This window comes from Pseudidiomarina aestuarii, assembly GCF_048263735.1.
GTDB classification, from domain to species: Bacteria; Pseudomonadota; Gammaproteobacteria; order Enterobacterales; family Alteromonadaceae; genus Pseudidiomarina; species Pseudidiomarina aestuarii_B.
Genome location: NZ_JBLXDX010000002.1, coordinates 1 through 57,671 on the forward strand (window position 1 = coordinate 1; position 57,671 = coordinate 57,671).

Annotated in this window: 57 protein-coding genes and 5 tRNA genes (1 of these 62 running past the window's edge); 23 read left to right on the plus strand and 39 right to left on the minus strand. The window is 48.8% G+C overall.

What is annotated here, in order from left to right:
- Positions 1-130 precede the first annotated feature (130 nt).
- The 5 genes from ACN0S4_RS04680 to ACN0S4_RS04700 all read right to left on the minus strand — a co-directional run bounded on the left by ACN0S4_RS04680 (position 131) and on the right by ACN0S4_RS04700 (position 5,691).
- Complete coding sequence (locus ACN0S4_RS04680; RefSeq protein ID WP_417656567.1) at positions 131-1,654, minus strand: flavocytochrome c; 1,524 nt, start codon at positions 1,652-1,654, stop codon at positions 131-133.
- A gap of 334 nt (positions 1,655-1,988) precedes the next feature.
- Positions 1,989-2,531, minus strand: coding sequence for a phosphoglycerate mutase family protein (locus tag ACN0S4_RS04685; protein WP_417656568.1), 543 nt, complete (start codon positions 2,529-2,531; stop codon positions 1,989-1,991).
- A 191-nt stretch (positions 2,532-2,722) separates the two neighbouring features.
- Entirely contained in the window at positions 2,723-3,223 is a 501-nt protein-coding gene (locus ACN0S4_RS04690; protein ID WP_417656569.1) for a GNAT family N-acetyltransferase, read from the minus strand.
- Positions 3,224-3,410: 187 nt separating this feature from the next.
- Positions 3,411-4,634, minus strand: coding sequence for a sodium/glutamate symporter (gene gltS, locus ACN0S4_RS04695; RefSeq protein WP_417656570.1), 1,224 nt, complete (start codon positions 4,632-4,634; stop codon positions 3,411-3,413).
- Positions 4,635-5,307: 673 nt separating this feature from the next.
- Entirely contained in the window at positions 5,308-5,691 is a 384-nt protein-coding gene (locus tag ACN0S4_RS04700; RefSeq protein ID WP_417656571.1) for a hypothetical protein, read from the minus strand.
- A gap of 672 nt (positions 5,692-6,363) precedes the next feature.
- Between ACN0S4_RS04700 and ACN0S4_RS04705 the strand changes: the two genes are divergently transcribed.
- Positions 6,364-7,506 carry a hypothetical protein gene (locus ACN0S4_RS04705; protein WP_417656572.1) on the plus strand — a complete coding sequence of 381 codons (1,143 nt, stop codon included), beginning with the start codon at positions 6,364-6,366 and terminating at the stop codon, positions 7,504-7,506.
- A gap of 58 nt (positions 7,507-7,564) precedes the next feature.
- Here ACN0S4_RS04705 and ACN0S4_RS04710 read toward each other — a convergent pair whose 3' ends face one another.
- The 9 genes from ACN0S4_RS04710 to ACN0S4_RS04750 all read right to left on the minus strand — a co-directional run bounded on the left by ACN0S4_RS04710 (position 7,565) and on the right by ACN0S4_RS04750 (position 12,701).
- Entirely contained in the window at positions 7,565-7,891 is a 327-nt protein-coding gene (locus ACN0S4_RS04710; protein ID WP_417656573.1) for a hypothetical protein, read from the minus strand.
- A gap of 196 nt (positions 7,892-8,087) precedes the next feature.
- Positions 8,088-8,174: transfer RNA gene (locus tag ACN0S4_RS04715), tRNA-Leu, on the minus strand.
- A gap of 33 nt (positions 8,175-8,207) precedes the next feature.
- A tRNA-Cys gene (locus ACN0S4_RS04720) sits at positions 8,208-8,281 on the minus strand.
- A gap of 8 nt (positions 8,282-8,289) precedes the next feature.
- Positions 8,290-8,365, minus strand: a tRNA-Gly gene (locus ACN0S4_RS04725).
- A gap of 79 nt (positions 8,366-8,444) precedes the next feature.
- A complete protein-coding gene (gene pgsA, locus ACN0S4_RS04730; protein WP_169929784.1) occupies positions 8,445-8,996 on the minus strand; it encodes a CDP-diacylglycerol--glycerol-3-phosphate 3-phosphatidyltransferase in 552 nt (183 codons plus the stop codon).
- 15 nt (positions 8,997-9,011) lie between these two features.
- Entirely contained in the window at positions 9,012-10,865 is a 1,854-nt protein-coding gene (uvrC, locus tag ACN0S4_RS04735) for an excinuclease ABC subunit UvrC (protein ID WP_417656574.1), read from the minus strand.
- Positions 10,855-11,511 (minus strand): LuxR C-terminal-related transcriptional regulator, encoded by a 657-nt coding sequence (locus tag ACN0S4_RS04740; RefSeq protein WP_169929782.1) that lies wholly within the window; start codon positions 11,509-11,511, stop codon positions 10,855-10,857. Before ACN0S4_RS04740 ends, uvrC begins: the two co-directional genes overlap by 11 nt.
- 179 nt (positions 11,512-11,690) lie before the next feature.
- Entirely contained in the window at positions 11,691-12,482 is a 792-nt protein-coding gene (locus tag ACN0S4_RS04745; protein ID WP_417656575.1) for a thioesterase family protein, read from the minus strand.
- 127 nt (positions 12,483-12,609) lie between these two features.
- Positions 12,610-12,701: transfer RNA gene (locus tag ACN0S4_RS04750), tRNA-Ser, on the minus strand.
- A gap of 194 nt (positions 12,702-12,895) precedes the next feature.
- Here ACN0S4_RS04750 and ACN0S4_RS04755 point away from each other — a divergent pair.
- The 5 genes from ACN0S4_RS04755 to ACN0S4_RS04775 are packed head-to-tail and all read left to right on the plus strand — an operon-like array spanning position 12,896 to position 15,013.
- A complete protein-coding gene (locus ACN0S4_RS04755) occupies positions 12,896-13,573 on the plus strand; it encodes a Bax inhibitor-1/YccA family protein (protein ID WP_417656576.1) in 678 nt (225 codons plus the stop codon).
- Between the two features lie 3 nt (positions 13,574-13,576).
- Entirely contained in the window at positions 13,577-13,945 is a 369-nt protein-coding gene (locus ACN0S4_RS04760) for a DsrE family protein (RefSeq protein WP_417656577.1), read from the plus strand.
- A gap of 8 nt (positions 13,946-13,953) precedes the next feature.
- Positions 13,954-14,313 (plus strand): hypothetical protein, encoded by a 360-nt coding sequence (locus ACN0S4_RS04765; RefSeq protein ID WP_417656578.1) that lies wholly within the window; start codon positions 13,954-13,956, stop codon positions 14,311-14,313.
- Positions 14,314-14,339: 26 nt separating this feature from the next.
- Positions 14,340-14,684: a hypothetical protein gene (locus tag ACN0S4_RS04770; RefSeq protein WP_417656579.1), complete on the plus strand. Its 345-nt coding sequence runs from the start codon at positions 14,340-14,342 to the stop codon at positions 14,682-14,684.
- Positions 14,684-15,013, plus strand: a complete 330-nt coding sequence (locus tag ACN0S4_RS04775) for a TusE/DsrC/DsvC family sulfur relay protein (RefSeq protein WP_417656580.1) — start codon at positions 14,684-14,686, stop codon at positions 15,011-15,013. The genes ACN0S4_RS04770 and ACN0S4_RS04775 overlap by 1 nt, the downstream gene beginning before the upstream one ends.
- A 46-nt stretch (positions 15,014-15,059) precedes the next feature.
- On the opposite strand, the gene serS is transcribed toward ACN0S4_RS04775, so the two are convergent.
- The 6 genes from serS to ACN0S4_RS04805 form a co-directional block, all read right to left on the minus strand.
- The gene (serS, locus tag ACN0S4_RS04780) at positions 15,060-16,355 is read right to left on the minus strand and encodes a serine--tRNA ligase (RefSeq protein WP_417656581.1); all 1,296 of its coding nucleotides are present in this window, start codon (positions 16,353-16,355) and stop codon (positions 15,060-15,062) included.
- Position 16,356: 1 nt separating this feature from the next.
- Complete coding sequence (gene crcB, locus ACN0S4_RS04785; RefSeq protein ID WP_417656582.1) at positions 16,357-16,749, minus strand: fluoride efflux transporter CrcB; 393 nt, start codon at positions 16,747-16,749, stop codon at positions 16,357-16,359.
- Entirely contained in the window at positions 16,736-18,070 is a 1,335-nt protein-coding gene (locus tag ACN0S4_RS04790) for a replication-associated recombination protein A (RefSeq protein ID WP_417656583.1), read from the minus strand. Before ACN0S4_RS04790 ends, crcB begins: the two co-directional genes overlap by 14 nt.
- 5 nt (positions 18,071-18,075) lie before the next feature.
- Positions 18,076-18,717, minus strand: a complete 642-nt coding sequence (lolA, locus tag ACN0S4_RS04795) for an outer membrane lipoprotein chaperone LolA (RefSeq protein ID WP_417656584.1) — start codon at positions 18,715-18,717, stop codon at positions 18,076-18,078.
- Between the two features lie 4 nt (positions 18,718-18,721).
- Entirely contained in the window at positions 18,722-21,160 is a 2,439-nt protein-coding gene (locus tag ACN0S4_RS04800) for a DNA translocase FtsK (RefSeq protein WP_417656585.1), read from the minus strand.
- Between the two features lie 135 nt (positions 21,161-21,295).
- A complete protein-coding gene (locus ACN0S4_RS04805) occupies positions 21,296-21,787 on the minus strand; it encodes an Lrp/AsnC ligand binding domain-containing protein (RefSeq protein WP_417656586.1) in 492 nt (163 codons plus the stop codon).
- Between the two features lie 144 nt (positions 21,788-21,931).
- Between ACN0S4_RS04805 and ald the strand changes: the two genes are divergently transcribed.
- From ald to infA, 4 genes are all read left to right on the plus strand, one after another.
- Positions 21,932-23,059 carry an alanine dehydrogenase gene (gene ald, locus ACN0S4_RS04810; protein ID WP_417656587.1) on the plus strand — a complete coding sequence of 376 codons (1,128 nt, stop codon included), beginning with the start codon at positions 21,932-21,934 and terminating at the stop codon, positions 23,057-23,059.
- 144 nt (positions 23,060-23,203) lie between these two features.
- The gene (trxB, locus tag ACN0S4_RS04815; RefSeq protein WP_417656588.1) at positions 23,204-24,163 is read left to right on the plus strand and encodes a thioredoxin-disulfide reductase; all 960 of its coding nucleotides are present in this window, start codon (positions 23,204-23,206) and stop codon (positions 24,161-24,163) included.
- Positions 24,164-24,175: 12 nt separating this feature from the next.
- Positions 24,176-24,871: a leucyl/phenylalanyl-tRNA--protein transferase gene (gene aat, locus ACN0S4_RS04820; protein WP_417656589.1), complete on the plus strand. Its 696-nt coding sequence runs from the start codon at positions 24,176-24,178 to the stop codon at positions 24,869-24,871.
- A 95-nt stretch (positions 24,872-24,966) separates the two neighbouring features.
- Complete coding sequence (gene infA, locus ACN0S4_RS04825; RefSeq protein ID WP_008489926.1) at positions 24,967-25,185, plus strand: translation initiation factor IF-1; 219 nt, start codon at positions 24,967-24,969, stop codon at positions 25,183-25,185.
- Between the two features lie 43 nt (positions 25,186-25,228).
- On the opposite strand, the gene clpA is transcribed toward infA, so the two are convergent.
- Together clpA and clpS are read right to left on the minus strand one after the other, a co-directional pair.
- Positions 25,229-27,502 carry an ATP-dependent Clp protease ATP-binding subunit ClpA gene (clpA, locus tag ACN0S4_RS04830; RefSeq protein ID WP_417656590.1) on the minus strand — a complete coding sequence of 758 codons (2,274 nt, stop codon included), beginning with the start codon at positions 27,500-27,502 and terminating at the stop codon, positions 25,229-25,231.
- Positions 27,503-27,529: 27 nt separating this feature from the next.
- Positions 27,530-27,865 (minus strand): ATP-dependent Clp protease adapter ClpS, encoded by a 336-nt coding sequence (gene clpS, locus ACN0S4_RS04835; RefSeq protein ID WP_417656591.1) that lies wholly within the window; start codon positions 27,863-27,865, stop codon positions 27,530-27,532.
- Between the two features lie 245 nt (positions 27,866-28,110).
- Between clpS and cspD the strand changes: the two genes are divergently transcribed.
- Positions 28,111-28,320 (plus strand): cold shock domain-containing protein CspD, encoded by a 210-nt coding sequence (gene cspD, locus ACN0S4_RS04840; RefSeq protein ID WP_169929766.1) that lies wholly within the window; start codon positions 28,111-28,113, stop codon positions 28,318-28,320.
- Between the two features lie 73 nt (positions 28,321-28,393).
- Here the strand turns inward: cspD and yejK are convergent, their stop codons facing one another.
- Positions 28,394-29,434, minus strand: coding sequence for a nucleoid-associated protein YejK (gene yejK, locus ACN0S4_RS04845; RefSeq protein ID WP_417656592.1), 1,041 nt, complete (start codon positions 29,432-29,434; stop codon positions 28,394-28,396).
- Positions 29,435-29,505: 71 nt separating this feature from the next.
- Here yejK and ACN0S4_RS04850 point away from each other — a divergent pair, with 71 nt between their 5' ends.
- From ACN0S4_RS04850 to ACN0S4_RS04860, 3 genes are all read left to right on the plus strand, one after another.
- The gene (locus tag ACN0S4_RS04850) at positions 29,506-29,721 is read left to right on the plus strand and encodes a DUF1414 domain-containing protein (RefSeq protein ID WP_417656593.1); all 216 of its coding nucleotides are present in this window, start codon (positions 29,506-29,508) and stop codon (positions 29,719-29,721) included.
- A 46-nt stretch (positions 29,722-29,767) separates the two neighbouring features.
- A complete protein-coding gene (locus tag ACN0S4_RS04855; protein ID WP_417656594.1) occupies positions 29,768-31,300 on the plus strand; it encodes a DUF3413 domain-containing protein in 1,533 nt (510 codons plus the stop codon).
- A 95-nt stretch (positions 31,301-31,395) separates the two neighbouring features.
- A tRNA-Pro gene (locus ACN0S4_RS04860) sits at positions 31,396-31,472 on the plus strand.
- Between the two features lie 10 nt (positions 31,473-31,482).
- On the opposite strand, the gene ACN0S4_RS04865 is transcribed toward ACN0S4_RS04860, so the two are convergent.
- Entirely contained in the window at positions 31,483-33,447 is a 1,965-nt protein-coding gene (locus ACN0S4_RS04865; protein ID WP_417656595.1) for a prolyl oligopeptidase family serine peptidase, read from the minus strand.
- A gap of 168 nt (positions 33,448-33,615) precedes the next feature.
- Here ACN0S4_RS04865 and ACN0S4_RS04870 point away from each other — a divergent pair, with 168 nt between their 5' ends.
- Positions 33,616-34,962, plus strand: a complete 1,347-nt coding sequence (locus ACN0S4_RS04870) for an MBL fold metallo-hydrolase RNA specificity domain-containing protein (RefSeq protein WP_417656596.1) — start codon at positions 33,616-33,618, stop codon at positions 34,960-34,962.
- Here the strand turns inward: ACN0S4_RS04870 and ACN0S4_RS04875 are convergent.
- From ACN0S4_RS04875 to ACN0S4_RS04905, 7 genes are all read right to left on the minus strand, one after another.
- Positions 34,922-37,099: an exonuclease domain-containing protein gene (locus ACN0S4_RS04875; protein ID WP_417656597.1), complete on the minus strand. Its 2,178-nt coding sequence runs from the start codon at positions 37,097-37,099 to the stop codon at positions 34,922-34,924. The two genes, ACN0S4_RS04870 and ACN0S4_RS04875, sit on opposite strands and share 41 nt — an antisense overlap.
- Before the next feature lie 55 nt (positions 37,100-37,154).
- Positions 37,155-37,415 (minus strand): TIGR03643 family protein, encoded by a 261-nt coding sequence (locus ACN0S4_RS04880; protein ID WP_417656598.1) that lies wholly within the window; start codon positions 37,413-37,415, stop codon positions 37,155-37,157.
- A 94-nt stretch (positions 37,416-37,509) separates the two neighbouring features.
- Positions 37,510-37,800, minus strand: coding sequence for an excalibur calcium-binding domain-containing protein (locus tag ACN0S4_RS04885; RefSeq protein WP_417656599.1), 291 nt, complete (start codon positions 37,798-37,800; stop codon positions 37,510-37,512).
- Between the two features lie 100 nt (positions 37,801-37,900).
- Positions 37,901-38,227: a YbjQ family protein gene (locus ACN0S4_RS04890; protein ID WP_417656600.1), complete on the minus strand. Its 327-nt coding sequence runs from the start codon at positions 38,225-38,227 to the stop codon at positions 37,901-37,903.
- Positions 38,224-38,676: an anti-sigma factor family protein gene (locus ACN0S4_RS04895; RefSeq protein ID WP_417656601.1), complete on the minus strand. Its 453-nt coding sequence runs from the start codon at positions 38,674-38,676 to the stop codon at positions 38,224-38,226. The genes ACN0S4_RS04890 and ACN0S4_RS04895 overlap by 4 nt, the downstream gene beginning before the upstream one ends.
- Positions 38,676-39,179, minus strand: a complete 504-nt coding sequence (locus tag ACN0S4_RS04900; RefSeq protein ID WP_417656602.1) for an RNA polymerase sigma factor — start codon at positions 39,177-39,179, stop codon at positions 38,676-38,678. The genes ACN0S4_RS04895 and ACN0S4_RS04900 overlap by 1 nt, the downstream gene beginning before the upstream one ends.
- Positions 39,180-39,272: 93 nt before the next feature.
- Positions 39,273-41,114: an ABC transporter ATP-binding protein gene (locus ACN0S4_RS04905; RefSeq protein WP_417656603.1), complete on the minus strand. Its 1,842-nt coding sequence runs from the start codon at positions 41,112-41,114 to the stop codon at positions 39,273-39,275.
- A 175-nt stretch (positions 41,115-41,289) separates the two neighbouring features.
- Here ACN0S4_RS04905 and ACN0S4_RS04910 point away from each other — a divergent pair, with 175 nt between their 5' ends.
- From ACN0S4_RS04910 to ACN0S4_RS04920, 3 genes are read left to right on the plus strand one after another with little or no spacing between them, the layout of a single operon-like run.
- On the plus strand, positions 41,290-42,960 hold the full coding sequence (locus ACN0S4_RS04910) for a carbon starvation protein A (protein WP_417656604.1): 1,671 nt from the start codon (positions 41,290-41,292) through the stop codon (positions 42,958-42,960).
- Complete coding sequence (locus ACN0S4_RS04915; protein WP_169929754.1) at positions 42,957-43,229, plus strand: cory-CC-star protein; 273 nt, start codon at positions 42,957-42,959, stop codon at positions 43,227-43,229. The genes ACN0S4_RS04910 and ACN0S4_RS04915 overlap by 4 nt, the downstream gene beginning before the upstream one ends.
- 28 nt (positions 43,230-43,257) lie before the next feature.
- Positions 43,258-44,247: an ArsA family ATPase gene (locus ACN0S4_RS04920; protein ID WP_417656605.1), complete on the plus strand. Its 990-nt coding sequence runs from the start codon at positions 43,258-43,260 to the stop codon at positions 44,245-44,247.
- 14 nt (positions 44,248-44,261) lie between these two features.
- On the opposite strand, the gene ACN0S4_RS04925 is transcribed toward ACN0S4_RS04920, so the two are convergent.
- On the minus strand, positions 44,262-44,855 hold the full coding sequence (locus tag ACN0S4_RS04925) for a YqaA family protein (RefSeq protein ID WP_417656606.1): 594 nt from the start codon (positions 44,853-44,855) through the stop codon (positions 44,262-44,264).
- Positions 44,856-44,870: 15 nt separating this feature from the next.
- Positions 44,871-46,235 (minus strand): M28 family metallopeptidase, encoded by a 1,365-nt coding sequence (locus ACN0S4_RS04930; protein ID WP_417656993.1) that lies wholly within the window; start codon positions 46,233-46,235, stop codon positions 44,871-44,873.
- A gap of 158 nt (positions 46,236-46,393) precedes the next feature.
- Between ACN0S4_RS04930 and ACN0S4_RS04935 the strand changes: the two genes are divergently transcribed.
- Positions 46,394-47,407: a zinc-binding alcohol dehydrogenase family protein gene (locus tag ACN0S4_RS04935; RefSeq protein ID WP_417656607.1), complete on the plus strand. Its 1,014-nt coding sequence runs from the start codon at positions 46,394-46,396 to the stop codon at positions 47,405-47,407.
- Here ACN0S4_RS04935 and ACN0S4_RS04940 read toward each other — a convergent pair.
- Positions 47,395-47,847, minus strand: a complete 453-nt coding sequence (locus ACN0S4_RS04940) for a hypothetical protein (protein WP_417656608.1) — start codon at positions 47,845-47,847, stop codon at positions 47,395-47,397. The two genes, ACN0S4_RS04935 and ACN0S4_RS04940, sit on opposite strands and share 13 nt — an antisense overlap.
- 174 nt (positions 47,848-48,021) lie before the next feature.
- Here ACN0S4_RS04940 and ACN0S4_RS04945 point away from each other — a divergent pair, with 174 nt between their 5' ends.
- The 3 genes from ACN0S4_RS04945 (at position 48,022) to ACN0S4_RS04955 (ending at position 52,907) form a co-directional block, all read left to right on the plus strand.
- Positions 48,022-49,170 carry an efflux RND transporter periplasmic adaptor subunit gene (locus tag ACN0S4_RS04945; protein WP_417656609.1) on the plus strand — a complete coding sequence of 383 codons (1,149 nt, stop codon included), beginning with the start codon at positions 48,022-48,024 and terminating at the stop codon, positions 49,168-49,170.
- 1 nt (position 49,171) lies between these two features.
- Positions 49,172-52,279 (plus strand): efflux RND transporter permease subunit, encoded by a 3,108-nt coding sequence (locus ACN0S4_RS04950; RefSeq protein ID WP_417656610.1) that lies wholly within the window; start codon positions 49,172-49,174, stop codon positions 52,277-52,279.
- A gap of 100 nt (positions 52,280-52,379) precedes the next feature.
- The gene (locus ACN0S4_RS04955; protein ID WP_417656611.1) at positions 52,380-52,907 is read left to right on the plus strand and encodes a DUF2937 family protein; all 528 of its coding nucleotides are present in this window, start codon (positions 52,380-52,382) and stop codon (positions 52,905-52,907) included.
- Here ACN0S4_RS04955 and ACN0S4_RS04960 read toward each other — a convergent pair.
- The 5 genes from ACN0S4_RS04960 to ACN0S4_RS04980 all read right to left on the minus strand — a co-directional run bounded on the left by ACN0S4_RS04960 (position 52,873) and on the right by ACN0S4_RS04980 (position 57,148).
- A complete protein-coding gene (locus ACN0S4_RS04960) occupies positions 52,873-53,202 on the minus strand; it encodes a hypothetical protein (protein ID WP_417656612.1) in 330 nt (109 codons plus the stop codon). The two genes, ACN0S4_RS04955 and ACN0S4_RS04960, sit on opposite strands and share 35 nt — an antisense overlap.
- A gap of 62 nt (positions 53,203-53,264) precedes the next feature.
- Entirely contained in the window at positions 53,265-53,765 is a 501-nt protein-coding gene (locus ACN0S4_RS04965; protein ID WP_417656613.1) for a YgjV family protein, read from the minus strand.
- A gap of 82 nt (positions 53,766-53,847) precedes the next feature.
- Complete coding sequence (locus tag ACN0S4_RS04970; protein ID WP_417656614.1) at positions 53,848-55,521, minus strand: M28 family metallopeptidase; 1,674 nt, start codon at positions 55,519-55,521, stop codon at positions 53,848-53,850.
- Between the two features lie 3 nt (positions 55,522-55,524).
- Positions 55,525-56,022 carry a DUF192 domain-containing protein gene (locus ACN0S4_RS04975; protein ID WP_417656615.1) on the minus strand — a complete coding sequence of 166 codons (498 nt, stop codon included), beginning with the start codon at positions 56,020-56,022 and terminating at the stop codon, positions 55,525-55,527.
- Positions 56,023-56,161: 139 nt separating this feature from the next.
- On the minus strand, positions 56,162-57,148 hold the full coding sequence (locus tag ACN0S4_RS04980) for a DUF4382 domain-containing protein (protein ID WP_417656616.1): 987 nt from the start codon (positions 57,146-57,148) through the stop codon (positions 56,162-56,164).
- A 285-nt stretch (positions 57,149-57,433) separates the two neighbouring features.
- Between ACN0S4_RS04980 and ACN0S4_RS04985 the strand changes: the two genes are divergently transcribed.
- Positions 57,434-57,671 carry the 5' portion of a gluconeogenesis factor YvcK family protein gene (locus ACN0S4_RS04985; RefSeq protein ID WP_417656617.1) on the plus strand. It continues 659 nt past the right edge of the window, so 238 of the gene's 897 nt are visible here — the first part of the coding sequence; it begins with the start codon at positions 57,434-57,436; its stop codon lies off the right edge, out of view.

The following is a 57,671-nucleotide window of genomic DNA, read 5'->3' on the forward strand; positions in this document are numbered from 1 at the left end:
TACCTTGGTCGGTCAGAGAGGCATCAGCCTTGATCTCAGCAGCAACGTGAGTGCTTGCCAGCAGAGCAGCAACAGCGGCCAGGGTCATTAACTTTTTCATCATCTAATCCTCATTAATTCCGTTATTGACTCAGGCGCCCATGATGCTGCGAGCAGCAGTCATGCCCATTACCATGCAATCTGGAATGGAGCAGCTACCCAGACGGCTCACACCGTGCATGCCACCGGCCACTTCGCCCGCGGCGTACAGGCCTTCGATGCGCTTACCGGTGAAGGAGTCTTTAACCTCGGCCTTGGTGTTGATCTGAACACCGCCCTGGCAGTAGTGAACCTTGGGCCACAGGCGAACCACGGTGAAGGGCGCTTTCAGGTACTTACCCTTGGCTTTGCCCATGTTCTTACCGAACTGCTCGTCGTTACCGGTCTTCACGTAACCGTTGTACTCTTCAACCTGCTCCTGCAGAGGCTTCAGAGGCACGTCGAAGTGCTTGGCCAGTGCTTCCAGGGAGTCGAACTTCCAGCCTACGCCGTACTTCAGTACCTTCTTGCAGTTGGGGTGCTGCTTGGCGTGCTCGTAGCTGGTGATCATGATCGGAGGCAGAGGCTTGCCTTCAGCATCACGACAAGCCAGTTCGGCGTCGGCACGGGTCTTACGGTCAGCGATTTCGTTCATGAAACGCTTACCGGTCATACGGTTAACCGCGATGGAGTGTGGGAAGTTGAAGATGGAGTAGTTGGACACATAGCCGAAACCACCCTCATCTGGGGACGCCCAGGGACCGGACTGGATGTGCGCCATGTGCACGGGGATGGCACCCAGACGGAACATCTCGAACATACCTTCACCGGTGGCACCCTTGGCGTTGGTACAGCCCACTTCGGCGGTCAGGGTTGGATCCTGAGCCATACGCAGGTCAACGTTCTGAGCGAAGCCACCGGTGGCCATGATCACGCCGCGAGTCGCGCGTACGTTGATCTCTTTCTCTACACCGGCATCTTCATCTTCGAAGTAGTAACCCTGGTTCAGACGTACGCCCACAACCTTGCCAGCGTCATCCAGGATGAAGCCTTTGAACTTGGTGCGAGGCACCATGTTTACGCCCAACTTACGGCACTCACCCAGCAGAGGCTGAGTGATACCGGCGCCACAGCTGACGGTGGTCTGGTAGGTACGAGGTACGGAGTGGCCACCCAGCTGCTGCAGGTAGGGGTGGTATACGGCACCGGCGTCGATGGTCATCTGCAGCGCTTCCATGGCGTGAGACGCCACGTGACGCAGCAGAGCTTCGTCGGCAATACCACGACCGGCTTTCAGGCCGTCATTCACCATGCGATCAACAGAGTCTTCAACACCCTTCTCTTTCTGCATGGGAGTTTGAGGCGCAGCGAACAGACCACCGTTAATGGCGGAGTTACCACCGAAAACAGGCATCTTTTCGAAGATGGTGACTGACTTACAGCCTTGGCGGGCCGCTTCGATGCCTGCGGCCAGACCGGCGAAGCCGGAGCCGATAATGGCGATTTCTACAGTCTCGTCCCACTTCACACCTTTGGCGTTGACAGAGGCCGCCATGGCAGGTGCAGCCATTACTGCGCCAGCTGCACCCAGCCCTTTAATGAAGTTACGGCGTCCTAACATATTAACTTTACTCATTTGGTTCTCACCCTTGTTTTAGTTAATCGAGTGTTAGGTTAGTGTTGGAACCAGTTCCAAGTTGCGAGGATGTCGACCGTTATTGATTACAGAAGGGTTACACAATCAAACTTTAGAGTTAAATCACTATTTGAAATAGTTTTCTTACCTTCAACATGAGCGCAATGCATTGATTTCACCAAGAACATTAAATCACTAGCGCTCTGTTATTTCTTCGATTGGTAATTATTAGATTTACTTGAAGATAATAGTAACTGCAGCCATGTTTGCTCTCATTAAAAGCGAATATCAACGACTGCAGTTATTGCTTGGCATCTGTAAATAAGACGTGGGCTTATTTAGTGTTTGCGTCCTGTCCGTAACGTAGCACCAGGGTAGAAACCTTCCCGGCACTGTCTGTCTGAAGAAGGTATAAGCGGTCAAACTCCCGCTTCTCATCGATAGGCTGGCCCGCATCACCGCCGAGCACAGACACCAGTTGGGGCGTGGTATTGCTGTGCCCCACTACCAGCACCTGGCCGCCACGTTGCTTCAGTTGTTCAGCAAACCCGTTTAACTCTCTGGGGGAATAGAGGGAGACCGACAGGTCCTGTATGCTGGCCGTGGGCTTAGCGGTCGCGAGGGTTCGGCGATAATCCGTAGAGTAAACAGCATCCAGCTGAACGCTGCCAAGCAGCCGTGCCAATGACTGGGCCCGAACCAGACCTTCAGGGGTTAACGCCGGATCTTTCCCCGCTTCCTTTTCACTGTGGCGCACCAGAAACACCGTCAAGGGTGACTCATCAGCGGTAAGTTCATTGGCGGTCGCACTGCTCCCATAGCCAAAAAACAATGGGGCCAGGGTCAACAGCACCCCCAATTGGATTCCCTTCAACATTCTGCTCTTCCCAGGTACAAAAACAAGGCACAGGGTCTCATCGACCAAACCCTAAAGGCAAGCTGAGAGCTTCCCTGCTTTTGAAGCGAAACATCAAAAGCTATATAGAAGCGACTGCACCAACCTTCGGCCGGGGTGGCCTGACCGGATGGATGGCCGTTGCAACTGGGTCCCCGCCCTACAATATTGCCTCAGACAAACCCGGCTATGCTGCCCAGCTCAAGCAGATAACCTCGCTCGGCTCCGCTGTCAGGGGGTAGATCTTTCACCTTTTGCCACCCCAATCGTTTGTACAACGCCGTTGCGGCCTCCATCTTGTCCCACGTCTCCAGGTAGATTGCACTGCACCCGCTTTCTCGGGCCCGCTGAATCACTTCGATCAGCAATTGCTGCCCTGCGCCCCTACCTCTGAACTGACCACAAACATAGAATCCGGTGAGCTTAGCCACACTGGGCTGATACTCCTTGAGTATCGCCGAGCCAACCACCCGCTCCCCAATGCACGCAACGAGCTGGGCAATGGCCCCTTGATACCCCTGGCCGAAGTGCCCAAGCTCATAATCCAGGAGCTCAAAGTCTGGCACCAGGCCATAGCTTTCCATAATGGGACCAGCGATCCCTTGAACAGACTCGGCATCCGCCACCGAACCATTCCGAATCAACAAATCAGTACACATACTGGCTGTGTTCATAAATCACAATAGATGATTAAACGCTTGAAAGCCGCGATAGTCTCAAAGGGACAAAACGATATCAATGACCCCGGGAGACTCATGGTTAGGAACATAATCTCATCCCGGCCAGACAAGCGGCCCCCGAAGGACCAGGGGCTCTGTACAAAAAAAGCCAGCGTCGCGCTGGCTTTTTTATTCTGCACCCTTATCGAATCAAACTGACATAGGTCTGAAGCACAATGAGGTTGGTGAGATCGATAAAAAAGGCCCCGACCACAGGCACCACCATAAAGGCCTGGGGCGACGGTCCGTGATGAGACACCAATGATCCCATGTTCATCACCGCCGTCGGGGTGGCGCCCATGCCAAAGCCGCAATGGCCGCCGGAGATGATGGCGGCGTCATAATTGCTGCCCATTACCCTGAAAGTCACGAAGTAAGCGAACATCGCCAATATCGCCGTCTGGGCACAGAGGATCACCAGCATCGGCAGCGCCAAATCCAGAAGCTCCCACAGCTTGAGGCTCATCAGCGCCATCGCCAGAAACAGCGACAGAGAGATGGTTCCCAGGGCATCGACAGTTTCGTTGTTGATCTTGTAGATGCCGGTGGCCTCACACAGGTTTGTGATCACCACCCCAACGAACAGGGCGTAGACAAAGTCAGGAATGCGCAGCCAATCGATCCCGAAGCCATCCACATAGGCTTTGATGTGGGCCGCACTGGCGACACAGAGCAGCAGAATGAACAACACCTCGATGCTGTTTTTGGAGGTAATCCTGTCCTGCTCATGGTCGCTGTAGGTCACCAGATCCGGATGCTCGAGGTGATGGTTCTCCCCCTCACCGAAAGAGGACTTAAGCGCGTGCTTGCGAATGAGTCTCTGCGCCACCGGTCCACCAATGATGCCGCCCATCACCAGACCAAAGGTGGCCGAGGCCATGGATAACTCCAGAGTCTGCAAGCCGAATTCGTTGGCAAAGGTCTGAGCCCAGGCCGCACCGGTACCGTGCCCGCCTGACAGGGTAATGGAGCCCACCACCAGTCCGAGCAAAGGATCCAGCCCAAGCAGAGAGCTCAGGCCCACACCGACGCCATTCTGAATCAGAATAAACACCGTGGCCAAACCCAGAAACAGGAACACCCTGGAGCCTCCCTGAGCCAGCAGTTTGAAGCTGGCTGCCAGGCCAACCGTGGCAAAGAACATCTTCATCAGGGTGCTCTTGATGGCCAGGCTGAACTGAAAATCCACGCCAAAACGGTGAGCCAAAGCGATGGCGGAGGCCACAACCAGCCCACCGACAATGGGCTCTGGAATGTTGTATCGTCTGAGCACCGCCACCCTACCATTGATGAAATAGCCGAGAAACAACACCACAATGGCGATCATCAGAGATTCCAGTTCGTTGATTACAATCACTGAGTTCATGAGATTATCTTTTTAAGTCGTTTTGAACTGCCAAACAGGAGCACCGCCCCGGGATCTGCACGACCCAGTGCCAGGAGTGTCACCAATTTGGGGATAAAGGAGCGAAAATTCCCTAAGGTGCGATCAGGGCTTGTGTGTAGCCACAACCGCGGAAATGAAGCTGGAGGATAGTTTCAATCATGAGGCTAATTTTACCTGCTGAGTCACCCTGGCACCATCTTGTCAAACACAACAAAATCGCTTAGGCACCACAGTTACAGGCTGTTGTTTATGTTGAATTTATTGGCGGCAAGTTACTTTTCGCGGGCGCATGTCAATTCCTGAGACCACCCCCTGTCAGCGGCCCGTTAACACCCCCTGGTTCGCCATGCCAAACAGCCAATAGAAGGGAAAGGTACTGGGAAAATGGATTAAAGCTTGAATATCAACGCCATTTAGCAATAAACAACTGAGAATCGAGGCCTGTCATCAGTTCTGAGGTAATTCGGAAGTTAATATGCGGTTGCGCCAGGTGACTTTGCATTCCATGCCTTGATCTGATTAGCGGCATTGGAGTGACAGGCAATTGACCGCGCACTCTTTAGTCACTTTCTCTTATTTTCCTACCCAAAATCGGTACGACTTTTTCAAAGCAAGGGTTCTCCGCCCCTGAAACCAGAGTGAAATGTTGGCGCTACTCCGCATTTTTGGACTCGGAGTTGCCATGATGTCTTAACCAGGCGTCCAATTGTGCCGGCGTCCAGTTTGGCCTGGGTGCGGCTCCCGTGAGCATCGCCCACCAGTATCCGTCCCCGGGATGATCGTGCCAGTAATCGAGCACCGCCCCCTTCAGTTGGCGTTCCTGGGCAAACTTCCAGTCGGTCCGGTAACCATTTAGCAGCATCGCCGAGGCGATGGTGGCGAACCTGGCGTCTTTATCGAGGGTCAGCAGCAAAAACTGGTACACGGCACCCTTCTGGTGCTGGAGGGAGCCGAGATCCACGAGAAACAGATTCAGCAGTTGGGCGGGATCACTGGCCTGAATATAGAGCTCGTTAGCCACTACACGTTCGGCCACCCTCGCCCACTCCTTGGATAGGCAGCCCTGCCTGGCACACCACTGTCTCGGCACTTGATGGTCCTGTCGATAGACAACGAGCGCAGACAAGCTGGCCGCGACCACAAAGATCGCCAGACCAGCCTGCATAAATCGCCAGAACCCTAGGGGCATTCTCGTTATCCTCCAGATAGTTAGCCGAAGCTTCTCTAGATAGATAACGACCAAAAAGTGCTGTTCACTTAAACTGAGGAGGAATTTTAAAGAAAGGCAAAGGCTGACCTTTCAACGTCGATTTGGAGCCAAGCCAGGAACAGCCTTTAAACTTTGCCAGAATACGGTCACCGACAACATAAACTCGCCCTCTTGATTATCACAACGAGCCGCTCAGCATTAAGCAGCCCTTTTGGCGGACGTTTCATTAAACGAAAAATGGCTTTCGGACGAAAGACAGCGGGTCATAAACAGCTTACGGCTTTATCCTGGCTATAAAAGTCCGTTCAAATTATCTCCCTAGCGAGTTATAAGCATTTCAACGCTATTTTATTCACTCAACATGATACCGCACCTTATAGGCAAGCGCTCAAAGACCATACATTTCAACGCCTTGTCACATTTTGAGCAATCCAGACCAACAATTAAAACGCCATCAGATAACATGGTTTGATTCAATCAATAACAAGGAAGTCATTCATGTTGGAAGTCGGTTCACTCTTAGTGTCAGCGGTACTTAACATCAGCCCGCCAGAGCCCCTCATCGATGTCGACGTAGTGTTCATGGTCGAGCCCCAGGCCACTGAGGCTCACAGCCAACAGTCCATTCGAAATACCATTGAGCAGTGGGTTTACCATGCTAATCATGTTCACGGCGTCCCCTACCCGAGGGTGAATTTTCAAACCAAAGCGGTATTGATGTCGGGTTACGGTGATCAGGCGGAGGTCATTTATGCCTCCCCAATTTCGGAAATGGACTCAGCGGCCTCATTTATACAACAAGAGATTTTTGAGAATTCAAAATCAGAAGCTCTTCAGGCCATGCAACGTTTCGGGGCTGACCTGGTAACCTACGTCGTCCTTCAGCCTGACTCTAAAGGAAACTCTTCAGGATCATCAGGTAACTCAATCTCCATTCTTTCCCTGGAAGAGAGCACGCCGGACAATTGGGCGCATGAAGCCTTTCGCCTGGTAGGGTTAACGAAATTAGCCGAAGAAGAGTGCATCAATAAAGACAATGTCATGTGTCCGCGCCAGGAGTTACGAACCGCTTTCCCTTTGAAGGTTAATGAACAGCAAGCCGACCTGATTCATCAGATGACTTCCACACTCTCCCCCTCCACAAAACGTTGGTCCAACATCACTCCATCCATGCCAGAGCTGGCTATTGCTCAATTCGAAGTCGTCCATAAAGTGCTCAATGAGGAAATGCAGGGAAGGATTGACTACAGAATCTGGTTGGCTGATGCCCGGGGACAGGAGATCACCCTGGATGAGCGAGTTTCAATCGAAGTGTATGCCGATTCTGACAATGCAGAGCCCGGAGTCCACTTTGATGACGGATTTACCCAACGTATAGATTTTCTTCCGGGGGTGTCCAGCAGAAGTGTCAGTTTGAATATAGACCTATCCGGTACACAATACCTTTGGCTGGAGGTGGGCATACGCTATGGAGAAAAGTTGGGTACAAACCAAGGCCAGAGCTACTACTACGACCACAATCTGACCTTTCTTCCGGTCCCTGAGGAAAAGTCCACCAGCGGAGGTAGCCTCAACCTCCCAGGTCTACTCATCCCACTTGCAGCCCTATTCCGACGCCGCCTATGCAAACCTAGAAAGTGACTAGCTTAAGCCTGCAATCTGCAGCGGCAGAGCAGAGCTTTCTTCACCATCTAACAGGCTAGGCGCCATAGACCAGGGTAATGACATCCAGCGCCATAGCCAGGGTACCGAAGAGCGGGGGTAGCAGTATGCCGGTGACCGCATGGTCAAACAGGCGGATGCACCCCTTCCACAACCTGAGCAACAAACAGATATTGAGTAACCACCCTGCAACAGCAACCGACAACAGCGCTACCTCCACCCTGAGCAAGTTAAAGCAGAGCTCGCTGAGGGGATCCAGTGCCCAGTGGTGCAGCGAAGCGATTACCGCCCCCAACATTGAACAGACGACCGGCAGATAGATGAGGGGAGGCAGCAACCTTGCTTTTAACGTTCCGGAGCTCATGAGTCATCTTTAGTGGGCACGAATTCACCGACCATAGCAAAAAAGCCCAACCTATTGAAGAAGCTAGACTTTAATCTGTTACCCAGGACGCTGAATCTCAATCGATGGCTGCCAGTTCAACTTTGAAGAGACAACAAAAAAGCCCAACCCCTTAACGAGATTGAGCTTTAATGCGCTAACCGATGAGGTTAGAAGATGGTGCCCCGGGCCGGACTTGAACCGGCACGCTGTTACCAGCGAGGGATTTTAAATCCCTTGTGTCTACCAATTTCACCACCCGGGCAATCATGAGGACTGACTGAGTTAAAACATTCAATGGAGGCGGGTCCCGGAGTCGAACCGAGGTCCACGGATTTGCAATCCGCTGCATAGCCACTCTGCCAACCCGCCATTGAATTTGGAGCGGGAAACGAGATTCGAACTCGCGACCCCAACCTTGGCAAGGTTGTGCTCTACCAGCTGAGCTATTCCCGCATCCAGTGCCGAGGCATTCTACTGGCTATTTCCTCAAAATCAACGATTTTTTGCCTTTCTGCGTGCCGTTTGGCTATTTTTAATCCACTTCGCTTAAATCTGCCCATGCAGCACGTAAATATGCCCACATTGACCACAGCGTTAGAACAAACGCCACATACAATAATATCGCCGCAGTCACGATGACAAAGGTATTTGCCTCCCAAATAAGCCCCGTAATCGCAACCATTTGTGCAATGGTCTTGTACTTCCCTAAATTCGATACTTTCACTTGTTCTTGGCGACCAATTTGTGCCATCCATTCACGGAGTGCAGAAACGACCAATTCCCGGCTGATAATCGCTAGAGCTGGGATGCTCACCCACCAGGTCGCGTAATCTTCTACTACCACCACGAGCGATGCCGCAACCATGACTTTATCAGCCACTGGGTCTAAAAATGCACCGAACTTGGTGAATTGATTAAAACGACGTGCAATGTATCCGTCGAAAAAATCAGTGATAGCCGCCAGAGCAAAAACAAACGCAGCCCAAAAGTGAGCATCTTGCCCAGGAATATAATAAATGATCAAAAACACCGGAATCAGCGCGAGCCGAAATAGTGTCAGGAGATTGGGTACATTCCAGGTCATTACTGCGATTATCCTTTATTCGTCACGAAACGCATGATAAATGGTTTCTGCCATTTCTCGGCTGATGCCGGGTACGGCGGCAAGTTGTTCAATACTAGCTTGTTTCACTTCATGTAATCCACCGAGATTTTGCAATATCTTTTGCCGCCGTTTAGCGCCGATCCCCGGTATGTCCTCTAAACGTGAGGTCCGTCGTACCTTAGCACGCCGTTGACGATGTCCCGTAATGGCAAATCGATGTGACTCATCGCGAATGTGCTGAACTAAATGAAGCGCTGGATCATCACCCTTGAGCGGGATAGTTTGATGGCTTCCGGCAATAATCAGCGTTTCTAAGCCCGGTTTACGACTCTCGCCCTTGGCAACACCAATCAATAGCGGAGCTCGACTCCCCCAATCGGCAAAGTACTGCTCCGCCATACTGAGCTGTCCTTTACCACCATCGATAAACAGAATATCAGGTAATACTGCAGTTTCGCTCGTATCATCCTTCACTGGGTCGTAGCGCTTCGCCAAAGCTTGTGCCATGGCTGCATAGTCATCACCCGGGGTGATACCTTTAATATTAAAGCGTCGGTAATCACTTTTTTTGGGCCCTTGTTGATCAAAGACCACACAACTCGCGACGGTTTCTTGGCCCATGGTATGGCTGATATCAAAACATTCCATCCGCTGAATTGAAATGCCTAAATCAAGCACTGCTTCCAGACATTGTGTTCGCATTAATGCCGTCGATGCTTGATTCATTTTACTTTCTAGCGCATTCAATGCATTTTTCTGCGCTAAAACTTGATATTGCTTCCGTTCACCGCGAACTTTGTTGGTGATCCGCACCTTTTGCACTAATGCAGCTTCTAACAGTTCCAGATCTTGCTCAGGATCGAGTAATTGGGTGGCATTGGCTTCTGGGAGAATGATTTCTCGCGGCAAACGGCGTCCCAACGATGTATTCAAATAGAACTGCAACATGAACGACAGCAGGATCTCGCTATCATCGGTATCCGGTGGCACTCGCGGAAAATACGAACGACTACCCTGCACTGCACCTTCGCGAATGAAGAGCAGATGAACTGCAGCAATACCACCACGCCGCACATAGCCAATAATATCTAGCTCTTGCTGATTACCGGTAACCGCATTGCGTTCCTGAATTTTCCGTAACGCAGAAATCTGGTCGCGATAACGCGCAGCCTTCTCAAATTGTAAATCGAGACTCGCTTCCTCCATGCGCACGACCAACTGATCAATGACCTGTTGATTGCGCCCCTGCAAGAAGGCTTTGGCTAATTGAACCTGTTCACTGTACTCGGCGTCGGTGGTATAGCCTTCCACACAGGGCGCTAAACAGCGCTGCAGCTGATATTGCAGACACGGCCGACTGCGAGCACGGTAATAAGAATCTTCACACTGCCGAACTGGGAAGAGCTTCTGCATTAAGCGCAAACTTTCGCGAACCGCCGAACCATTGGGGAATGGTCCAAAGTAGTCCCCTTTTTCGCGTCGGGTTCCCCGGTGAAAAGCAAGTCGAGGATGTTGATGTCCAGACACAAAAATAAAGGGATAAGATTTATCGTCGCGCAGTAAAACGTTGTAACGCGGGCGATATTTCTTGATGAAATTATTCTCAAGGATCAGAGCTTCGGCTTCAGAATTGGTGACGGTGACATCCATCGAATGGATTTGTGCGACAAGCGTTTGTGTTTTGGGGCGATCGACTTTCTCACGAAAGTAACTACCGACACGTTTGCGGAGGTCTTTCGCTTTACCCACATAAATCACTTCGCCTGACTCATCAAACATGCGGTACACGCCAGGTTGATGAGTCAGGTTTTTTAAAAAGTCCTTTGAGTCAAATGGTTTAGTCGTCATTAGTTCCGGCAAAATCGAGCTCGATTAAACCGGATTGTAACGCAAGATGAGTCAGTTCTACATCTCCACGAATCGCCAACTTCTGAAAAATGCGATAACGAAAGGTATTGACTGTTTTTGAACTGATATTGAGCGATTTCGCGATATCGGCCACCCGTAAGCCCCGTCCGATCATTTGTGTGACTTGTAACTCTCGATCACTTAATGATTGTAAGACGCGCACTTGCTGTTGGCGGCGTGGATTTTTTGCGAAATATTCTGCGACTGCTTGAGCCACATACATCTGGCCACGATTCACCGAAGCACAAGCTTCGAGAAAGACATCGTAGTTTGCATTCTCAAGTAAATAGCCATCGACTTGTTTAAGATTGCATTGAAAGTCGAGTACATCTTGAAAATGGCGAGCCCACAGCAACAGCTGCAGACCGTCATGTCGACGTTGGAGACGTTTCCATGTCTCAATCGTACCGTCACCGCCGAAGTGGCTCCCTAAAATAACGGTTGCATAAGGGTACGATTTTGCTTCATCGCGCAACTGCTGTAGCGTGCTTACGCTTGCTACTACTCGATAGTTATTACTTTTAAGAGTGGCGTACATCCCAGCCCGCACAAGATCGCTAGAAATAGCGATGATGAAGTCAGTCATACTGACACTTCCTTGTAGTTGTATAAACTCTGGAACCATTCCAGAGGAGTTCATGTATGACTCACATCTAAACACTTATCAAGTTAAATGTTGCATTTTTATCTCATTTGCTCGCGCGATAGCCAATGCCTGTCGAATGAACGGTAAATACGGACATATAACAACGCTTAGCGCTTCATTCATCCGAAAACCGTGACAGTTTGTCGACTAATTGCAACAAGTTGCCCTGAATGATCCCAGATATGAGCGTGCGTGTGCCCATAACCATCCGCAGCGTGGTCAATATAGGCTTCGTACTGCCACCAATCATGCGTTGAGCACGCGGGTAATGGCGCAGGAAATTCAATAGTCCATGTTAATGAGCTAGCAGGTACCGGTTCTTTCAGGTGCTGCAACAGCGCTGGGGGCCAGGCATCGACTAATCCTAAAAAGCTACCAATCGTGATAGGTTGTTGTTCGTCTCGAAACCGCATCCAACCGCCAAAGCTGCGTGACGTGATACCCGAGAATGGTAAGCCGCCTACACTCACTCGGTAATCAAAGAAATGAGTAAATTCAGGGATCAATGGGTGATTGGGAAATGCAGGCCCCTGCTCTTTCGGGGGAATACTGGCAGTGGGCATATCGGTAATGGTGACTGCCGACTGGCGTGAGCGTCCATAGGTTGCCAGGGCTGAGAGGACGACGTTGTCTTCCTGAATAATTTCCACTGCAATTTGGGTCACGTTTTTCCCTTCACGCAGGATTCGTCGATGCAATTCAGCGGCACCAGGTTGCACTGGCGCTACGAAGGAGATGGTCAACGCACGTAAATCCTGCTCGGCTGCTGCACCATGCTGAGCGTGCTGCCACGCGATACCAGCGGTAAGTCCACCAAACAACGCGCGGCCTTGTCCCCACCCGGCTGGTAGGTCGATCTTTTGTATTGCTGCTGGAGTAATACTATTCAGAATATCCGTAAACTGCATCATCAAATCCTTAAAATTCAAACGTGCGTTTGATTATACAAAGATTCGTTGGAAAAAGAAGTGAGACTGGATGAACATGGTGCTAGAAAGTAAAAAGCCCGCTGGGATTAGCAGCGGGCTTTCGGAATAGTGGCGGAGAGAGAGGGATTCGAACCCCCGGTGGGCGCAAACCCACGCCTGATTTCAAGTCAGGTGCATTAAACCGGACTCTGCCATCTCTCCGCAGTCTTCGAGGCTGTGCCTCAAGACGAAGCGAATGATAAAGAGCCAAAACACGCTTGTAAAGCAAAAATTGAAACCAAATGGTTTGTTTGCTGTCATTTTAATCAGATCGACCGCAAATACACTTGAAAACCTTGCTTGTCACCACCATTTTTGCGGTAGACTAGTGGTATTACAACAACACGGAGATATCCATGAGTAACCAAGCTCACATTTCGACTTCGCAAACAAGTGAGTCGATTCTACAAACCAACAAGGTATTACGTAACACCTACATGTTGTTGGGCTTAACGCTGGCATTTAGTGCGTTCACAGCGTATCTCTCAGCAGCCATGGGACTCCCTCATCCAGGACTAATTATTACATTGGTTGGTTTTTATGGATTGCTGTTTGCCGTTCATAAAACCGCTAATAGCAGCATGGGACTGGTGTTAACTTTTGCGTTAACTGGTTTCATGGGTTACACGTTAGGCCCTATTTTAGGCATGATTAGCGCCATTGGACCTGCAGGACAAGAAATCATCATGATGGCCCTAGGTGGCACTGCGTTGATTTTCTTTTCCTTGTCAGCCTACGTATTGACCACCAAAAAGGATATGTCCTTTTTAGGCGGCATGATGATGGCCGGCTTTGTCGCCATTATCGTCATGTTTATTGCGAACCTGTTCCTGAACATTCCTGCTTTAGGCTTAGCCTTATCTGCAGTCTTCATCTTGTTCTCTGCAGGTGCCATCTTAATGCAAACCAGTGCAATTATTCATGGCGGTGAACGCAATTATGTACTTGCGACGGTGACCTTGTTCGTATCGCTGTACAATATTTTCTTAAGCCTCATTAATATTTTGATGGCATTCGGTGGCGGTGACGACTAAGTCGTGGCGGCTCTCGTTTTAACTCTCAATCAATCCCTTGATGAGAGCGTCCCGATCCAACAAAGCAGCCTGTTAGCGTATCATTACGCGCAGGCTGCTCTGCTTTCAGGTCACCAGATTTTACAAGTGTTTTTCTATCAAGATGCGGTGCCGTTAGCTCAGTCTGAGCCCAATGACCCTTTGATTCGATCGACACAGCAGCTGTGGCAACAGCTTGCTCAACAGTACGATTTTGACTTGGTCTACTGTGCCACTATCGCTGAGCGTGAATTCGAATTTAGTGAAGCGGATATGGCAGCTAGTTTTATCGGAGCCGGAGTGACCGAATTTGCGCAAGCTGCAGCACGCGCGAATCGTGTCTTGCAGTTTTGAGGTAAGGAATGACGACCGCTATCTTGTTGACAGAATATCCCGCTACTAGGCGCACTTGGGCTGGTCAGGATATAGCGTTAGGCTTGGCCTCACTCGATTTAAATCCACAACTACTGCTGACAGGTCCTGCGGTTTTACTGTTAGCCGCAGATCATGATTGTTTTCGTGGCAGTGAGCAACAACGCCAATCGCTGCATAAGCGTTTTCGCATTTTGGAGCTGTTTGATTGTCCGGCGGTATGGATTTCTCGAAGTGATATGGAACACTACCAACTCGATCCAGATGAGCTGATCTTACCCGTTCAAGTGTTCGACGATCATGAGTGGGCGCTGCAATTACAGTCACTACCCTCTATTCTTCGCTATTAATGTCTCCGCTTGGTGAACCAAACCTCATGCAAAAACCAATGACCACGACACTACATCATATTCGCCAGTGGCCTACGCCAGCATGGCGCGAGCGCTATTTGTTGGCACCGAGTTGTGTGTTATTGAGTGAAGCCGCGTTATTACATGCGTATCAAGAACCCGGCGCGCTGCGGGAAATCGCGGTTGCGACCTACGTATTGATGGATGAGCTTAAACAACTACAACCACATTACCCTATCCTCTCTGAGGAACCGCCAGCGGGCTTAATTCAGGTCAATGCTGCACAGTGGGTGGAACTAACGTTGAATTGCCAACCAGTGCTATTGTGGGATGATATGACGGTAGCGGCTGACACTCCTGAGGAAGACTGATGTTCGAATTCAATGGTCAGCAATTTGAAACCGACAAACATGGCTATCTTGCCCATTTCAACGAGTGGTCACCGGAACTAGCTGAGCATATTGCAGAGTTAGAACAAATCACCATGACTCCTGCGCATTGGGAAGTGGTGCACTTTGTCCGCTCTTTTTACCAAGAGTTTGATACCAGTCCAGCAATGCGAGTGCTAGTTAAGGCCATTGGGAAATCACTCGGCGCAGATAAGGCCAACAGTCCCTATCTTTATAAGCTCTTTCCTAAAGGTCCAGCCAAGCAGGCCACACGCATCGCAGGCTTACCGAAGCCTGCGAAATGCATCTGAAAGATGGTGAATAGTGAACAGTGAATGGTGAATGGTGAACAGAGAGTTAGTCGGCTGGGAGGATCGCGGTGCCACCTAGATAAGGCTGCAATGCTGCTGGAACTGTGACTGAACCGTCTTCTTGCTGATTGTTCTCAAGTATTGCCACCAAGGTGCGCCCTACGGCTAAGCCTGAACCGTTCAAGGTATGCATTAATTCGGGCTTGCCACCCTTGCGGCGGAAACGCGCTTGCATACGGCGAGCCTGAAAATCTCCCATGTTTGAACAACTGCTGATTTCGCGATATTTATTCTGCGTGGGCAACCACACTTCTAAGTCATAGGTTTTACAGGCACCAAAGCCCATATCACCAGTACACAGAACGACTTTACGATACGGCAACTCAAGCAGCTGCAGTACTTTCTCAGCATGCCCTACGAGCGTGTCTAACGTCGCCATCGATTCTTCCGGTTTTACTAACCAAACCAACTCAACTTTATCGAACTGATGCTGACGGATCAGGCCGCGGGTGTCACGACCATGTGAACCAGCTTCGCTCCGAAAACAAGGTGTGTGAGCAACGTATTGCAATGGCAGCTGAGCTTCTTCAGCAATCTCATCTCGCCATAAATTCGTGAGCGGCACTTCGGCAGTCGGAATCAATGACAAAGCTACTTCAGATTCTGTAGCGCCTTGGACATGGAATAAATCTTCGCCAAATTTCGGTAATTGACCGGTTCCAAACAGAGTGTCTTGATTCACCAAATACGGGACATAGGTTTCTAAGTAACCATGTTCAGTGGTGTGCAAATTCAACATGAATTGCGTCAAAGCACGATGCAAACGCGCAATAGCACCCTGTAAAACGACAAAGCGTGCACCTGCAAGTTTCGAGCCCTGATCAAAGTTCATACCATGCTGCAGGCCTAAACCGACGTCCACATGGTCTTTCGGTTCAAACGAAAATTCGCGCGGTGTGCCCCAGCGGAGGACTTCGACATTTTCGTCTTCATCTTTGCCGATGGGCACTTCTTCTGCCGGTAGATTCGGAATGCCAGCAATCACTTGATGCATTTCATCTTGAATGATCTTCAACTGCGCTTTCGCTGCTTCTAGCTTTTCACCCAACTGGTCGACTTCGGCCAGCAGAGGCTGAATATCCTCGCCTTTTGCTTTCGCTTGGCCAATGGATTTGGAACGGCTATTTCGCTCAGCTTGCAAGGTTTCCGTTTGCACCTGAATGGCTTTGCGCTGACTTTCTAGTTGCTCAAAATAAGCAACATCCAGGTCAAAGTTACGCGTCGCTTTCAATCGCGCGGCTGTATCAGCAAGGTCATTACGAAATAATTTAGCGTCTAACATGCTAGTTCCAATAGTTAACTAAAAATGGCTTTAACCACAGTCCTACTGCGACTGCAGCAATACAACAAATGAAATTCAGACTAGCGACCGCAACCGCTTTAAACCACGCCGCTTGTTGCAGTAATTGCACAACCTCCAACGAAAAGGTGGAGAATGTAGTAAAGGCACCGAGCAGTCCCACACCTAGCAATAACCACAAGGTTTGCTGACTCGAATGATGTTGTGCGTAAAGGTATACAATCGCCAGTAAAAATGAGCCGACTATGTTAACCACTAAGGTAGCTAAAGGGAATGCTTTCAAAGAAGAATTTGCCAAGGCAAGACTAACCCCGTAGCGGGCCATTGACCCCACTGCACCGCCTATTGCTACATAGACAAAATTAATTATCGTCATCACGTTTCCAGTCACTGGTTTGGTCTTGTTCGCGTAACCAATTCGACTTGGCTCGCAATTGTTTCTCTAAGCCGCGTTCGGACGGTTGGTAGAAGTCAGGACGACCTAACTCAGAAGGAATATAACGCTCACCGGGTACCACTGCATTCGGGAAATCGTGTGCATACCGATAATCAACACCGTGCCCGAGCTCTTTATGTACACTGGTTGGCGCATTGCACAGATGCTTAGGTACCGCTGAGTCAGGATAGTCAGCAGCCGCACGTTTAGCAGCTTTGAACGCTACATAAACAGCATTACTTTTCGGAGCTAAACAACAATAAACCAATGCTTGTGCAATAGCTCGTTCACCCTCGGCTGGACCGACGCGCTCAAACGTATCCCATGCATTTAAAGCGAGTTGCAGTGCGCGTGGATCAGCATTGCCGATATCTTCGGAAGCAATTGCCAGTAACCGGCGCGCAACCACTAAAGCATCACCGCCACCTTCCAACACCCGGGCATACCAATACAAAGCACCGTCTACAGACGAGCCGCGCACAGATTTGTGTAGTGCGCTAAGAATGTCAAAAAACGCATCACCGCGCTTATCATAACTCGCATGCTTTTTGCCGACGGCTTGCTGGACTAAATTGAGCTGAATGGTAACGGTTTCTGCAGCATCTGCCGCTATTTCCAAAAAATTCAATGCTCGCCGCGCATCGCCGGCAGCACTCGCAACTAAAAACTCGAGTGCATCAGCCTCTATCTGTAGCTTGCGCTCACCTAGCCCGCGCTCTGCATCATTCAGAGCAGTCGTGACCAATTCGGTAATCACACTTTCTGTGAGACTTTGCAAACGATAGATTCGAGCGCGTGAGAGTAACGCCCGATTCAATTCAAAGGCTGGATTTTCAGTGGTGGCACCGACAAAAATGATGGTGCCATCTTCAATATACGGTAGAAAGGCATCTTGCTGCCCTTTATTAAAACGGTGCACTTCATCAACAAAGAGAACCGTTCTACGATGATGCTCCGCCCCACGCATTTGGGCAGCTTCGATGGCACTACGAATATCTTTGACGCCACTGGTCACAGCGCTCAAGGTGACAAACTCCGCTTGAGCATTGGCTGCAATCAAACTTGCTAACGTGGTCTTCCCGGTACCCGGAGGTCCCCACAAAATCATGGAGTGCAACACGCCACGCTCGAGTGCGCGGCGCAAGGGCTTTTCTGGACCTAATATGTGATCTTGACCCGTATATTCGGCCAAGGTGCGTGGCCGCATCCGCGCAGCTAAGGGGCGAAAATCAGGCGTAAAATCAAACGTCTGATTGCTCATTCACGCTAACCCTGAGGATTCCGTTGATCATCGACATCCACACCTTCAGGAATGGTAAATTCAAACAGTGTCGGCGCTAAGTCACCATTGACCGTGACATCTGCCAATTCAATGGTGCTAATTTGCCCCTGACCATCGTCGAGAATGATGGTGCGCATCACCGGGCTTTGGGCTTCAAAAACCAATTGTAAGCTTTGTAATGAATTCGCCGTAGCAAGCGGCTGCAAAGCGAAGCTATCACCCTCTTGCTTCACCTCATAATCGTCCCAAGCTGCCGCGGAATCATCCAATAACAGCAGCAAAGGACTTTGCTCCATGGTATCGGTTTGGTCGGTGACAGTGACCTGCTCCACAAATGGGTTGTAATACCAAAGGCTATCGCCATCAGCGACCATCACGGTTTCATCCGGTGCGTCGGTTTGCCAATACAAGAAATGCGGACGTGCCAGCGCTAAACGACCATGCAGCTGTTGAACTAATTCACCATTACCGTCAGTGACCTGCTGGCTAAAGGTAGCGTCCATACTACTGATTTGCTGCAACCGTTCTTGCAGCGCTGCGCGTTCATCGGCAGCGACCATGCTTGAATAGGCAGTCATTACACCGGCAAACGTGGTTACAACAGCGACTTTATATATACTTCTCATGGCATTAATCTCTTGGTGGCTTTGGCGCTAAGACTTCGCGTTGGCCATTATGGCCCGCATTAGTAACGACACCGCTCATTTCCATTTGTTCAACAATCCGTGCTGCGCGATTGTAACCAATTCTGAATTTGCGTTGGACGCTGGAAATGGACACTCGCCGTGTTTCGGTGACAAAAGCAACGGCTTCATCATAAAGCGAATCAGATTCTTCATCGCCCATATCCATTTGCTCACCCGGCAACAACGAATCCTCACCCATATCCCCTTTCAGGATTTCATCCAGATAGTTGGGTTTCCCACGCTTTTTCCAATCGGCAACCACCGCATGCACTTCATGGTCGTCTACAAAGGCGCCATGCACACGTGTTGGAACGCCACTGCCCGGCGGTAAGTACAACATATCACCAGCACCGAGTAACTGGTCTGCGCCGGGTTGATCAAGAATAGTTCGCGAGTCGATCTTCGATTGCACTTGGAAAGCGATACGAGTCGGAATGTTGGCCTTAATCAAACCTGTAATGACGTCTACGGATGGCCGCTGAGTCGCCAAAATTAGGTGAATGCCAGCCGCGCGAGCTTTTTGCGCGATACGAGCGATTAACTCTTCAACTTTTTTGCCAACAATCATCATCATGTCGGCAAATTCATCAATCACAACCACAATACTCGGCAGCTTCTCGAGTTCGGGTGGCAGTGGGTCCATGGAGTCACCGGGCTTCCATACCGGGTCTAATAGGGGTTCGCCCGCCTCACGTGCTTCCACAACTTTAGCGTTGTAACCTTTCAAGTTACGCACGCCTAGAGCGGACATCAACTTGTACCGACGCTCCATTTCACCCACACACCAACGCAGCGCATTTGCAGCATCCTTCATATCGGTAACGACTTCCGTCAGTAAGTGCGGAATACCCTCGTAGACTGAAAGCTCGAGCATCTTGGGGTCGATCATGATCAGGCGCACATCTTCAGGTGAGCTTTTGTACAGCAAACTGAGAATCATGACGTTGACGCCCACGGATTTACCAGAACCTGTAGTACCCGCGACTAGCAGATGCGGCATCTTAGCTAAATCGACAATGACAGGTTGGCCAGCTATACCCTTCCCGAGCACCATGGTGAGTGGTGAAGTACTCTGTTGAAAGGCATCACAACTGACTACTTCACTAAAATAGACCGTTTCTCGACTCTTATTTGGCAATTCAAGGCCGACGTAAGATTTTCCTGGAATAACCTCTACCACGCGCACCGATATAGCCGACAATGACCGTGCGATATCCTTGTCGAGGTTGGAAATTTTGGACACCTTCACTCCCGGCGCCAAATCCAGCTCAAAACGCGTAATGACTGGGCCCGGTTGGACATTGGCAACCTTTACTTCAACACCGAAGTCGAGCAGCACTGCTTCAACGGTACTACCAATTTGATCCAGCTCTTCTTGCGTTAACGGATTGTGCGTTTTATTCGGCCGATCAAGGAGTTCTATAGACGGTAATGGGTCAACGGAAAGTGTTACCGGTGACTCATCATCGTCACTGCTAATGCTTGAAGCATCATCTAATTGTTCATCAACATCGTCAGAACGGTTCGATTCTTTACCTGCAATGGCGGCGGCCGCTCTCGCTTGTCGTGCTTCGCGACTAAAACGGCTGGGTGATGTTGGTTTAGACGAGGTCGTGGAATCCAACGAATCGAGCGCAAATGGCGGCTCATCATCGTCTAACGCACTCATTTCTGGTAACGATAATTCAGGTTCAGCTCGCTCGATACGACCGCGTTTAGCAGTGTTTTTCTGAGGTTTTTGCGACGACTCAGCGGTGTCGGATGTGCCTGAATCAGACCGCAAATAGGATTGAATATAGCGCCCAAACGCTTGCAACTGGCGTGCAACAACAATACCCGTTCGAATCGCAATGGCACCCAGACCATCAATGAGTTTGATCCAAGACAGGCCACTAACCAGAGTCAGCCCGGTCAGTAAAAATGTGAGCAGCAACAAGGTCGTGCCAATAATATTGAAATACGGCAGCAATGACGAACTAATCACATCACCCACTACTCCGCCCGCTGAGAATGAATACACATTCATGAAGTTCATGGATGCCAACGCTGAAGCTCCGATGAAGGTTAACAGCAAACCAATGAGGCGCAGCCCCAGTGCGAGATAGTCGAGTTCTAATAAGCGATGCGGTTGCCGAAAGAGCATGTATCCCAATGCAGCGAAACCAATCGGGACAAAGTAGGAGACGTAACCAAACGCGAACAATAAGGCGTCGGCAAACCAGGCGCCAATGGCACCGGCAGCATTTTCAATGGTGCCTTCGTAACTGGTTTGTGACCAACTGGGATCAGCAGGACTGAAGCTGCCAAGCGCTAACATTAAAAACAGCGCAAAGGCTCCACACAATATCAGACCTACTTCTAGCACCCGTTGCACGCCACTCATGGCAAATCTCCATTGGCTTTATCGTTATAGTTCGTACCTATCATTGCCGCTACCTTGCGCTATTCCATACTCACGGTAATACCCATCAGTGTAGCGCGATTATGCTGGTTTCGCAGTAGCTAAAAGCGTCTTTTCTTAACCTTTAATCAAGACCTTATTCTCATGTTTCACTTCTTCCATAACCACGTAAGTGCGCGACTCGTTAACTCCAGGCATCATGAGAATTGTCTCCCCTAAGAGTTTTCGATAGGACGGCATATCCGGCACTCGCGCTTTGATCAGAAAGTCAAAATCACCAGCAACTAAGTGACACTCGAGAATTTCCGGAGTGGTGCGCACTGCGTCACTGAACTCCGCAAAGGCATCGGCCGAGGTGCGAGTCAGTGTAATTTCAACAAAAACCATGAGATTGGCGCCAAGTTTAGCCGGATTGATACGAGCAAAATATCCCTCAATAACCCCTTCTTTCTCAAGCTTGCGGACACGCTCGCTGCAAGCCGTAGCACTTAACCCAACTTTATCGGCCAGTGTGACGTTGGTCATGCGTCCATCATTCTGCAATAGTCGCAAGATCTTTCGGTCGATTCGGTCAATAGTGATTTTCACGGGTTCTTCTGGATTAAACATGGTTTTCCACGGAAATAGATAATATTTACCTCTTTATACCCTATTTTTGCCCTATAAAAAAGTACGAAACACACTAGGGCTTTACCCTATAATGCGCACCATCTTTTTCGATAAGTTTTTGCAGAACCTAGTGAGGCAATCGACATGTTAATTGGTGTACCAAAAGAAATAAAAAACCACGAATACCGCATCGGTCTAACTCCAGCAGCCGTGCGTGAGTATGTTGAACATGGCCACCACGTCATGATTGAGCAAAACGGCGGCGCCTCAATTGGATTCACCAACGAAGACTACGAAATAGCGGGTGCTGAAATCGTCAACGACCCGAAGGAAATCTTTGCCCGCGCTGAAATGATCATTAAGGTGAAGGAACCACAGCCAGAGGAGTGTAAACAACTCCGCGAAGGCCAAATTCTTTACACCTATCTGCATTTGGCTCCAGATCCAACACAAACTCAATTGCTCGCCGAATCTGGCGTTACCGCGATTGCCTATGAAACAGTTACTGACCGTAACGGTGGCTTGCCACTACTTGCACCAATGAGTGAAGTTGCGGGTCGTATGTCCATTCAGGCTGGTGCCCATAACCTGGAAAAAGCCAACGGCGGTAGCGGTACTTTGCTGGGTGGTGTCCCAGGTGTAGAGCCTGGTAAAGTCTTGATTATTGGTGGCGGTGTCGTGGGCACACAAGCAGCTAAAATGGCGGTCGGATTGGGCGCAGATGTCACAATTCTTGACCGTTCACTTCCACGTTTACGTCAACTCGACGATATCTTTGGTGGTCGCATTAAAACGATTTATTCGACTGTCGATGCTATTGACCGTTTCTCGCGTGAAGCAGACCTCGTTATCGGTGCTGTGTTGATTCCTGGTGCTGCTGCACCTAAGTTATTGACTCGCGAGCACATCAAAAACATGAAGCCAGGCTCTGTGTTGGTCGATGTAGCAATTGACCAAGGTGGTTGTTTCGAGACATCGAAAGCAACGACCCACCAAAATCCAACCTATGTGGTGGATGATGTTATCCATTATTGTGTCGCGAATATGCCAGGTGGCGTTGCTCGTACCTCTACTATCGCTTTGAATAACGCTACGCTGCCGTTTGGCCTAGCGTTAGCGAACAAAGGTCTCAAAGCTATGGCTGCGGACCCACACCTGTTGAATGGTTTAAACATGCACAAAGGTAAGATCACGTACAAAGCCGTACATGATGACCTAGGTGAACAGTTAGGTTTAGACTATCTAGACCCAAATGAAGCAGTAAAAAGCTAATCATTGACTGTAAAGACTGGCTGGCACGAGACCCGCAGATTTAATACTGCGGGTCTCTTGTTTCAGGGGTTGGTAATTCCTACAATCGACCCCACTTGTTTCATAATCTACTGAATTGCGGTATCGAAAGGGAGTAAAGGTATTATGGCTGAGGCCAAACACTGTCGACTATTAATTTTAGGATCGGGCCCAGCGGGATATACGGCTGCCGTCTATGCAGCGCGCGCTAATCTCAACCCAGTACTGGTAACGGGTATGCAACAAGGTGGTCAGCTGACCACCACCACCGAAGTAGAAAACTGGCCAGGCGATCCGGAAGGGCTAACGGGCCCAGACTTAATGGTGCGGATGCAGCAGCACGCTGAAAAATTCAATACTGAAATCATTTTTGATCACATCAATAAAGTTGATTTTACTGCTCGTCCTTTGCAACTAACGGGTGATAGCGGTAGCTACACCGCAGATGCGGTAGTAATTGCGACGGGTGCCTCAGCTAAATATTTAGGTTTAGAATCAGAACAAGCATTCATGGGTAAAGGCGTTTCGGCGTGTGCGACCTGTGATGGCTTTTTCTATCGCAATCAAAAAGTGTGTGTTGTCGGTGGTGGCAACACCGCAGTTGAAGAAGCACTCTACTTAGCCAATATCGCTAGTGAAGTTCATGTCATTCATCGTCGTGACACCTTCCGCGCTGAGAAGATTCTGGTCGATCGTCTGATGGAAAAAGCAAACAACGGTAATGTTGTGCTGCACTTGAACGAAACCCTTGATGAAGTGCTCGGTGATGACATGGGCGTTAGCGGCGTGCGAACTAAGAATACGCAAACTGGCGAACTCAAGGAACTCGACGTGATGGGTTGTTTTATCGCGATTGGTCATCAGCCAAACACGTCGTTGTTTGCCGATCAGCTTGAAATGCATGATGGTTACATCGTGGTTCGCTCTGGCTTAAACGGTAATGCGACCGCAACCAGCGTGCCTGGTGTCTTTGCTGCGGGTGATGTGATGGATCATATCTATCGTCAAGCTATCACCTCTGCGGGAACCGGTTGTATGGCTGCTCTTGATGCCGAACGCTATCTCGATGGGCTGACTAAAGCGTAGCCGCAACTCACCGTGTTACGCTTTCTCGACGAAACGACAGCGTTCCCGCCGGTTCACCATGCTTTGCAAGACCCCAATGGGTTGCTGGCGGTCGGTGGGGACTTATCTGCTGAACGTCTCTTGAGTGCCTACCAAAGTGGTATTTTCCCGTGGTACGGTCAGGATGATCCAATACTCTGGTGGAGTCCTGACCCACGCGCGGTTTTCACGCCAGACTCACTTCATTACAGTCGTTCGATGCGTCGTTTCAGCCGCATCACCAGCTTTCGCGTAACGCTCAATCAAGACTTCGTCGCGGTTATTAGAGGCTGTCGTCAGGCACATCAAGCGAGCGGCGTTTGGATCCACGACGAATTTATTGATGCTTACACCCTGCTCCATCAACAAGGTCAGGCACATTCCGTCGAAGTGTGGGACCACGACGAATTGGTGGGTGGTCTTTATGGGCTTGGTGTCAATTCAGTATTCACTGCGGAAAGCATGTTTCACCAGCGTCCAAACGCCTCGAAGCTGGCTTTACTCACTTTTGCTCATGCTTTTTTTAATACCGGTGGACGTTGTATCGATGCTCAGATAGAGAACCCTCACATCATGAGTTTAGGCGCGATAAACGTTCCGCGAAGTGAATTCATTGAACAATTGAAGGCTTCTGTACCGAATGCATTACGAGATTTCTACCAGCGACGCCAGTTAAAGATTGGCTTTTAGCCACGAAAACCGCTAGAATTCTGACCACTTTTTAGAAGGCTTTAATTTGAGCCTGCGTTATCGACGCACCCAACAAAAGAAAACCGAGGAATTGAATGGCAAAAGAAGACAGTATTGAAATGCAAGGCACGGTACTTGATACCCTGCCGAATACCATGTTTCGTGTTGAACTGGAGAATGGTCACGTTGTGACTGCACACATTTCTGGCAAAATGCGCAAACACTATATTCGCATCTTAACCGGTGACACGGTAACTGTTCAGTTGACTCCATATGACCTAACCAAGGGTCGTATTGTTTTCCGCGCTCGTTAATCTCTCATTGTTTGATTAAATTGCTTTAGAAAGAGCACGCAACTCAACTAGTTGTTGAGCTGCGTGTTTCACGTTCTGAAATTTCCAATTTAAGCTCGTCGTTTACGACACTCACTTGTACCGAGCCGCCATTGGCAAGCTTGCCGAATAGAATCTCGTTCGCCAACGGTTTCTTCAGGTGCTCTTGAATGACACGTGCCATTGGACGCGCTCCCATAGCTTTGTCATACCCCTTCTCAGCTAACCATTTGCACGCATCTGCATCTAACTCTAGTGAGACATGTTTGCGGTCGAGCTGCGCTTGGAGTTCACAGATAAACTTATCAACCACCTGCTCTATGACTTCCGGTGACAAATGATTGAACCAGACAATGCTATCGAGTCGGTTGCGGAACTCAGGTGAGAACAGCCGATTGATTTCCAACATCGCATCAGGCGCATGATCTTGCTGTTTAAAGCCAATCGACTGGCGAACGGTTTCCTGAACACCAGCATTGGTGGTTAACACCAAAATCACGTTCCGAAAATCTGCCTTACGACCGTTGTTATCAGTCAAACTACCATGGTCCATGACTTGCAGAAGAATATTGAAAATATCTGGATGTGCTTTCTCAATTTCATCCAGTAGGACAACCGAGTGCGGATGCTTGATGACACCGTCGGTCAATAACCCGCCTTGGTCATACCCAACATAACCGGGAGGTGCACCAATGAGCCGGCTTACCGCATGTCGCTCCATATATTCCGACATATCAAAACGCTGGAACTCAATCCCCAAAGCCTTCGCAAGCTGTTGCGTAATTTCCGTTTTACCGACACCGGTGGGACCCGCAAATAGAAACGAACCAATGGGTTTCTGTTCATTGCCAAGCCCTGAACGCGACAACCGAATGGCTGCAGTCAGTTGATCGATGGCTTGATCTTGACCAAAGACCACCAATTTTAAATTACGATCCAGTTGTTGCAGTAATTGTTGGTCGGTGCGTGATACCGATTGCTCCGGAATCCGTGCTATCTTCGCAATAATCGCTTCGATATCTGCAACACCGATGGTTTTCTTGCGCTTGGAAGGCGGCAACAGGCGTTGACTTGCTCCCGCTTCATCTAACACATCAATGGCTTTGTCGGGTAAATGCCGCTCGTTAATGTAACGCGCCGACAATTCCGCCGCAGCTCGGATAGCTGGTTGCGTGTAACGAATGCCATGGTGCGCTTCGTAACGCTCTTTTAAACCTTGCAGAATACGCGTGGTGTCATCTACCGAAGGCTCGTTCACGTCGACTTTCTGGAACCGACGTACCAACGCACGATCTTTTTCAAAGATGTTTTTAAACTCATTGTAGGTTGTTGAACCGATACATTTTAACTCACCACTGGAGAGCATCGGCTTGAGCAAGTTCGAAGCGTCCAACACGCCACCACTGGCTGCTCCAGCGCCGATAATCGAGTGGATCTCATCAATAAACAGGATGGCATGTTCGTGTTCAGTGACTTCTTTCAACAACTGCTTGAAGCGCTTTTCAAAATCACCGCGATACTTAGTGCCGGCCAGCAATCCACCCATGTCCAACGAGTAAATCACAGCATCTTTCATGATTTCGGGCACGTCATCTTGCTCAATACGATAAGCTAAACCTTCGGCAATTGCTGTTTTACCTACACCAGCCTCACCTACTAACAGTGGATTGTTCTTGCGCCGGCGGCAGAGCACTTGAATGCAGCGCTCAAGTTCACTATCACGACCGATTAACGGATCGATCTTGCCTTCACGTGCACGGGCATTCAAATTCGTACAAAACCGCTTCAGGTGGCTCTGCTGCTCGTCGGGTTGAGGTTCACCGGTCTCACTGTCGTGCTGTTCAGGGCGACCTTGCTCGTCATCGAGTTTGGTTAAGCCGTGCGACAAAAAGTGGACAATATCAAGGCGCGTTATATCGTGTTTGTTCAGCAGATACACCGCGTGTGATTCTTGTTCGGAGAAAATGGCCACCAACACATTGGCACCAGTGACTTCGCTGTTGCCAGACGATTGCACATGGAACACAGCGCGTTGCAACACCCGCTGAAAACCGAGAGTCGGCTGTGTTTCGGTATCGACACTTTCTGTATCAAAACTGGGCGTGCTACGCTCAATATAGCCCACCAATTCTTGTTTCAACTGGTCAAATACCAAGCCGCATGCACGCAATGCCTGCGCGGCTTCTGGATTCTCCAAGAGTGCGAGGAGTAAATGCTCCACCGTCATGAGTTCATGACGACGATCACGCGCTAATTTAAACGCGTCATTCAACGATACTTCCAGAGCTTTATTTAACATGACTACTCCTATCGGTCACCAGACCACTCATTCGCGTTCCATTGAGGCCATTAAAGGATGGTCATGGCTACGCGCATACTGGTTTACTTGCACTACTTTGGTTTCTGCGATTTCTGCAGAGTAGACGCCACAAATGGCACGTCCTTTATAATGAATGGTCAGCATCGTATCCGTCGCACGTTCCTGGTCCATTCGAAAAAACTTGATTAGTACTTCAATGACAAAGTCCATTGGCGTGTAGTCGTCGTTCGTCAGTATCACTTTATACTGGGGTGGCGGCTTGGCTTGCGTCCGCTCGACACTCTTGACGACACTATCATCTGCCGGTGAACCGTTTGTCCGCTGTTGATTTACGACACTCACAATGACTCTTTCTCTTAGTTATAGACGTTGTCAGATAAAAACGCTGAATAATTTACATTATGTCTGTAAGACAATCTTGCATGCCACCAAATGTTCATAAAAGCAGCAACTTTTGCCTTGACACCACGTATTTCTCACCTAGAGTAAAACATGGCGTTAACATTTGCTTTTTTCAAGCCAAGCAAATCACTTTACGCTATCTAACAATAACTAAATTTAATATGCAGAATAAAGGATGTAGAAGTATGGCAACCGGTAAAGTCAAATGGTTCAATAATTCCAAAGGCTTCGGCTTCATTGAGGCAGAAGATCGCGATGGCGATATCTTTGCACATTACTCAACCATTGAAATGGACGGCTATCGCACGTTAAAAGCTGGTCAAGACGTCGAGTTTCAACTTGAGGAAGGCCCCAAAGGCTTACATGCTACCAATATTACTCCGGTGCAAAAATAGCGCACCCTGAACACTCATTTCGAGACGTGTTCAATCCTCTTTAAAACGCCGGCGCCTCGCCGGCGTTTTCTCTTCAACTATCAATACCGAAATAACGGCGTAATTGATCACGTAAATTTGGTGGTGTGCCGTGAATAGTAAGTGTATCAATCGCTGGGTCATAGACGACGCGTTCGCCCAATAAGTTTTGATCAAAGCCGATACTCAAGCCGCCGCCTTGCCCTTGAAACTTCACCAGCTTGCGTAACGTTGAGCGATCCGTCGGGAATTCATCAGCAAGTTCACTACCTGCTTCTTGTTTAAAATCAGCAAAACTGCGACTACTTGGAACACTTGCTTGCAACTGTTCCGATAGATCTTTGACACGCACAGGCTCACCTTGCTGCCATTGCTCATCACAAACATCGTACACCGCTTGTCGCAGTTGTCGTGTTTGCTCGGCTGGCATCGCTTCACTTTGTGCGAAGGCTTGCACCGACTCAATCAATTGTTGCGATTGCTTCTTGGCATTGAGACCCTCTGCGCAGCCAAGGAAATCAAGGAAGAAATCGGCAACCTTGCGCCCTACTCGCCCTTTAATAAAACTAATGTAGGTGGTTGAATCGGTATCTTCTTGCCATTCAGTCACATTAATCACTGCAGCTAGCTGAACCTTGCTGAGGTCTAGCTGAGACGAGCGATCAACCGATAAATCGGCGGCAATGGTCACACCATCGATACTCGGCAAATAAGCAACGACAACATAGGTTTGACCCTGTTGCTGGTAGTTAGAAACCAAGAGAAAACCTGGTTCGACAATGCCGTAATGCTGAAATTGTTGCAGGAGAATTTTTGCGGCAACGTGGGAAAAATCGATAAAGCTGACCTGTTGCTGTTGCCATTCTGCTAACTGATTAGGGAAGTCACTCTGCTGTTCTGGAGCTGCTTCATCGGCGGCCGTTAAAAACCGCGCGTAACCTTTACTCGGCTTTGCTTGAAACACATCGGTCAGTTCATTCAGTAAATCTTGAACTTCGCTATCAATGGCTAAGGTGTGCGGCGCGAGGCGGAGGCCTATTTGACCATCGTTACTGTAAAATTGATGAATAATGCTGTCATGTATTTCGGCTAGCATAGCGAGTCGCTGTCCTTCCATTACTGCTGTGTTAAGATGGCCGGCATTCTAACACGTTGAGAAAAAATGCCATGCCGATTGTGTCGAAATATTCCGCTGAAACCCAACAACAGTTGCTAGAAGATGTGCTTGCTGCGCTCGCCAATGCCCCTGCTGACCTTGCCTTGATGACGCTCGGTAACGCAGTGAGTAATGTGATCGATCAGCATTATTCGTCAGCACAAGCAGCACAGATTGCTGAACAATTCGGTAAAGTGCTGCTACAATCGATGCAGAAACGCGCATAGTTCGCGTATTGTCGAACCAACCAATCATAACAACGACGAGTTCACAATGAGACAACGAAAGCAACGGCGAGATAAAATCGCGCGCCTCATTAGTTGGGGACACTGGTTTACGTTTTTCAACATACTTGTCGCGCTGGTTGTTGGTCTGTTTTATGTTGAGGCTGCTGAAACACCGGGCTCAGCGCTTGGTGTTGTTTATCTGCTGATTAGTTGGCTCGGGCATTTTGCGTTTCTTCCGTTTGTCTTCTTTATTATCCTCATCTTCCCATTTTGTATGTTGATACCCTACCCGCGAATTTTGCGTGGTATCGCGTCATTGCTGGCATCCATTGGCTTGTTGGCACTGATTGCCGATATGTTGTTTTACCGACAGTATGGTTTCCATCTCAACACCTACTCGTTAAGCCAGCTCGCGCTGGATGCAGAGACAGCCTTCGCCGGCGCGAGTTTCCTGATTTTATTAGGGATGTTGCTGACTTTCGTTGTGGTGCTGGTGTTTGAACTCGGTCTTGCGAATTTAGCTTACAAGCGCTTGGAGCGGCTGCAAACCAAACATTGGGGCATCTCGGTTAGTGCGGTGTTCGTGCTTTGTTTTCTGACCAGTCATACCATTCACATCTGGGCTGACGCGGTGTTCTACACACCTATTACGAAGCAAGATGATTTGTTCCCATTGTCTTATCCAACAACCGCCAAAACGCTGATGAACAAGCACGGGCTATTGGATGATCAACAAGCCGTGACCACCGATCGGTTATTACGTGAGATTGATACACTCGAGCTGACCTATCCGTCCGCAGCACTGTTGTGTGCCAAGCAAGCGAATGTGGTCGATACGCTGATTGTGACCATGGATGTACTCGACTCCAATGCTGTCGACCAAATTAATGGCTTACAGGCGGTGACGTGGCCGGTTTTAGGTCAACTGGACGCAACCAGTGGTGCCTTCGAGTTGCGCTATGGATTGCCTGATTTGTATATGGCCGCAATGGCAAAAGCTCAGCAAGAACCAGCGTACATTGATCGCTTACAAGATTACGATATTCGCATAGTGTCATCACTTCCCACTGCTGTTGAAGAAGATTCCAACACGATATGGTGGGCACAGTTGGAACGCGTGTCGGCAACGGATATGCGCGCTGTCGAAACGGCTATAGAAAGTGGCATGCGTGTCTTTGTACTCGGTTTAACCAACCAAAAAGCTCCCGCTCAGGGATTCTCTGAAGACACCATGCAAGTGCCTCTATACGTCGCTAATGTAGAGCTCCAGGCCCAACAATTGACACAACTCGTCGATATTATGCCGACGGTAGTCGGTCATTATATGAATTGTGCTGAGGGTACGAAAACGTGGTCACTAGGACAAGATATAGCGAAGCATGACACCGAATGGCCGATGATTGCGAGCTATGGCAGCCAATTAGTTATCTATACAGAAGCAGAGCGAATCGTTATCGATCAGGATGCGACAACCCGCATGTTTCAGGGCACTGAAGAAATGCCCAATGCAGTTCCACCAACCCCAATTCTGATTAATGCTCTTCGCGACGTGAAACGATTCAGTGCAACTGGCGAATAATTCGCCGGTTGCATTGAATTCCTATGACTTTCCCAGTATTTCCCCCGCAGCACCCTTGCCTATTGAGTAGATTTAAGTAATATAGCCACCTCGGTCGGCGTGTAGCGCAGCTTGGTAGCGCACTGTCATGGGGTGTCAGGGGTCGCTGGTTCAAATCCAGTCACGCCGACCAATTTCCTTTCTTATTCAACTTCAATATGCTCGTCTAAAAATTCCAGCATCCGTGTCCAACGCTCGACGTTATTTTCAGGTTTGTAGAATCCATGGCCTTCTTCTTCTTTGGTCATCCACTCGTAATCATGCTTAAGCTCATCAAATTTCTCACGTAACCGCTTTGCATGAGTGAATGGTGCGCGTCGATCGCGTTCACCATGAATTAAGAAAACAGGAACTTTCACTTCGTCTGCACGATGAACCGGTGATTGCTTGTGACGCTCAGCCGCTTCAGGATGGAAGACCTTCGCAAGGAAGTTTTGTCCAGCTTCCACTTCTGTGGTGTCACCTTCTTCGAACATGAGATCCAAGTCATAGACGCCCACAAAGCCAATTGCACACTGGTATTTCTCTGGTTCACGTATCACGCTCATTAGTGCTGCATAACCACCATAAGAAGCACCGTAGACACACATACGCGCCGGATCGGCAATTCCCTGCTCAATGAGATAATCAACACCAGCAGTCATGTCATCGATCATCAAAGTACCCCACTTACGATAGCCCGCACTCTGAAACTCACGACCAAAGCCACCCGAACCACGGAAGTTCGGTTGCAGAACCGCGTAACCATGCTCGGCTAAAACTTTAGCATCCGTGTCCATAGAACTGACCGATTCACGAATACCATGCGGACCGCCATGTGGAAGCAAAATCAGCGGTAACTTCTCTGCTTTCTCAGTGCGAGGCAACGTTAACAATGCGGTTAGTTCGGTGCCATCATCGGCGGTGTAGACAATAGTTTCGGTAGTTGGGATCTGTTCCTTTTTCAACCACGGCTGGGCCTGGGCTATCGGCGTCAACTTACGCGCTTTTCGATCGAACAAGTAAAACGTCGCCGGATCGTTAGCAGAGGCAACCCGCAGAATGACTTGATTCGCATCTCGTGTTGCAGAATTTACAGCCACTTGGCGCTGCGGAAATGTCGCCATCAAGCTTTGCACTACTTGCGCAAAATCATCATCTTCAGAGCCCTGAAAGAAAACCGCATCAATTTTATCGTATTCAAATGACGCACCAATCAGATCGTTTGGATAGCCATCGCGAATACTCATCACTGGCATCAGATCGACCTCTGGATGCGTAGCTAATAGCTCTTCCTCACGTGTTCTTAGATTGTAAATAGAGATAGAACGCGTGTCTGTTTCGGAGTTGCTTAAGCCCATCACCTCATAGCCATTGGGCAACACAGTGATCGGCATGAAGCCGCCTTCATCCTCGTCATAGCGCATAATTTCATACCAATCTTCATTCGCGCCATCACGCGCCATAATAACAATTGCGTTATTGTCCTCTGGCGCGACTCCGGTGGCGACACGTGCAGTACCCGCTTGATCGATAATCACCTGTGAGGATGTGCCATTACCGGCGCGAATCGGTATACGGCCAGCACGACGTTTCGCACCTGAATCGACGTTCACTTCCCACAGGGTAAGAAATTGGTCGGCTTCAAACATGGAAGCCGTATAAATCATGATTCGATCGTCTTGTTTCGGCAGCCAATCCACAACATTGGCTCGGACATATTCACCGTCGCGTGAGCGCGGTCCCGTTAATACTGTTTTGCGCGAGCCGTCGGCATTCATTGCGAACAACTCGCCCGTTGGTGCTGGAATTTCTAGGGCGCCCACTTCACGCGCCATAGTGATCACTAAACGGTCATTATTCACCCACTCAAACGAGCTAACGGATTCACCGTCCGCTGACTGCGTGACGGACAAAATATCGAAGTTCTTGATATCAAGCACACTCAGCTGCACCGAACCTTCGTTGTCACGCGCTGTTGCAGCCAAATAACTGCCATCTGGCGAAATTTTGATATTCATAAACTGTGCTGGTTTCGCGTAGTTCTCGAGTACGGCGGTTTTGATTTCAGCAGCTTGGCTTGGCAAACTGATCAGTGCGAGAGTCAAAGTGGCGATAATTGTTTTCATAGTTGGTATCGTCTTTTGGTCTTGAAGATTGGAACAGTTTTATAGATAAGCACTTCATAATCAAGTAACAAGATCTATTTCGGTGTGGTTGAACCGATTGCAAAGATCCTCGCGTACAAGACATATTCATCGTAGTCTATGCGCAACATTAAGGAATAAAGGGTAGTCATGGAAGTTATACATCACGGAGGCCAACGCACAGTCACTGGCTCCTGTCACGAGTTTCGGTATGCTCGTGGGCGCGCTGTCCTCATCGATTGTGGTCTCTTGCAGGAAGGTGATTATTCTGATGAAGCGCAGACCATCGATTTTGAGATGGATGGCATCGAAGCACTTATCATCACCCATTCACACTTAGACCATGTTGGTCGGATTCCGTGGCTGTTGGCTGCTGGTTTCCGCAACCCTATTTTTTGTACCACGGCGACTGCAGAATTGTTGCCACTCATATTGAGTGACGCCATCAAGATTGGCATGACGCGTGATCGGCGAGTCATTGAAGGGCTGCTTGATTTGCTGCAAGAACTGATACGCCCTTTGAAATACGATCAGTGGCTCAGTATTAGTGATGACTTGATGATTCGATTTCGCCAAGCAGGCCATATTCTGGGCTCGGCTTATGTTGAATGTGAAGTCGGTGATCAGCGGGTTGTTTTTTCTGGTGATATCGGCTGCAAGAACACGCCATTACTCCCCGACCCCACACCGTTAGAAAAAGCCGATTGGCTATTCCTGGAAAGTACGTATGGAAATCGTTTGCACGAACCACGACGGGATAGAACGAGCCGCTTAAGCCAAGTCATTCAGCGCAGTGTCGAAAACAAAGGCGCAGTATTGATTCCAGCCTTTAGTATCGGTCGCACGCAAGAGTTGCTCTATGACATCGAACAGATCATCGATGAGTTACAACGACAACCTCACGAAAAATATGAATTCCCAGTCGTCGTTCTCGATTCACCGTTAGCAGCAGCCGTAACTGAACGTTATGCCAAATTAAAAGCGCTCTGGGACGATGAAGCAAAAGATCGTATTGCGAAAGGTCGTCACCCGTTGGACTTCTCGCAGCTGGTCACTATTACTAGTCATGCTGATCACGAACGTTTGGTCAATCGGCTCCGCACTACCGGTGAGCCGGTCATCATCATTGCTGGTGCGGGTATGTGTACCGGTGGGCGCATCGTTAACTATCTGGAAGCATTACTACCAGACGCTCGTACCGATGTTGTGTTTGTCGGATACCAAGCACATGGCACACCAGGTTATCAAATTCAGATGTTTGGTCCGTTGGGTGGTTATGTCGAACTGAATGGTGAGCGTGTTATCGTGAATGCGCAAATTCATACGTTGGGCGGTTATTCTGCTCACGCCGATCAACAAGAATTGCTCGATTTTGTTGGGAGCGCGGAAGGTCGTGTTAAGCGCGTTCGGCTGACACACGGTGACCCTGCTGTACAAAAAGTACTCGCGCAAAAAATTACTGCGCAGTTTGACATCCCAGTCGATGCGATTGAATAAGTAGAAATAACTCAGCCGTGGCTCGTGCGTCCGCTAACGCGCGATGATGATTGGTTAAATCAATATTGTACGCCTCACAGAGAGCGCTCAGTCGGTAAGAACTGAGCTTTGCCAAATGCTTACGAGCAAGTTGGACGGTACACAGTTTAGGCATACGAAAGGCTCTGCCCAAACGGTCAAATTCACGTCGAATAAAGCCATAATCAAAATTCACATTGTGCGCGACAAAAATCGCTCCCTCACATAAAGCTAGAAAGGTGTCGGCTTGTTCTGCGAACAAGGGTGCATCGACAACCATCTCATTCGAAATACCAGTAAGTTGCGTGATGGCATGGGGAATACGTCGCTCTGGATTAAGCAGTTGACTCCACTGTGCAACAATTTCACCCTGCTCTATTCGTACCACCGCCACTTCGGTGATGCGATGATAGTCACGCCCGCCGCCAGTTGTCTCGACGTCAATCACTACATAGGGCTGGTCGCTATCGATCTGCCAAACGATGGGCCGAATGTCCACAGTGAAGCCAACCGAGCGCAGATGCTGAATTATTCGTGCTTGATTGCGTCGCAATTGATCGCCAGGTGCTTTAACCTCCTCGAGAAAGACGCCGTTAGCACCTTTCCCGAGTATATCTGGATAGCCATCGGTAAAAGCAAAATAGTCTTTACACATGGCTTTCAGGTGATTTTCCAGTGCCTGCGCCGGAGCTTGCATCAACACCGACAATTGTTGCAGTAAATCGGAGTGCCAATGAAACAAACTAGTCAAACGTCCGTAGTGCTGAGTGAATTGTTTTTGAATGTGCTTAAAAGCTTGTTGGGATTGCGAAAAGTACTGCAATCGCTGCTCGATTTCGGTCTGCATAACGGCATAAAACTCGCCCGTTTGCAGTAACCGTGGAGTGCGGTCGAATTCGCTTACAAAACCACCTTGTGGCAACTCCATCAATTCTGACCAGAAATATAAAGCGAACATGGCACGCCACACATTGTTCTCGCTATGAAAGCATTGCACGCCATGCCGCGCATGCCATGCTACTACACCCTGTTCTACATTCCCGCGATAAGCTTCGTCGATGGGAATTTCAGCTAAGGCGTCGCGCAGCAAATCGGTCAAGATACTGGTACGTTTACCACCGACTTTACGAGCGACGAAATCTTCTGCGAACAATGCCAGGGTGTCATCGAGCGGATCACGAATAATCGCCTCAGCCAGCGCAATAGCGCGCTCTTGCTCGCCGCGTTGGTACAATAATCGAACCGCTTGTTCCTGTGCTTTGGGATGTGCGGTCGATTGCCATACGTCACACGCACTCGCCGGATCGGTCGCTTTGATTGCCTCGCCCCATCGAAATCGACAACTAAGTGCTAAGCGCTCTGCACGCGCCCCAATTGGTGGTGGCCACGCATTGATGTCATCAAGGGAATCGAGTGTCACAGCGGGGTCGCCAAGTTGCTGGCGTAATTCGCTGTAATAGAGCGCTGATTCAGCAGCTTCGATGCTCTCAAAACGCAATGAGCTCTCAGTGTTCACATGCACTTCTTCATGCGTTGGACGAATTCCTAAATCACGCAATGAAAATTGCTTAAAATCGGTCTCAGTGCGGCCAAAATAGATAAAGAGCAAATAGCGTATCCGCGCGGCTAAGGGCTCCGCCAACGCGACAAATTCACATGTGATGGCTGCATCACGTAATTCGTTGAGAGTAAGCTCCTGACACGCAGTAATCCAACGCGCTTTTGTGGCACTTTTTGGAGGGCTACTGGAGTTTGTTAATGAGGTTTCAGCATGGAGCTGTTGCAGTTCACCTTTGGTAAGTATGCGCAGGAAGCCCGGTAGTTTGTTGCTGCTGAGCGTTGCTGAGGCCGTCACCACCCATTCGTCTTGTTCAAGTGCTGCTAAAGCAAGTTGCCAATTTGGCAGTTCAGCATAATTGAGTGATTCGCGTCGAACCCAGGGCTGGCTCCGATTGATGATTCTTACTACCAACGCCTGCTGTTCTCTCTCTAATGCTTGAAAATCATGCAAAAACGTCAGGTCAGTTGCCCTGAGTAGCTCCCCAGATTTCGTCTTTAAATGTGATAAAAACTCATGAAAATGAGTCAGATAATAGAAATCCGGCAGGTTTGTGCGCATAGGACCACTTCAATTAGCTATTAACTATTCACTATTCACTATTAACTATTAACTATTACCGTTGTTTATATTGCGTCGGGCAGTAGCCGCGGTCAACAGCTGGAGAACGGAGTTTTTGATGTTTGGTCGCCCGCCCAGTGACGCGGGCACGCCACAATTTGAATGAGCTTGCTTTAAGCTGCGCTCGCATGAACCGGATCACATCAGGTTCAGTTAATCCATAGAGGGCTTCAATAGCTTCAAAAGGGGTACGGTCCTCCCACGCCATCTCAATAATACGGGAGGTATCTTCAGCGGAGAATGTTGGCAGTGCCATCGTCTATCCTTGTGCTATTTCAATCGCTATTACTCACAAGTACGATAGCACCATCAGTGGGGATCAAACCAAAAACATTGCGGAATGTAACCGATCAGAAGCGCGTATCATCCTCACAAGGAACACCATTTTGATTACCGTCCATACGGGTATCGGGACAAAAATGATGAAAATACTCTGCTTCATCGCGCGAATTCATCTGGCTGCAATACCGACGGCCATCACATTCAAAACGGTCGTCAGGTTGAGGCTTCTTCTGAGCCACTAATTTAGCCGCTATTTCGTCAAGCGCGGGCGGTGCCTCCCACGACCAACCGTGCTGCGTATGCGCATATTTATAGGCAGCACCGAGAAGAATAGCGGTCAATACTAACTTACGAATCATGCATACAAGCCCTCTTGGAATCAAAAAGATTGTATGCCGTTTATATCAATATACAAGTAAAGATAATGTAAATTATTGACCGCTTCGCCTTTTAAAAGGACTACTTCTCAAATTTTACTGCAGTTCCGTATGCCAACAGTTCTGCTGCGCCATGTGCGAGCATCGAGGTCGAGAAACGCACGCCAATTACTGCATCAGCGCCAAGTTCGCGAGCTTCAGCCGCCATTCTGTCTAAAGCTTGTTCGCGACTCTCGCCTAATAACTTGGTGTAGTCATGAATTTCGCCGCCGACAATATTGCGAAAAGCTGCCAAGATATCGCGCCCAATATGACGAGCTCGTATCGTGTTTCCGCGCACTAATCCCAAATGCTCTTGAATGACTTTCCCTGCGACTTGCTCAGTCGTGACTATTACTATTGAACTCATAGCTGTACTCGCTTATATCGATCAGTTTTCGCTGCGATAAAACGTTGCCGCGCGACACTGAGAAAAAGAACAATCAATCCCAACCAGAAACCACTGACCACCCATTTGACCCACACCGGTACGCCAGTATCGAGCCAAAACACATAAGCACCATAGGCACTCAGAGGTAAAATGGTGAGAACTAATAGCAACCAACCAAAACGTTGCATCCATAGACTGGGTTTATCATCAACTATAGCCATAACACGTTCCTTATCGGTGATTTGCGGCAGTTCACTGCGCAACGCACCTTGAATAGCAGTCAAGTCCGCCAATTGCTGCTGACATGACGGGCAACTCGCCAAATGAATGCGAACTTGCTGACTTTCCTGCTGAGTAAGTTCTTCATCAAGGTAACCTGATAAGAGTGGCTCCATAGCCCCGCATGAATACGGTAACTGCTGACTCATTACGATTCTCCCATTCGACTTACAATGACGGCTTTTAATGCCAATCGAGCACGATGCAAACTCGACATCACGGTACCTGCCGGTATGTTGAGAATCGCTGCAATATCCGCATAACTACACTCATTCAGTTCCCGCAACACGAGGAGCTCTCGCTGTTCAGCCGGTAACTCGGCAAGAGCACTGAGAACCGATGCGCGCAGTTGTGTTTGTTCTAAACAATGTTCAGGATCGGTGGCCTTTGGTGCCGCAACGTGATCAAGAACTTGTTCATCAACTTCAGAATGAAAACTTCGAATCCGGTCAATACAGCGATTTCGAACCAGCCGCAACAACCAGGGTTTGAGTGAATCATTCACTACTGGGAAATGGTTCGTTTGCAAAGCATGAATGGTCACTTCCTGCAGTATATCTTCAGCGGCAGCAGCATCTTTGAGCAGATGACGTGCGTAATTGAGCGCTGCAGGAAGTAACGGCAACAAATCAGAATGACGTTGATGAATCATATCGTTCTTCTCCGTTGCCTAGGTGGACATTCATTCGTGCTCATTATAGAGACGAGTGAGGTTTGGAATTTATTCCAGTTTTAGCAGAGAAAGTTAGTCGTCGGTCAAAAAGCCACCCGACTGATGTTGCCAAAGCTGTGCGTAGATTCCGTTTTGCTCCAATAATTCTGCATGTGTACCCTGCTCGACTATCTGTCCTTCATCTAACACAATGAGTCGATCCATAGCTGCAATCGTCGACAAGCGATGGGCAATAGCAATAACCGTTTTTCCTTCCATCAGCCGATACAAGTTCTCTTGAATGGCTGCTTCAACTTCAGAGTCCAATGCCGAAGTAGCTTCATCCAAAATCAAAATCGGTGCATCTTTCAACATCACACGAGCAATGGCAATGCGCTGTCTTTGCCCACCAGAGAGTTTCACACCGCGTTCACCAACATGCGCGTCGTAGCCTTGCCGCCCTTTTGAATCACTGAGTTCTGGAATAAACACGTCGGCTTCAGCACGCTGTGCTGCTTCCTCAATCATCGCGTCGGTTGCATCGGGCCTGCCGTAAGCAATGTTACCTCGCACCGAACGATGTAATAGTGATGTGTCTTGAGTCACCATACCGATGTTGCGCCGCAAGCTTTCTTGCGTAATCGTCGCGATATCTTGGCCGTCGATAGAGATTTTGCCGCTTTGTAAATCATAGAATCGCAGTAATATGTTGACCAGCGTTGACTTACCGGCGCCTGAGCGCCCAACCAAGCCAATTTTTTCACCCGCTTTAATGGTTAAGTTGAAGTTTTTCAAAACCGGTCTATCGGCCGCATAAAAGAAGTTCACGTTATCAAACTGAACGGCACCGGCGGTGACATTGAGATCTTTCGCGTTAGGCTTGTCTTCAATCAGTCTCGGTACCGATACAGTTTGCATCCCATCTTGCACGGTTCCAATGTTTTCGAACAATGCAGAGACTTCCCACATAATCCATTGGCTCATGCCCCATAAGCGTAAGACTAGGCTCAACGCAACAGCAATAGCACCAACACTAATCGCGTCCTCTAACCACAATTGAATCGCTAAATACCCTACTGAAAATAACAAGAAAGAATTTAACAAGTAGAGCAGAACATATAACTTTGTGACTAACCGCATTTGTTTGTGCACGGTCGTTAAAAAATGGCTCATCCCCTCTTGTGCATATGAGCTCTCACGCTGAGCATGGGAGAAAAGCTTAACGGTTTGAATATTGGTATAACTATCGACAATTCGACCAGTCATTAATGAACGAGCATCAGCTTGCGCCTCCGCGACTTTCCCTAACCTTGGAACAAAATATCTAAGTAATAATATGTAGAAGGCCAACCACACCAACAGAGGTACTGCCAAGCGCCAATCGGCCGACGCAACAATAAAAACGGTACCGATAAAGTAAACGCTGACATAATTCAGTACATCGACCAGTTTAATCACGACTTCACGCACCGCCAATGCGGTTTGCATGAGCTTGGTTGCGATGCGCCCAGCAAATTCATCTTGGTAAAAGCTTATTGATTGGTTGAGTAGATAGTTATGGACCAACCAACGAATACGCATAGGGTAGTTGCCTAGCAGCGTTTGTGATGTGACTAATGAGTGCAGGATAACGAATAATGGCAGCGCAATAAGGATTAGTGCCGCCATGCCGATTAAAGCCCACATTTGGTCTTCTACAAAAGTCTCGCGCGATTGCACTGATAGCCAATCAACAATGTTCCCAATAAAGCTAAATAACCAAACTTCGGTGATAGCAATCAACACCATAAGGAGGCCGGCACAGATGATGTAAGGCCATGCTCCACGGGTAAAATGCAGACAAAATGGAACCAGTCCTCGTGGTGGTTGTTCGAGCGAGATCGGAGGAAAAGGGTCAAGCCTTCCCTCAAACCATCGGTACAGCCGATTAAACATATAGATTCCAGTAAAGTGAATGGTGATCAGAGACTTAGTATAAAGAAAACGGCGCACAACACCTATTGATGATCTAGACTTTAGTCGAATGGGGCTTCACGCTGTTCTCCAGTAGTATACGGAGGCTATAACTTTTCTTCTATAACGCTTGTAACAGCACACAAGGATACCATCCATGAATGCTATTTTGCTGATGTTACTCGGGCTCGGCGCCATGTTTCTCGGCTATGTGTTTTACTCAAAATTCATAGCCGAAAAAATATTTAAACTGGATCCGAATTTCCGTACACCGGCGCATGAATTTAATGACGGTGTAGACTTTGTTCCAACCAATAAATATGTCCTCTGGGGCCATCACTTCACCTCTGTGGCCGGAGCTGCGCCTATTATCGGCCCCGCTATTGCCGTTATCTGGGGTTGGGTTCCCGCCTTTTTGTGGGTCGTATTCGGGACCATTTTCTTTGCCGGTGTTCACGACGCGGGCGCGATTTGGGCCAGTAACCGCAATAAAGCACGCTCAATCGGTGCATTGACCGGTGATATCGTCGGTAAACGGTCACAAACGCTGTTTATGATCGTCATTTTCCTCGTACTACTGATGGTGAATGCTGTTTTCGCCACCGCCATCTCCGGGTTGCTGATTAACTTCCCAAGTTCTGTGGTGCCAGTCTGGGGTGCAATTTTTGTTGCACTCATTATTGGTCAGTTCATCTTCCGCAAATGGATGAACCTTGGCACCGTCTCAATTATCGGAGTCGTCGCACTCTATACTCTTATTTGGGCAGGTCCATCAGTCCCCATTGAGCTGCCGGAGAGTTTCCTCGGTGTATCTGACAACGCGCAGTGGATTTTGGTGTTGTTCTTTTATGCTGCTATTGCGTCGTTGCTTCCGGTTTGGGTATTGCTACAACCGCGTGACTACATCAACGGGCTGCAACTCTTCATTGGGTTGATTTTGGTTTACTCAGCCGTTCTGATCAGTGGCCCAGAACTAGTCGCTCCAGCGTTCAATAACAACACCCCCGAAGGCACGCCATCCATGGTGCCGTTGCTGTTTGTGACGATTGCCTGTGGCGCAATTTCTGGCTTTCACGGCCTAGTTGCGTCAGGTACGACATCGAAGCAGTTGGATAAAGAGACAGACCTGCGGTTTGTCGGTTATTTCGGTGCCATTGGTGAGGGTTCTCTCTCGTTAGCAACCATTATTGCGGCAACCGCTGGTTTCGCAACCTTGGCTGACTGGCAGGCTGTGTATCATAGCTTCGGTCAAGGTGGTGTTGCCGCATTCGTACAAGGTGGCGCCAATATTCTCCAGAACGGTATTGGACTCAATGTGGATATTGCGCAAACACTATTGACGGTGATGGCGGTTCTTTTCGCTGGTACCACCATGGATACTGGACTGCGATTGCAGCGCTATATCTTCCAAGAATGGGGCAATATCTACAATATTAAATGGATGGAGAAAGCGGCACCTGCCACCCTCCTCGCGGTCGGTTCATGCTTATTGCTAGCCTTTGGTGCCGGTGGTGCGGATGGCGCCGGTGGCCTACTCATTTGGCCGTTATTCGGTACCACCAACCAGTTATTGGCGGGCTTAACACTACTGGTAATCACGACCATTTTGGTCAAACTCGGTCGGCCGATGTACTTTACGCTGATTCCACTGTTGTTCTTATTGGTAATGACCATTTACGCATTACTTATCCAATTGATGGGCTTCTACCAAAAATCAGATTGGTTCTTATTCAGTCTGGATTTAGTGGTGCTCATCGCTGCGATTTGGATTGCGTTGGAATCAGCCGCTACTCTGACCAAATTGCGTCGGGAGCGGAATCAAGCATGAAGATAAAAGCTATCCGCAGTTGGTTTGCACAAGCCAATGCTTATGCGACGGAGGTGTATAACGCCCCCTACCGTGCTGCGATAGCTCGTGCCAAGCGGGATGAGGATGATTTGTTCATGATGTTGGTATTCTCTGAACTCATGGGCGTTCCGAATCCCGCTTCATATTATACTTTAGAGCTCCAGCCGTTATTGCTGGAGCGCTTTCATGAATGGCATCAACGAATGGGCATGGAGCACTCTCCGCTCGATCATTTTCGTTGTTGTTAAATCCTCTCATCTTCATTATTGAGTCTCCATGTTCACACAAAAAGTAGTCTTTATCGGTGGCAAAGGTGGCGTGGGTAAAACAACCCTCGCATCGGCACTCGCATTACGTTGCCAGCAACGCGGCGAGCGCGTATTGATCATCTCCACTGATCCTGCACATAGCCTAGCCGATGCGTTCGCACAGCCGATTGGCGATGAAACTGTGACTTTATTGCCTGGCTTAGACGCGCTAGAAATTAATCCTGACCACGAGGTTATTGCGCATGTTGAACGGGTGACGCAGTCGATGAAGCGTTTCGCGCGTCCAGATATGTTTGCGGAAATTGAACGACAAATGCGCTTAACTCAGCAATCACCGGGAGCTCAAGAGGCGGCTCTTCTTGAGCGTATTGCAACGTTAGTGGACGAAGCACCACAACACTATGACCGTGTGATATTCGATACAGCACCTACTGGTCATACCCTGCGACTACTCACTCTACCGGAAGCAATGGCGGCCTGGACGCAAGGACTGTTGCGGCATGATTCTCAGTCACAGCAACTGCAGGGCGTTCTTGATCATCTCAGTCCGAAAGCAGGGAAAGATATTAGTAATCCGTTTAGTGATGCTCGCAAACACAGTGTTTCGAATGTCGACCAACGCACCGCTGACATCACGGCAACGTTACTCACCCGCCAGCGCCTATTTCACCGTACGCGCCACATTCTGACCGATGCCCAGCAGACCGCATTATTTTTTGTATTAACTCCAGAAAAGTTACCGATTTTAGAGACTGGACGCGCAGTTACTGCGTTACAGAAAGAACACTTACCGATCCAAGGCTTGTTTATTAATCGTAACCTGCCCGAACACGCCGATGGAGATTTTTTGGCGCAAAGAAGACAACAAGAAGCGATTTATCGAGAAGAGATTGAAGATCAGTTCCAAAAGTTGAGTCGTTATTACATTCCCTTGTTGCCGACTGACATCAACGGTATTGACGGACTGAATCGAGTTATTCCACACCTACCCTGGTAAACCGAATATTAAAGCTAAGCCCCTATCCAAATCCACGTCAGCGCGCTTAAGCCAAGTACGGCAAGCACCCAGCCAACCCGATGACTATAGCGCTGCCACACATCCAACATCTTGTCTCCAAACCAATACACGAGCAGCGCCAAACCGTAATAACGAATACCTCGCGCAATGATGGCTGCAGTGATAAATAACCCATACGGGTAACCCGTACTACCGGCGCTGAGCATACCCACTTGAAAAGGAATGGGAGTGATGCCTACTAACAACAGCAACCCAAAGCCTTGCTCTTGAAAACGCTCTGAAAAGCTCGCAAACGCGTCTTCGTATCCCAATATTTGCAGCAACCATTGACCCACATCATCGAAAAACCAAAAGCCGACAAAATAGCCAATGGTGGCGCCGACCAGACAACCTGCTAAGGTCGCAGTACTAATGGCCCATAAACGATGTTGTTGACTCAGTAATAGTGGGATCAGGATTAATTCTAGCGGGATTGGAACAATAATAGATTCCAACAATGACAGCGTGAAGATCAACCATAGCACATGATTTGATTCAGCTAAGCGGGCCAACCAACGATTGGCCCGTTTGTCGTGTGTTTGTTGCACGTATCGACCTATTGTTTATTCGCCAAAAGCGCCCGCTGGTCCCGGGAAAACGACTGGGCTTTCGTAGCCGTCTTTACTCACGCTGGCAACACCAAAAAAGTAGTTATCAATAACGATATTTTCGAGGGTGTATTCGTTCACATCACCGACATCGCGACTGAATTCCCAATTTGGTGCATCAGTGTGGCGCCAATACACGCGATAACCGGCAATATGATCTTGCTCAGCTGTACTTGCGGCGCGCCACTTTAGGGTAGTATTCGCGGTTACTGCGCCCGAAATCGACACCTCTGCTGGCGGACTCGGCGCCCATGCCATGCCCGCAAGTGAAACTGCATTTAACGCGGTGAGCTTTGCTGCATAGTCAAAATCAACGCCGTCGATGGTATCGCCATAGACAATACCGTCTTCAGTTCGAAGATCTTGATGCTGACGATTATAGTTCTCATTGGTTTCCATGATACGAACACCCGGATACCCTAAATCGTTAAAGGGGCGATGATGGCCACCACGAGCAAATCGGTCTAAACGATAGATAACCATAGTATCGAGATTTGGAATGTACCGGTCTGCCATCCAATCGATATAGCGCGCTAAATTGCGGCTTGGTGAATCAACCTCACCTCCCGTGAAACGCCGACGACGAGCATCATCCGCGGTCTCGTCTTGGCGGGTTCCCTCTGCAAAAATACGTGCTGTGGTGTTATTGATAACGCCGTTGATCCCTTCAATATTTCCGATCATATCGTTGTTGAGAACAGCCTTAATTCGCCAGCCGTCGGCTTGTGCTTGTTCTGCCATAATGCGACCGCCAAATAACCCCTGTTCTTCGCCAGCGAGAGCTGCATAAACAATACTTCCAGCGAATTCATATTGGCTCAGCACTCGGGCTGCCTCCAGCGTTCCTGCAACACCACTGGCATTGTCGTTGGCGCCTGGCGCGTCAGCGGTGTAATTCATGACATCTGAAACACGTGAGTCGATGTCACCCGACATGATCACGTAACGGTCCGGATCAACGGTTCCTCGTTGAACGGCAATTACACTTACCACCTCAACCGGATCAGGGATTCGCGCTTCGCCCTCAATCACCCGTGACTGGTAATAAACTTCGAGACAGCCACCACATGCGGCGGAAATCTTATCAAACTCTGCTTTAATCCAACGGCGCGCGGCACCAATGCCGCGAGTATCTGACTCGGTTTCCGACAACGTGTGACGCGTACCGAAACTCACTAACTTCTCAATATCTTGTTCAATGCGTTCAGCGGATACCGCTCCCGCTATCGCGTGAAGATCTTGTTGGTCACGGTACTCAACATCGGCGGATGCACTAACTGAGAATGCTGCGACTACACTCAACAGACCTAATTGTTTGATTCGGTTCATGGGTTGTCTTCTCTTGTTTATTACCGGAAAGATAAGTTATTTACTTCTGTTCATCATCTATATATTTGCGACTGAAGTACTATAGAGTGAAGCAACCATTTAGATCAAAATTAAGCGCTGAAGTGCTTTATTTAAACGAGGAGAGAACCATGCGAGCAGTTGGTTATCAACGTTCATTACCCTACACCGATGCGTTAGCCTTGCAAGATATCGAGATCCCCACACCTAGTTGTGGTGACTATGATGTTCTCGTGCGAGTTCGTGGCATCGGCTTGAATCCAGTAGATACTAAAATTCGGCAACGCAAAGAGGCTGCTGCTGGTGAGTACGTTGTCTTGGGGTGGGATGTGGCAGGCACGGTCGTCGACTGCGGCTCGAAAGTGACAGGTTATCAAATTGGTGATGAGGTTTGGTACGCCGGGGCAGTCAATCGAGATGGCTGTAATGCCGAATATCAAAGTGTCGATTCACGGCTGATTAGTTTGCGCCCAAAAACACTGAGTGCTGCAGATGCAGCGGCTATGCCCCTCACCTTTCTGACCGCCTGGGAGTTGCTTTTTGATCGCCTGGAACTCGATGAGGCTGCACCCAATATGTTGTTAGTTACTGGTGCGGCTGGTGGTGTCGGCTCAGCGTTAATTCAACTCGCCAAAGCGTTGACCAACACTACTGTGATTGCGACCGCATCCAGAGATGAAACGAGACAGTGGGTGAAACAGTTGGGCGCAGACGTCATTATTGATCATCATCAAGCGCTAGCTCCGCAACTACGAGAGCACGGCATCACGGATGTTACTCATGTTGCTAGCTTAACGCACACCGAACAGCATTTTGAGCAATTAGTGGAGTTACTGGAACCGCAGGGCCGATTGGCGTTAATTGATGATCCTCAAGATCCACTTCCCATTGGGCTCATGAAGCAAAAGAGTTTGTCGTTACATTGGGAGTTTATGTTCACACGTTCATTGTTCACGACTCATGACATAGCTAAACAAGGCGAAATTTTAGCTGAGGTCGCGCAGTTAGTGGATACCGGGGCGATTCAAACCACCCGCTTCCAACACTTAGGCACAATTAGCGCGGAGACACTTCGTCAGGCGCACGGGACTTTGGAAGCGCATAGCGCAATTGGTAAATTGGTCGTTGACGGCTACCCAGACTGACATTGTTGTGGTTCATAGCGGAGCGTAAACAAATGCCGTTCCTTTCTATCTTGGTAGCGAACTTCAACGTGGTCTGCATGCATGCGGAAATATTCTAAACCAGGATCTGAACAGTAGAACCGCAGCATCTGTGGTTCTATTTGTTCTTTTAGTTGGCTCTCTTCGTACTGAAATTTGTCGATATTAATCAGGCTGTAAACAAACCGCATACCATAGTTATTGACTTCGGCGCGCTCAAAACGGGTTTGTCGATCCAATAACTTGGGTAAATCTCGATTGAGCTGCCCGGAGCGCTCCAGCAAATTCTGATACAAATCGTTACGATTTCTCGAACTGCTTTCACCAAACCAATCGGCAATTAGCAGCGCAAGGAGCGCACTACAAACAATGACTGAGACGATTGAAATGATTAACTTTTTTGAAAACAACTGAACTGCCACTGAAATCCATCCTTCAATCGTTGCGAAGTCTCGCTCACAACTAGAAAAAGTTGTGATCTCTCTTACAAACATTCATGTATGTATGTATAATTAAAAGCTGTAACGAGACTGTTGAAAACGCTGTTTATATGCGTCTCATGAACAGTCTCCCATTGAACATGAAGAGGTAACTACATGCAACTACGCACTCCTGCTTCGCTAATCGCCATTGCGATAGCGGCATCCCTTTCACTGGCTGCTTGCAGTGACAACGGTGATGCAAATCAATCGTCACAACAACAAGCACCGCAAGAAGTCGGTATTGTGACTATTGAGCGGCAAAACGTAGCGGTATCCAATGCCTTACCGGGACGGGTAACCGCCTTTCGTGTTGCAGAAGTAAGACCTCAAGTCAGTGGTATTTTGCAGTCACAACAATTCGAAGGCGGCACCAACGTCACTGCCGGACAATCGCTCTATCAAATCGATCCAGCGCTATTTCGTGCTCAACTCGAGAGCGCCGAGGCTGCACTTGCTCGTGCGCAAGCCGAGGTCACGAATTCTAAAGCTCGCTTTGAACGCGTTCGTGAACTTATCGAAGACAAATCGATTAGCCAACAAGACTTTGATGAAGCGCAAGCGGCATTTCTACAAGCCCAAGCGAACTTGAAAGTTGCCGAAGCCGATGTGACTCGAGCGCAATTGGATCTGGATTATACCGAAGTGAAAGCCCCTATCAGTGGTCGTATTGGGCGATCGTTGATTACCCCTGGTGCACTCGTGCAAACAGGCCAAGCGCAACCGCTAACCTATATACATCAGTTGGATCCTATCTACGTCGATATTGCACAAAGTAGTGACGAGTATATGGCACTGCAGCAACAAATTCGCAGTGGTGCTATTGCTGTAGATGAAAATAACCGCGCCAAAGTGAGCGTTACGTTAGCCGGTATGTCGGACGAACCGATCACTGGGGAATTGCTGTTTAACGAAGCCACCGTCGACCCACAAACGAGCTCAATTGCATTGCGTGCGCGGTTTGAAAATCCGGACCATTTACTGTTGCCAGGTATGTTTGTAACGGCAGATGTTAGCAGCGGTGAACTTCGTGACGCGATTCTCGCGCCGCAACAGGGTGTTACGCGTGACCCACGTGGCCGCGCGACGGTGATGATTGTCAATGCCGAAGGCCAAGCAGAAACCCGTTACATCGAAGTCAGTCGTACTATCGGCAGCAACTGGTTGGTAACCGATGGTCTAGCCGCCGGTGACCAAGTCATTGTTGATGGACTACAAAAAATTCAACCTGGTGCTCAGGTTTCTCCGGTAAAAGTGGATTTATAATATGGCTAAGTTTTTTATTAACCGCCCCATTTTTGCATGGGTTATTGCAATTATGATCATGCTCGGCGGTGGCTTGGCGGTCACGCAATTACCTGTCGAACAGTATCCGCAAATTGCCCCACCATCGATTCAGATCAATGCATCGTACCCGGGCGCCAATGCCGATACACTCTCAGAGACCGTTACTCAGGTTATCGAACAGAACCTAAACGGTATCGATAATCTTGAATACTTTTCTTCAAGTTCTGATTCTGCGGGCAATGCCAGTATCACGCTAACATTTAGTTCCGGTACTGATGCCGACATTGCGCAAGTACAAGTTCAAAACAAGTTGCAACTTGCGCTGCCGCTGCTGCCCCAAGAAGTGCAGCAGCAAGGATTGTCGGTAGTTAAATCAAACAACTCGTTCTTGATGGTGTTGGCACTTGTTTCAGACAACCCTGAATTTACTCAGGTTGATTTGAGTGACTATGTTGCCAGTAACCTCCAAGATCCTGTGAGCCGCACTACTGGTGTTGGTAGTGTGCAGATATTTGGTTCTCCGTATGCGATGCGAATTTGGCTCGACCCCGCGCAACTGAATAGTTATGGGATGACGCCACAAGACGTCGTTCTTGCCATTCGTGAGCAAAATAACCAAATTGCTGCCGGACAACTTGGTGGGACACCAGCTGTCGAAGGACAACGTCTTACCTCATCAATCATCGCGCAGACTCGTCTGTCGAGCGTTGATGAATTCAAAAACATTCTGTTGCGTGTCGATAGTGACGGTTCAAAAGTACGATTAGAAGATGTTGCTGAAGTTGAAATGGGGGGCGAAAACTATGCAACTATCGCACGCTATAATCGTGAAGCTGCAACAGGTCTCGCTGTCAATCTAGCAACCGGTGCCAATGCGCTCGAAACCGCTGAGCGCGTGAAAGCAACAATCGCCGAACTTGAACCCTTCTTCCCCGAAGGCGTCGAACTTGTCATTCCTTATGACACCACTCCGTTCGTAGAGATATCTATTACTGAAGTAGTGAAGATACTCTTTGAAGCTGTGGTTTTGGTGTTCTTGCTCATGTTTTTGTTCTTACAAAACCTGCGCGCGACTATCATTCCTGCTTTTGCGATACCGGTCGTCTTGTTGGGTACGTTTGGCATCATGTCGGCGCTCGGCTTCTCAATCAACACCTTAACCATGTTCGGAATTGTACTTGCCATCGGACTATTGGTTGATGACGCCATTGTTGTCGTAGAAAACGTCGAACGATTGATGTCGGAAGAGCAGCTTTCGCCACGGCAGGCAACCATTAAGTCCATGCAGCAAATAACCGGAGCATTGGTAGCTATTGGATTGGTAATGGCCGCAGTTTTTGTGCCTATGGCATTTTTCGGTGGCTCAACCGGTGCAGTGTATCGTCAATTTTCAATTACGATTATTTCAGCAATGTCACTCTCGGTGCTGGTTGCGATAATCTTTTCGCCGGCACTCTGTGCAACAATCTTGAAGCCTATTGATCACAGTAAGCCCAAGAAGGGTCCATTGGGTTGGTTCAATCGTAAGCTTGAGAGTGCAACGCAGAAGTATACCAGCAGTGTTCAATCGATCATTAAACGGACAGGACGTTTCATTGTTGTCTATCTGGGGCTGATTGCAGTCATGGCATTCTTGTTTACTCGGATGCCAAGCTCGTTTATTCCTACTGAAGATCGTGGTGTTTTCCTTGCCATGATGCAGCTGCCTGCAGGTGCCACCCAAGAACAGTCATTTGAGACGATTCAGAAAGTTGAAGATTATTTCTTGGACGATGCACCCGGTATTCGCTCTGTATTCTCGGTTGTCGGCTTTAGCTTTGCCGGTCAAGGCCAGAATGCAGGTATGGCGTTTGTGCGCATGGATGAATGGGACGAACGGACGACACCGGAACTCCAAGTCGACGCGATTATTGGTCGTGCCATGGGTTTCTTCAGTCAGATTCGTGAGGCCAACATTTTTGCTTTCAACCTACCCTCCATTCCGGAGCTAGGGACAGCCAGCGGATTCAACTTGTACTTGCAAGATCGCGCTGGAGTTGGACATGAAGCCCTGTTGGAGGCTCGTAACCAGTTACTTGGTATGGCAGCGCAAGAGCCATCGTTGGTCGGCGTCCGTCCGAATGGACTAGAAGATACACCACAGTTTCGTGTCGATGTTGACTTTAACAAAGCGAAATCGATGGGATTAGAAATTGCGGACATCAACAACACGTTGGGCTCAGCATTCGGTACCGTGTATGTGAACGATTTTATTGATCGTGGCCGAGTGAAGAAAGTGTATTTAGGTGGTCAAGCCGAAGCCCGCATGGTGCCTGAAGATATTAATAAATGGTACGTCCGCAATAATGCCGGTGAAATGGTGCCATTCTCGGCATTTTCGACCAGCAGTTGGGACTTTGGTCCACAACGCCTTGAACGCTACAACGGCGTTCCAGCGATGAATCTGCAAGGTGAAGCGGCGCCGGGTTTCTCCTCAGGCGATGCAATGAACAAAATGGAAGATTTAATTGGTCAATTGCCTGCGGGTATCGGCTTTGAATGGACCGGAATTTCCCTCGAAGAGAAGACCTCCGGTAACCAAGCGCCACTTCTTTACGCGTTGTCATTGTTGATTGTATTTCTCTGTCTTGCCGCGTTGTATGAAAGCTGGTCGATACCTTTTGCGGTCATGTTAGTGGTGCCGTTGGGTATTCTTGGCGCTGTCATTGCAGCTTTAGGGCGCGGGCTCGAGAACGATGTGTTCTTCCAAGTGGGCTTGCTCACCACGGTGGGTGTATCCGCTCGAAACGCGATCCTGATTGTAGAATTCGCTAAGGATCTACAAGCGCAAGGTAAAGAATTACTCGAAGCGACGCTTGAAGCTGTGAGACTACGGTTACGTCCTATTCTCATGACGTCACTGGCGTTTACTTTCGGGGTTCTACCACTGGCGATCTCCACCGGCGCTGGTGCCGTCAGTCGTCAAGCGATTGGTACGGGCGTGATTGGTGGTATGCTCGGTGGAACTATTTTGGCGATATTCTTTGTGCCGCTGCTGTTCTACGTAGTGCGCAAGCGCTTCCCACCCAAGGTGCGCGAAGAAGATTAGTTCTTCGGACGAAAGAGCGGAAATTCTACTTTCATGCTAAGGTTGAGTCAGGTAACTGGCTCAACCTTTTTCTTTGTCTGGCTGATAGGAACCGACCGAAATGTTGTATCGCTACTTTCTCATTATTCTCGCCTGCGCGGCCATCATGACTGGTGTTCAGGTGCCTAATTTTGTGACGCAGTATGAGCAACGTCTCGATGCTCAGTGGACAGAAGCGAAGGTTTACTATGACCAGTATCAAACTATTGCCGATCAGTATTTCGAAGGTGACATGAACGCCCTACTTCAGCATCACGAGCAAAGTGATGATGAGGTATTTCGTGCCGAGTCCGTGCCATTAGGAACGTTATTGGAACGAGTACGCACGTTTGAGTATCAGTTGCGCGAACTCAATACGACGATCTGGGGTAAGTTGTGGTTTCTGGCGCATTCCGCTGATGAAGAGTTACTGGACGGAACCTGGCGGAATTATAGTTTTACCGTTCCGCTGACACAGGATGCCCTTATACTCGGCATTATTTTTATGTTTGCCATTGTGGTGTTGGTCGATGGCTGCTGCAGTGGTTGTCGCTACTGGTGGCGCCGCCGCCGAGCTAGTCGTCCTTCACCCGGTATTCGCCGTCAATAACACTGGAGTCTTGACGATTACGTTGCTGTTGTTGCGCTGCATCCTGTTGTTGTCTGGCTTGCTGCTGAGCTTGCTTCGCTGCACGACCGAACTGCCACATCGATTTCAATTCGCGGCGCCGCTTCCACATCAGTGGTAACAGTAAAATCCAGCCTACCAACAAGAACACCAAGCCAAGAAACAACCCCACCATTAGCAAGAGTCCCATGACTAGCCAACTTAATAGCATCATCAAGGGGTTTGCACCCGGTCGAGGCCCGACCTTTTGCTGTAACTGACGGATGTAAATACGCATAGCGCTCACTTCTTTATCAAACTTACTTGTACTATATGGGCGAATGGATGGGTTACAACCTTTTAAACACGCCTATCTTGTAACATTTTAAGAATAATGCTGCTGAGGTTGACCAAATTGAAAACCATTCCTTCAAGACTACCCACCATAAAGGCATAGCCCAAACCCAGTAGTTCAGCGAGAATAAACCAGCGCCGAATAAGTACAGGATCGTTCAAACGAATAGAACCAATGCTGAATATCAAAGAGGATACATACGCAAACACCAGCGGTAATTGTGGCGCTCCACTAACGGCTTCAAGAATCCACAACACCACGTTTGCTGCAATAAAGAACCACAGGACAAAAGGCCCTTGCCATCTTAATGCGATAAAATTACGAAAAAATGCTAAACCGGTAACCACAGCACCAGCAGTCGCATCAATCAGAGCAAAATGAATCGACAATGAGCCGAGAGCTAGTGCCGATATAATGCGATAGCGATTCGCGGTCGGTTGCCGATAGGCAATGAAGTTCAACACTAGGGCCAACATGCCAACGTATTCGGCGGGCGTAAAAGTCACGACTCGTTACTCCATAAAAAAAGCGGCAAACCGGCTAAGCGGTTGCCGCTTGACTCAAAAAAGAGTTCTATTGTACCCGATTTTACTGACGTGACGCAGCCGATTCATCGCGGATAGCGCGAAATTCATTGCCTGCGTACCAATTCGGCCACACTTGACTATTCGCTAGCTCTTCACCGACCCAATAATACAACCACAAATCTTGCTGAACACCACGTAAGTCCCACTCAGGATCATATTCGTCAGCTGGTTTGTGATAGGCCACTTGTACGTATTCAGCACGTTTCTGAGCACCATACTCTTTACCAAGCTCGAAGTGGTCAATGCCACCCTTCGCATACAGCATCGGCACACCAACCTTGGCTAAATTAAAATGATCTGAGCGGTAAAACGAGCCAACCTCAGGATTGGGTTCAGGCGCTACGTAGCGGCCCTGTTGCTCAACATACTTAGTCAGCAACTCTTCCACTTCAGAGTTACCGTATCCAACCACGACCATATCGTTCATAGGACCATAGACGTTTAAAACATCCATGTTGATGCCTGCAACCGCTTTGCCAACAGGCAACATCGGGTTGTTCGCATACCAATTCGAACCCAACAGTCCCCGCTCTTCAGCCGTAACGAGGACAAATACAATGGAACGCTCGGGTTGCGGCTGGCTCGACCAAAATTCAGCGAGTGCCATGACGCCTGCGGTTCCGCTAGCATTGTCTTGCGCACCGTTAAAAATTCCATCATCAGGATTAATCGGGTCAACGCCCATGTGATCCCAATGCGCCATGTATATTACATGTTCTTCAGGCCGTGACTTACCCTCGATGTAACCAATGATATTAGGTGAATTAAGATATTCAAATTTAGTGCTGACAGAGACAGACAGTCCAGTTTCTAAAGAAACCGGTTCAAAGTCAGGTTGTTGTGCAGCTTCACGCATTTCCGTGTAAGAAGAACCGATTCGAGCAAACAGTTGGTCTGCACCTTCATCGGTAATCCAGCCTTCGATGGCAGTACGGTCCATGTTGTTATTGTCCCTGGCTAAATCAAAGCGCAGCGGCGACCCGCCTGCAATGACTCCCCAACCGTAACCAGCTGGACCCGTTTCATGAATAACAATCACGCCCTCAGCACCTTGCCGAGCAGCCTCTTCAAACTTATAGGTCCAGCGACCGTAATACGTCATCGCTTTACCGTTAAAAACTTCTGGGTCTTGCGTGTCATAGCCTGGATCGTTCACCAAAACGACGACGGTTTTGCCAGCGACATCCAAGCCCTCATAGTCGTTCCAGCCATATTCCGGTGCCACGATGCCATAGCCAGCGAATACTAATTCACTGTTCTCAATAGCAACTTCTTCCATTACGCGCGGCGACCACGCCATCATTTGTGTGCGATACGCCAGAGGCTCTAGATCATCGCTACTAAAAGTCATATCTGACACTTTGTAGGGCATCATTTTGACGAGGGGTACTTGCTGTTGATAATTGTTGTCGTCAGCGTTGTAGGGTTTGAGTCCCCACTCACGGAACTTGCCTTCCACGAATGCGACCGTTTTTTCTTCACCAACACTTGCCGGCGCACGACCCGCGAATTCGTCTGAACTCAGCGTCTCTAAATAGCCGCGGTAGTTCTCGTTAAAATTGTACGGATCCACTTGCACAGCAGGTTCCGATTGACTCACCTGAGGCTCATCAGCCGCTGGGCTGCAGGCGCTTAACAACAAGCCTCCCGCAATCAATACCAAGTGTTTTTGCATTTATTATTCTCCTTCGTTGCATTCTTGAATGGTCGCACCGACTTGAATATCGTACTTGTCGAAGTAACCCATATTCATTTCCAGCGCACTGAAATAGCTCACACCAGGATCATAGGCTGGGCAGCGTTGTGCATCAATACTTGGGCAAGGTTCCATTGGAATGATGGTTAAAATCTTGCCCTGCTCATCGAGGTAAGCAATATCTAGCGGTATGTAGGTATTAAACATCCAAAAACCAGCATTCCCTGGTCGTTCCGTCTCATACACAAACCACATACCGGCATGTTCAGCTAATGACTCGCGCGCCATGAGACCACGGGCGCGACTCTCAAATGTATCGGCAATTTCGACGGTCAAGGTAGGTTCATGTCCAGCAATACAGAGCTTTGTAGTTTCGAGGTTGGTATTCAAAGACGTTTGTGACATCCCAACACTTGAATACACCAACAGACTCCCGATAGCACAGGTTTTGAGAACCGACAGATGATAACTATGACGCATAAGTATATTCCTACAGAAGCAATTCAATCTAAGTATCGCGCGAATGACTGTTGAACGAAAGGTAAAAAAAGGGGCTCCAAATAAGGAGCCCCGAACGGGAGAGATATTTCTATCTCAGGCTTACTAAAACACAGGCAAACTATTCCGCACCGAAAGTAATTACGGTAACTTCGCCTTCTGCAGATACTTGAATTTCTTGTAAGCCATCAGTAATTAAACTGATGTCATCATCAACTTCTGGGTCGTCATTGGTGTTGCAAGTCCAAACCGCGGTGTAATCACCTGCAACAACAAAGCCAATCTCAAAATTGTAGTCTGTTGCACCATCGAAGTTCACACTCGTTGAGGCGTAGGCTTCCAATCCCTCGCTACCACCATTATCGGCTAATGTGGTTACATCTAAGTCATGACCGGGATACAGGTATACCGTAGCGACCGGTTCACTGAGATCTGCTGGCGCAACTGTGCACTCCTGCGCAATCAATAGCGCTTCCGCAATGGTGCCTTCAATATGTCCAATCTCTTGGTTATCGACTAAGCGCACACCACGTGGTTTCAATAAATAACCATCCTGACCTACTGGATTCACGAGAGCCATCCGCAAATCGAATTCGACGGTGTAATTCGCTGTGCTATCAGCGGCCAGCGTAAGACCGTCAAATTTCAATTCATTCGATGGCACTCGCAAGCCTATAGTCGTGTCACCATCTACAACGTGAGAACCTTCAGCCATAACTAAACGCAGTTGGCCATAGCTCCCTGCTTTGACGTCAACACCGGATAGCAGTGATTCTGATTCGGAACCGGTAAATTCCAGTAAGTTGATGCCACGAGTATTCGCGATAGTTTCACCGGCCTCATCCTTACATACATCATTTTCTTCGATGGTGTTGGTGTCCGTACCAATTTCGAATACTTGCGTACCCTCACCGTTTCCGACCAACTCAATAGCGGAGAAACAAACCCAAACACTATCGGCATTATCGACTGGTGCATCGCTGACTGCGAGATTCAAACGAGCGCGGTCACTCGTTGTTGGTTCTGAGTCTGAACCACCACAGGCGCTGAGACCTAATGACGCTAGTACAGCTGCCGTACTATAGTTTATTTTATTGCTTTTCAACATAAATAGCTCCTCGCCAATATGCGTACTATCATAGTGGTAGTTAGTCTAGACTCTTTAAAAACGAGGTCGAGTCGTTTTACACGAGCTTTACACACAAGCTCTGGTTGTTATGAGAGGGCTGGAGTTAGACAAAAATTTATACAATACGTTATAGGAATTGATTGTCGCTTCGTATCAGCATAAAGTAGCTTTTATGGCAGCGAACAACAATCACCTAACATGAATGATACTGCAGCGTCTGTATCCGACGCTTCTAATACACTCCGATTGACAGACCTGCGGTGCGTGACTGCCATCGGCGGAGGCCACGGCTTGGGACGTGTGCTCTCGGCATTATCGTTCCTGAATCGTCGCCTGATAGGTATTGTAGCGACCACTGATGATGGCGGAGCGAGTGGCTTATTGCGACGAAATACCGAGTGTATTGCTTGGGGTGATATCCGTAATTGTCTATCACAATTAACGACTCAACCGCTTGCCCGCGAAGTCCTAAACTATCGCTTTAATGAAGATCATCATCTGG

Coding starts and splice junctions, on each gene's coding strand:
- ACN0S4_RS04870 (WP_417656596.1), top strand. CDS start 33,616: ATGGAAGTTATACATCACGGAGGCCAACGCACAGTCACTGGCTCCTGT.
- pgsA (WP_169929784.1), bottom strand. CDS start 8,996: ATGACCTGGAATGTACCCAATCTCCTGACACTATTTCGGCTCGCGCTG.
- ACN0S4_RS04705 (WP_417656572.1), top strand. CDS start 6,364: ATGTTGGAAGTCGGTTCACTCTTAGTGTCAGCGGTACTTAACATCAGC.
- ACN0S4_RS04905 (WP_417656603.1), bottom strand. CDS start 41,114: ATGTTTAATCGGCTGTACCGATGGTTTGAGGGAAGGCTTGACCCTTTT.
- crcB (WP_417656582.1), bottom strand. CDS start 16,749: ATGACGATAATTAATTTTGTCTATGTAGCAATAGGCGGTGCAGTGGGG.
- yejK (WP_417656592.1), bottom strand. CDS start 29,434: ATGCTAGCCGAAATACATGACAGCATTATTCATCAATTTTACAGTAAC.
- gltS (WP_417656570.1), bottom strand. CDS start 4,634: ATGAACTCAGTGATTGTAATCAACGAACTGGAATCTCTGATGATCGCC.
- ACN0S4_RS04885 (WP_417656599.1), bottom strand. CDS start 37,800: ATGATTCGTAAGTTAGTATTGACCGCTATTCTTCTCGGTGCTGCCTAT.
- uvrC (WP_417656574.1), bottom strand. CDS start 10,865: ATGACGACTAAACCATTTGACTCAAAGGACTTTTTAAAAAACCTGACT.
- lolA (WP_417656584.1), bottom strand. CDS start 18,717: ATGAGAAGTATATATAAAGTCGCTGTTGTAACCACGTTTGCCGGTGTA.
- ACN0S4_RS04945 (WP_417656609.1), top strand. CDS start 48,022: ATGCAACTACGCACTCCTGCTTCGCTAATCGCCATTGCGATAGCGGCA.
- clpA (WP_417656590.1), bottom strand. CDS start 27,502: ATGTTAAATAAAGCTCTGGAAGTATCGTTGAATGACGCGTTTAAATTA.
- ACN0S4_RS04920 (WP_417656605.1), top strand. CDS start 43,258: ATGTTCACACAAAAAGTAGTCTTTATCGGTGGCAAAGGTGGCGTGGGT.
- ACN0S4_RS04880 (WP_417656598.1), bottom strand. CDS start 37,415: ATGGCACTGCCAACATTCTCCGCTGAAGATACCTCCCGTATTATTGAG.
- ACN0S4_RS04935 (WP_417656607.1), top strand. CDS start 46,394: ATGCGAGCAGTTGGTTATCAACGTTCATTACCCTACACCGATGCGTTA.
- ACN0S4_RS04855 (WP_417656594.1), top strand. CDS start 29,768: ATGAGACAACGAAAGCAACGGCGAGATAAAATCGCGCGCCTCATTAGT.
- serS (WP_417656581.1), bottom strand. CDS start 16,355: ATGTTAGACGCTAAATTATTTCGTAATGACCTTGCTGATACAGCCGCG.
- ACN0S4_RS04875 (WP_417656597.1), bottom strand. CDS start 37,099: ATGCGCACAAACCTGCCGGATTTCTATTATCTGACTCATTTTCATGAG.
- ACN0S4_RS04755 (WP_417656576.1), top strand. CDS start 12,896: ATGAGTAACCAAGCTCACATTTCGACTTCGCAAACAAGTGAGTCGATT.
- ACN0S4_RS04955 (WP_417656611.1), top strand. CDS start 52,380: ATGTTGTATCGCTACTTTCTCATTATTCTCGCCTGCGCGGCCATCATG.
- ACN0S4_RS04895 (WP_417656601.1), bottom strand. CDS start 38,676: ATGAGTCAGCAGTTACCGTATTCATGCGGGGCTATGGAGCCACTCTTA.
- infA (WP_008489926.1), top strand. CDS start 24,967: ATGGCAAAAGAAGACAGTATTGAAATGCAAGGCACGGTACTTGATACC.
- ACN0S4_RS04900 (WP_417656602.1), bottom strand. CDS start 39,179: ATGATTCATCAACGTCATTCTGATTTGTTGCCGTTACTTCCTGCAGCG.
- ACN0S4_RS04685 (WP_417656568.1), bottom strand. CDS start 2,531: ATGTTGAAGGGAATCCAATTGGGGGTGCTGTTGACCCTGGCCCCATTG.
- ACN0S4_RS04975 (WP_417656615.1), bottom strand. CDS start 56,022: ATGCGTCATAGTTATCATCTGTCGGTTCTCAAAACCTGTGCTATCGGG.
- ACN0S4_RS04680 (WP_417656567.1), bottom strand. CDS start 1,654: ATGAGTAAAGTTAATATGTTAGGACGCCGTAACTTCATTAAAGGGCTG.
- ACN0S4_RS04800 (WP_417656585.1), bottom strand. CDS start 21,160: ATGAGTGGCGTGCAACGGGTGCTAGAAGTAGGTCTGATATTGTGTGGA.
- ACN0S4_RS04770 (WP_417656579.1), top strand. CDS start 14,340: ATGCAAAAACCAATGACCACGACACTACATCATATTCGCCAGTGGCCT.
- ACN0S4_RS04950 (WP_417656610.1), top strand. CDS start 49,172: ATGGCTAAGTTTTTTATTAACCGCCCCATTTTTGCATGGGTTATTGCA.
- trxB (WP_417656588.1), top strand. CDS start 23,204: ATGGCTGAGGCCAAACACTGTCGACTATTAATTTTAGGATCGGGCCCA.
- ACN0S4_RS04790 (WP_417656583.1), bottom strand. CDS start 18,070: ATGAGCAATCAGACGTTTGATTTTACGCCTGATTTTCGCCCCTTAGCT.
- ACN0S4_RS04745 (WP_417656575.1), bottom strand. CDS start 12,482: ATGATGCAGTTTACGGATATTCTGAATAGTATTACTCCAGCAGCAATA.
- ACN0S4_RS04850 (WP_417656593.1), top strand. CDS start 29,506: ATGCCGATTGTGTCGAAATATTCCGCTGAAACCCAACAACAGTTGCTA.
- ACN0S4_RS04775 (WP_417656580.1), top strand. CDS start 14,684: ATGTTCGAATTCAATGGTCAGCAATTTGAAACCGACAAACATGGCTAT.
- ACN0S4_RS04690 (WP_417656569.1), bottom strand. CDS start 3,223: ATGAACACAGCCAGTATGTGTACTGATTTGTTGATTCGGAATGGTTCG.
- ACN0S4_RS04865 (WP_417656595.1), bottom strand. CDS start 33,447: ATGAAAACAATTATCGCCACTTTGACTCTCGCACTGATCAGTTTGCCA.
- ACN0S4_RS04970 (WP_417656614.1), bottom strand. CDS start 55,521: ATGCAAAAACACTTGGTATTGATTGCGGGAGGCTTGTTGTTAAGCGCC.
- ACN0S4_RS04960 (WP_417656612.1), bottom strand. CDS start 53,202: ATGCGTATTTACATCCGTCAGTTACAGCAAAAGGTCGGGCCTCGACCG.
- ACN0S4_RS04805 (WP_417656586.1), bottom strand. CDS start 21,787: ATGTTTAATCCAGAAGAACCCGTGAAAATCACTATTGACCGAATCGAC.
- ACN0S4_RS04890 (WP_417656600.1), bottom strand. CDS start 38,227: ATGAGTTCAATAGTAATAGTCACGACTGAGCAAGTCGCAGGGAAAGTC.
- ald (WP_417656587.1), top strand. CDS start 21,932: ATGTTAATTGGTGTACCAAAAGAAATAAAAAACCACGAATACCGCATC.
- ACN0S4_RS04740 (WP_169929782.1), bottom strand. CDS start 11,511: ATGACTGACTTCATCATCGCTATTTCTAGCGATCTTGTGCGGGCTGGG.
- ACN0S4_RS04765 (WP_417656578.1), top strand. CDS start 13,954: ATGACGACCGCTATCTTGTTGACAGAATATCCCGCTACTAGGCGCACT.
- ACN0S4_RS04915 (WP_169929754.1), top strand. CDS start 42,957: ATGAAGATAAAAGCTATCCGCAGTTGGTTTGCACAAGCCAATGCTTAT.
- ACN0S4_RS04910 (WP_417656604.1), top strand. CDS start 41,290: ATGAATGCTATTTTGCTGATGTTACTCGGGCTCGGCGCCATGTTTCTC.
- ACN0S4_RS04710 (WP_417656573.1), bottom strand. CDS start 7,891: ATGAGCTCCGGAACGTTAAAAGCAAGGTTGCTGCCTCCCCTCATCTAT.
- ACN0S4_RS04980 (WP_417656616.1), bottom strand. CDS start 57,148: ATGTTGAAAAGCAATAAAATAAACTATAGTACGGCAGCTGTACTAGCG.
- cspD (WP_169929766.1), top strand. CDS start 28,111: ATGGCAACCGGTAAAGTCAAATGGTTCAATAATTCCAAAGGCTTCGGC.